Origin of the sequence: Streptomyces sp. NPDC047982 (genome assembly GCF_043204165.1) — a bacterium.
Classification (GTDB): Bacteria; Actinomycetota; Actinomycetes; order Streptomycetales; family Streptomycetaceae; genus Streptomyces.
Genome location: NZ_JBIDBS010000023.1, coordinates 1 through 55,593 on the forward strand (window position 1 = coordinate 1; position 55,593 = coordinate 55,593).

At 70.9% G+C, this 55,593-nt stretch carries 52 protein-coding genes and 4 pseudogenes; 22 read left to right on the forward strand and 34 right to left on the reverse strand.

Annotated features, from left to right (window positions below; genetic code table 11):
- Positions 1-110: 110 nt before the first annotated feature.
- Together ACGF2V_RS25265 and ACGF2V_RS25270 are read right to left on the reverse strand one after the other, a co-directional pair.
- Positions 111-403 (reverse strand): annotated as a pseudogene (locus ACGF2V_RS25265) (ABC transporter permease); the annotation flags it as partial.
- Between the two features lie 222 nt (positions 404-625).
- Positions 626-1,579, reverse strand: a complete 954-nt coding sequence (locus ACGF2V_RS25270; protein ID WP_362709386.1) for an ATP-binding cassette domain-containing protein — start codon at positions 1,577-1,579, stop codon at positions 626-628.
- A gap of 180 nt (positions 1,580-1,759) precedes the next feature.
- Between ACGF2V_RS25270 and ACGF2V_RS25275 the strand changes: the two genes are divergently transcribed.
- Positions 1,760-2,395: a GNAT family N-acetyltransferase gene (locus ACGF2V_RS25275; RefSeq protein ID WP_362624898.1), complete on the forward strand. Its 636-nt coding sequence runs from the start codon at positions 1,760-1,762 to the stop codon at positions 2,393-2,395.
- Positions 2,396-2,418: 23 nt separating this feature from the next.
- Here the strand turns inward: ACGF2V_RS25275 and ACGF2V_RS25280 are convergent, their stop codons facing one another.
- From ACGF2V_RS25280 to ACGF2V_RS25310, 7 genes are all read right to left on the reverse strand, one after another.
- A complete protein-coding gene (locus tag ACGF2V_RS25280) occupies positions 2,419-4,152 on the reverse strand; it encodes a type VI secretion protein (RefSeq protein ID WP_362709389.1) in 1,734 nt (577 codons plus the stop codon).
- Position 4,153: 1 nt separating this feature from the next.
- Entirely contained in the window at positions 4,154-5,575 is a 1,422-nt protein-coding gene (locus ACGF2V_RS25285) for an ATP-binding protein (protein WP_362624902.1), read from the reverse strand.
- Positions 5,576-5,642: 67 nt separating this feature from the next.
- Positions 5,643-7,193, reverse strand: coding sequence for an SCO6880 family protein (locus ACGF2V_RS25290; RefSeq protein ID WP_362709391.1), 1,551 nt, complete (start codon positions 7,191-7,193; stop codon positions 5,643-5,645).
- Entirely contained in the window at positions 7,190-8,545 is a 1,356-nt protein-coding gene (locus ACGF2V_RS25295; protein ID WP_362624906.1) for a hypothetical protein, read from the reverse strand. The genes ACGF2V_RS25290 and ACGF2V_RS25295 overlap by 4 nt, the downstream gene beginning before the upstream one ends.
- A gap of 376 nt (positions 8,546-8,921) precedes the next feature.
- Entirely contained in the window at positions 8,922-9,788 is an 867-nt protein-coding gene (locus ACGF2V_RS25300) for a hypothetical protein (protein ID WP_362624907.1), read from the reverse strand.
- Between the two features lie 214 nt (positions 9,789-10,002).
- Positions 10,003-10,311 carry a hypothetical protein gene (locus ACGF2V_RS25305; RefSeq protein ID WP_018101695.1) on the reverse strand — a complete coding sequence of 103 codons (309 nt, stop codon included), beginning with the start codon at positions 10,309-10,311 and terminating at the stop codon, positions 10,003-10,005.
- A gap of 313 nt (positions 10,312-10,624) precedes the next feature.
- A complete protein-coding gene (locus ACGF2V_RS25310) occupies positions 10,625-11,251 on the reverse strand; it encodes a DUF402 domain-containing protein (RefSeq protein WP_362624909.1) in 627 nt (208 codons plus the stop codon).
- A gap of 191 nt (positions 11,252-11,442) precedes the next feature.
- Between ACGF2V_RS25310 and ACGF2V_RS25315 the strand changes: the two are divergent.
- Positions 11,443-11,625: pseudogene (locus ACGF2V_RS25315) on the forward strand (nuclear transport factor 2 family protein); the annotation flags it as partial.
- 19 nt (positions 11,626-11,644) lie between these two features.
- Here the strand turns inward: ACGF2V_RS25315 and ACGF2V_RS25320 are convergent.
- Both ACGF2V_RS25320 and ACGF2V_RS25325 read right to left on the reverse strand, forming a co-directional pair.
- A complete protein-coding gene (locus ACGF2V_RS25320; RefSeq protein WP_362709394.1) occupies positions 11,645-11,944 on the reverse strand; it encodes a DUF397 domain-containing protein in 300 nt (99 codons plus the stop codon).
- Positions 11,945-12,143: 199 nt separating this feature from the next.
- On the reverse strand, positions 12,144-12,995 hold the full coding sequence (locus tag ACGF2V_RS25325) for a helix-turn-helix transcriptional regulator (protein WP_362624912.1): 852 nt from the start codon (positions 12,993-12,995) through the stop codon (positions 12,144-12,146).
- Positions 12,996-13,275: 280 nt separating this feature from the next.
- On the opposite strand from ACGF2V_RS25325, the gene ACGF2V_RS25330 reads away from it, so the two are divergent.
- The 8 genes and pseudogenes from ACGF2V_RS25330 (at position 13,276) to ACGF2V_RS25365 (ending at position 21,798) form a co-directional block, all read left to right on the forward strand.
- A complete protein-coding gene (locus tag ACGF2V_RS25330; RefSeq protein ID WP_362624914.1) occupies positions 13,276-13,740 on the forward strand; it encodes an ATP-binding protein in 465 nt (154 codons plus the stop codon).
- Positions 13,741-13,971: 231 nt separating this feature from the next.
- A complete protein-coding gene (locus ACGF2V_RS25335) occupies positions 13,972-14,613 on the forward strand; it encodes a GNAT family protein (protein ID WP_362624915.1) in 642 nt (213 codons plus the stop codon).
- 63 nt (positions 14,614-14,676) lie between these two features.
- Positions 14,677-15,684 (forward strand): annotated as a pseudogene (locus ACGF2V_RS25340) (alpha/beta hydrolase); the annotation flags it as partial.
- A 92-nt stretch (positions 15,685-15,776) separates the two neighbouring features.
- Positions 15,777-15,989 (forward strand): annotated as a pseudogene (locus ACGF2V_RS25345) (hypothetical protein); the annotation flags it as partial.
- A 286-nt stretch (positions 15,990-16,275) separates the two neighbouring features.
- On the forward strand, positions 16,276-18,621 hold the full coding sequence (locus tag ACGF2V_RS25350; protein ID WP_362624917.1) for an alpha/beta hydrolase: 2,346 nt from the start codon (positions 16,276-16,278) through the stop codon (positions 18,619-18,621).
- A complete protein-coding gene (locus ACGF2V_RS25355) occupies positions 18,618-19,277 on the forward strand; it encodes a hypothetical protein (RefSeq protein ID WP_362709397.1) in 660 nt (219 codons plus the stop codon). The genes ACGF2V_RS25350 and ACGF2V_RS25355 overlap by 4 nt, the downstream gene beginning before the upstream one ends.
- Before the next feature lie 456 nt (positions 19,278-19,733).
- Positions 19,734-20,711: an NlpC/P60 family protein gene (locus tag ACGF2V_RS25360; protein ID WP_389048324.1), complete on the forward strand. Its 978-nt coding sequence runs from the start codon at positions 19,734-19,736 to the stop codon at positions 20,709-20,711.
- 355 nt (positions 20,712-21,066) lie between these two features.
- On the forward strand, positions 21,067-21,798 hold the full coding sequence (locus tag ACGF2V_RS25365; RefSeq protein WP_362709400.1) for a phosphatase PAP2 family protein: 732 nt from the start codon (positions 21,067-21,069) through the stop codon (positions 21,796-21,798).
- A gap of 91 nt (positions 21,799-21,889) precedes the next feature.
- Here the strand turns inward: ACGF2V_RS25365 and ACGF2V_RS25370 are convergent, their stop codons facing one another.
- Together ACGF2V_RS25370 and ACGF2V_RS25375 are read right to left on the reverse strand one after the other, a co-directional pair.
- The gene (locus tag ACGF2V_RS25370) at positions 21,890-22,012 is read right to left on the reverse strand and encodes a hypothetical protein (RefSeq protein WP_362709499.1); all 123 of its coding nucleotides are present in this window, start codon (positions 22,010-22,012) and stop codon (positions 21,890-21,892) included.
- 411 nt (positions 22,013-22,423) lie between these two features.
- On the reverse strand, positions 22,424-22,612 hold the full coding sequence (locus ACGF2V_RS25375) for a hypothetical protein (RefSeq protein ID WP_362624923.1): 189 nt from the start codon (positions 22,610-22,612) through the stop codon (positions 22,424-22,426).
- Positions 22,613-22,744: 132 nt separating this feature from the next.
- Here ACGF2V_RS25375 and ACGF2V_RS25380 point away from each other — a divergent pair, with 132 nt between their 5' ends.
- Positions 22,745-23,668: a hypothetical protein gene (locus tag ACGF2V_RS25380; protein ID WP_362709501.1), complete on the forward strand. Its 924-nt coding sequence runs from the start codon at positions 22,745-22,747 to the stop codon at positions 23,666-23,668.
- 270 nt (positions 23,669-23,938) lie between these two features.
- The gene (locus ACGF2V_RS25385) at positions 23,939-24,133 is read left to right on the forward strand and encodes a hypothetical protein (RefSeq protein WP_362709403.1); all 195 of its coding nucleotides are present in this window, start codon (positions 23,939-23,941) and stop codon (positions 24,131-24,133) included.
- A gap of 60 nt (positions 24,134-24,193) precedes the next feature.
- Here ACGF2V_RS25385 and ACGF2V_RS25390 read toward each other — a convergent pair whose 3' ends face one another.
- Positions 24,194-24,616 carry a metal-sensitive transcriptional regulator gene (locus ACGF2V_RS25390; protein WP_362624927.1) on the reverse strand — a complete coding sequence of 141 codons (423 nt, stop codon included), beginning with the start codon at positions 24,614-24,616 and terminating at the stop codon, positions 24,194-24,196.
- A gap of 201 nt (positions 24,617-24,817) precedes the next feature.
- Here ACGF2V_RS25390 and ACGF2V_RS25395 point away from each other — a divergent pair, with 201 nt between their 5' ends.
- Both ACGF2V_RS25395 and ACGF2V_RS25400 read left to right on the forward strand, forming a co-directional pair.
- Positions 24,818-25,438, forward strand: coding sequence for a DUF47 family protein (locus ACGF2V_RS25395; protein ID WP_362624929.1), 621 nt, complete (start codon positions 24,818-24,820; stop codon positions 25,436-25,438).
- 5 nt (positions 25,439-25,443) lie between these two features.
- The gene (locus ACGF2V_RS25400) at positions 25,444-26,442 is read left to right on the forward strand and encodes an inorganic phosphate transporter (protein WP_362624931.1); all 999 of its coding nucleotides are present in this window, start codon (positions 25,444-25,446) and stop codon (positions 26,440-26,442) included.
- A gap of 162 nt (positions 26,443-26,604) precedes the next feature.
- Here the strand turns inward: ACGF2V_RS25400 and pstB are convergent, their stop codons facing one another.
- The 12 genes from pstB to ACGF2V_RS25460 all read right to left on the reverse strand — a co-directional run bounded on the left by pstB (position 26,605) and on the right by ACGF2V_RS25460 (position 39,349).
- The gene (gene pstB / locus ACGF2V_RS25405) at positions 26,605-27,381 is read right to left on the reverse strand and encodes a phosphate ABC transporter ATP-binding protein PstB (RefSeq protein ID WP_362624933.1); all 777 of its coding nucleotides are present in this window, start codon (positions 27,379-27,381) and stop codon (positions 26,605-26,607) included.
- A gap of 62 nt (positions 27,382-27,443) precedes the next feature.
- Positions 27,444-28,526: a phosphate ABC transporter permease PstA gene (gene pstA / locus ACGF2V_RS25410; RefSeq protein ID WP_362709407.1), complete on the reverse strand. Its 1,083-nt coding sequence runs from the start codon at positions 28,524-28,526 to the stop codon at positions 27,444-27,446.
- Positions 28,523-29,515 (reverse strand): phosphate ABC transporter permease subunit PstC, encoded by a 993-nt coding sequence (gene pstC, locus ACGF2V_RS25415; RefSeq protein WP_362624936.1) that lies wholly within the window; start codon positions 29,513-29,515, stop codon positions 28,523-28,525. Before pstC ends, pstA begins: the two co-directional genes overlap by 4 nt.
- A gap of 182 nt (positions 29,516-29,697) precedes the next feature.
- On the reverse strand, positions 29,698-30,834 hold the full coding sequence (pstS, locus tag ACGF2V_RS25420; protein ID WP_362709410.1) for a phosphate ABC transporter substrate-binding protein PstS: 1,137 nt from the start codon (positions 30,832-30,834) through the stop codon (positions 29,698-29,700).
- A gap of 306 nt (positions 30,835-31,140) precedes the next feature.
- Positions 31,141-31,605, reverse strand: a complete 465-nt coding sequence (locus ACGF2V_RS25425; RefSeq protein ID WP_362709413.1) for an NUDIX hydrolase — start codon at positions 31,603-31,605, stop codon at positions 31,141-31,143.
- A gap of 188 nt (positions 31,606-31,793) precedes the next feature.
- Positions 31,794-32,810 (reverse strand): CHAD domain-containing protein, encoded by a 1,017-nt coding sequence (locus ACGF2V_RS25430; RefSeq protein WP_362709416.1) that lies wholly within the window; start codon positions 32,808-32,810, stop codon positions 31,794-31,796.
- On the reverse strand, positions 32,797-35,052 hold the full coding sequence (locus ACGF2V_RS25435; protein WP_362624943.1) for an RNA degradosome polyphosphate kinase: 2,256 nt from the start codon (positions 35,050-35,052) through the stop codon (positions 32,797-32,799). The genes ACGF2V_RS25430 and ACGF2V_RS25435 overlap by 14 nt, the downstream gene beginning before the upstream one ends.
- A gap of 395 nt (positions 35,053-35,447) precedes the next feature.
- The gene (locus tag ACGF2V_RS25440; RefSeq protein WP_362709418.1) at positions 35,448-36,422 is read right to left on the reverse strand and encodes an ABC transporter permease subunit; all 975 of its coding nucleotides are present in this window, start codon (positions 36,420-36,422) and stop codon (positions 35,448-35,450) included.
- Complete coding sequence (locus ACGF2V_RS25445; protein WP_392913191.1) at positions 36,419-37,381, reverse strand: ABC transporter ATP-binding protein; 963 nt, start codon at positions 37,379-37,381, stop codon at positions 36,419-36,421. Before ACGF2V_RS25445 ends, ACGF2V_RS25440 begins: the two co-directional genes overlap by 4 nt.
- A gap of 5 nt (positions 37,382-37,386) precedes the next feature.
- Entirely contained in the window at positions 37,387-37,797 is a 411-nt protein-coding gene (locus ACGF2V_RS25450; protein ID WP_362624946.1) for a GntR family transcriptional regulator, read from the reverse strand.
- Between the two features lie 203 nt (positions 37,798-38,000).
- On the reverse strand, positions 38,001-38,924 hold the full coding sequence (mshD, locus tag ACGF2V_RS25455) for a mycothiol synthase (protein ID WP_362625029.1): 924 nt from the start codon (positions 38,922-38,924) through the stop codon (positions 38,001-38,003).
- On the reverse strand, positions 38,921-39,349 hold the full coding sequence (locus tag ACGF2V_RS25460) for a hypothetical protein (RefSeq protein ID WP_362709422.1): 429 nt from the start codon (positions 39,347-39,349) through the stop codon (positions 38,921-38,923). The genes mshD and ACGF2V_RS25460 overlap by 4 nt, the downstream gene beginning before the upstream one ends.
- Before the next feature lie 218 nt (positions 39,350-39,567).
- Here ACGF2V_RS25460 and ACGF2V_RS25465 point away from each other — a divergent pair, with 218 nt between their 5' ends.
- Positions 39,568-41,409: a bifunctional metallophosphatase/5'-nucleotidase gene (locus ACGF2V_RS25465; protein WP_362624947.1), complete on the forward strand. Its 1,842-nt coding sequence runs from the start codon at positions 39,568-39,570 to the stop codon at positions 41,407-41,409.
- Here ACGF2V_RS25465 and ACGF2V_RS25470 read toward each other — a convergent pair.
- Entirely contained in the window at positions 41,399-41,869 is a 471-nt protein-coding gene (locus tag ACGF2V_RS25470; protein WP_362625030.1) for an inositol monophosphatase family protein, read from the reverse strand. The genes ACGF2V_RS25465 and ACGF2V_RS25470 overlap by 11 nt on opposite strands.
- 123 nt (positions 41,870-41,992) lie before the next feature.
- Complete coding sequence (locus ACGF2V_RS25475; protein ID WP_362624948.1) at positions 41,993-42,676, reverse strand: DUF5701 family protein; 684 nt, start codon at positions 42,674-42,676, stop codon at positions 41,993-41,995.
- A gap of 459 nt (positions 42,677-43,135) precedes the next feature.
- Between ACGF2V_RS25475 and ACGF2V_RS25480 the strand changes: the two genes are divergently transcribed.
- From ACGF2V_RS25480 to ACGF2V_RS25495, 4 genes are all read left to right on the forward strand, one after another.
- Positions 43,136-43,405, forward strand: coding sequence for a hypothetical protein (locus ACGF2V_RS25480; protein ID WP_362709425.1), 270 nt, complete (start codon positions 43,136-43,138; stop codon positions 43,403-43,405).
- A gap of 94 nt (positions 43,406-43,499) precedes the next feature.
- Entirely contained in the window at positions 43,500-44,396 is an 897-nt protein-coding gene (locus tag ACGF2V_RS25485) for a phosphatidylinositol-specific phospholipase C (protein WP_362709428.1), read from the forward strand.
- A 422-nt stretch (positions 44,397-44,818) separates the two neighbouring features.
- The gene (locus ACGF2V_RS25490; protein WP_360111095.1) at positions 44,819-45,265 is read left to right on the forward strand and encodes a helix-turn-helix domain-containing protein; all 447 of its coding nucleotides are present in this window, start codon (positions 44,819-44,821) and stop codon (positions 45,263-45,265) included.
- 40 nt (positions 45,266-45,305) lie between these two features.
- Positions 45,306-45,839 (forward strand): putative toxin-antitoxin system toxin component, PIN family, encoded by a 534-nt coding sequence (locus ACGF2V_RS25495; protein ID WP_389048285.1) that lies wholly within the window; start codon positions 45,306-45,308, stop codon positions 45,837-45,839.
- A 122-nt stretch (positions 45,840-45,961) separates the two neighbouring features.
- Here the strand turns inward: ACGF2V_RS25495 and ACGF2V_RS25500 are convergent, their stop codons facing one another.
- The 6 genes from ACGF2V_RS25500 to ACGF2V_RS25525 form a co-directional block, all read right to left on the reverse strand.
- A complete protein-coding gene (locus tag ACGF2V_RS25500) occupies positions 45,962-47,398 on the reverse strand; it encodes a HAMP domain-containing sensor histidine kinase (protein WP_362624954.1) in 1,437 nt (478 codons plus the stop codon).
- A 56-nt stretch (positions 47,399-47,454) separates the two neighbouring features.
- Positions 47,455-48,186, reverse strand: coding sequence for a response regulator transcription factor (locus tag ACGF2V_RS25505; RefSeq protein WP_362624956.1), 732 nt, complete (start codon positions 48,184-48,186; stop codon positions 47,455-47,457).
- A 42-nt stretch (positions 48,187-48,228) separates the two neighbouring features.
- Positions 48,229-48,453, reverse strand: a complete 225-nt coding sequence (locus ACGF2V_RS25510) for a hypothetical protein (RefSeq protein ID WP_362709431.1) — start codon at positions 48,451-48,453, stop codon at positions 48,229-48,231.
- A 10-nt stretch (positions 48,454-48,463) separates the two neighbouring features.
- Positions 48,464-49,486 (reverse strand): trypsin-like peptidase domain-containing protein, encoded by a 1,023-nt coding sequence (locus tag ACGF2V_RS25515; protein WP_362624959.1) that lies wholly within the window; start codon positions 49,484-49,486, stop codon positions 48,464-48,466.
- 319 nt (positions 49,487-49,805) lie between these two features.
- Entirely contained in the window at positions 49,806-50,846 is a 1,041-nt protein-coding gene (locus tag ACGF2V_RS25520) for a LacI family DNA-binding transcriptional regulator (protein ID WP_362624960.1), read from the reverse strand.
- A 250-nt stretch (positions 50,847-51,096) separates the two neighbouring features.
- Positions 51,097-51,876 (reverse strand): winged-helix domain-containing protein, encoded by a 780-nt coding sequence (locus tag ACGF2V_RS25525; protein ID WP_389048280.1) that lies wholly within the window; start codon positions 51,874-51,876, stop codon positions 51,097-51,099.
- Positions 51,877-52,389: 513 nt separating this feature from the next.
- Between ACGF2V_RS25525 and ACGF2V_RS25530 the strand changes: the two genes are divergently transcribed.
- From ACGF2V_RS25530 to ACGF2V_RS25540, 3 genes are all read left to right on the forward strand, one after another.
- Positions 52,390-53,283, forward strand: coding sequence for an alpha/beta hydrolase family protein (locus ACGF2V_RS25530; protein WP_389048317.1), 894 nt, complete (start codon positions 52,390-52,392; stop codon positions 53,281-53,283).
- Positions 53,284-53,307: 24 nt separating this feature from the next.
- Positions 53,308-53,562, forward strand: coding sequence for a MoaD/ThiS family protein (locus ACGF2V_RS25535; RefSeq protein ID WP_362624962.1), 255 nt, complete (start codon positions 53,308-53,310; stop codon positions 53,560-53,562).
- A gap of 154 nt (positions 53,563-53,716) precedes the next feature.
- Complete coding sequence (locus ACGF2V_RS25540) at positions 53,717-55,429, forward strand: hypothetical protein (protein ID WP_392913194.1); 1,713 nt, start codon at positions 53,717-53,719, stop codon at positions 55,427-55,429.
- Positions 55,430-55,593: the final 164 nt, after the last annotated feature.

Below are 55,593 nucleotides of genomic sequence, written 5' to 3' on the forward strand. Positions count from 1 at the left end.
GGACCCTGTGGGAGAGTAGGTCGCCGCCGAACAGTTTTTGTGGGGAAGCCCCGCACCCTTGTGGTGCGGGGCTTTCTCGCGTTCACAACCATTTTTTTCCTTTCCCCCGGCACCGGGAGCCTGCGGGGTACGGCGGTCAGCGTGGTGCGGATCAGCCCGTCGAGTGCTCGCCTGCGGTCGCCAGGATGCCCAGCACCACCGTGCACAGTGTGCCGAGCAGCGAGCCGTACAGGACCAGGACCACTGTGTCGACATCGGAATCGCCGCCGCCGGAGGTGGACGTCGCTCCCATGACCATCCCGACCGCGAGGACCAGGGCGGACGCCGAGCCCGGGGTGATCCAGGAAGAGCGCAGGGACCGGAGCTTGTGCCACTCGGAACGCAGTACGCGCGCGGCGCTGATCCGGTACGGGGGAGCGCTCGGGTCCGAGTGCCGGACCGGCGGTCGAGGGCGGTGGTCATGCGGAAGCTCCCTTGGGTGTGGTGAGGCTGGAGGTAACAGCGGGGCTTGAGAGGTCGGTGGGTGTGGTGGGGCCTACAGGTCCCATGGGGTCTGCAGGCCCCGGTGGGGTCTACAGGCCCTATGGGGTCCATGGGCCCAGTGGGGCCTACGCGCCTTGTGGGCCTACGGGCGTGTGAGCTGTGGGGGCGCGGTGGGCTCCGGGGTGGCCGTCCGATACTCGACCGAACCGCGCGTCAGTTCCATGAACGCCTGCTCCAGGGAAGCGGTCCGGGGTGTGAGCTCGCACAGGGGAATGGCATGGGCGGCGGCGATGCGGCCGATGTGCCGTGCGTCCGCACCGCGGATCTCCAGCTCGTCGGGGGACGTGCCCGGTTTCGTGGAGAGGGCGATGTCGATGCCGGGGGTGGTGAGGGCCTTGCGCAGGGCGTGGGCCTGCGGGGTGACGACCCGGACCGAGGCGCCGCCGGCCGAGGACACGAAATCGGCGACCGAGGTATCGGCGAGGAGCCTGCCCCGACCGATGACGACGAGATGGTCGGCGGTGAGTGCAGTCTCGCTCATCAGGTGTGAGGAGACGAGGACCGTACGCCCCTCCCGCGCCAGGGATCTGAGCAGGTCGCGGATCCACAGCACACCCTCCGGGTCGAGGCCGTTGACCAGTTCGTCCAGGAGGAGGACGGCCGGGTCGCCGAGCGGCGCGGCGGCGATCCCCAGGCGTTGGCCCATGCCGAGCGAGAAGCCCTTGACGCGTCGGTGCGCGACGGCGCTCAGACCGGTCAGGTCGAGGACGTGTTCGACCCGGGCGCGCGGGACGCCGAGAGTGTGCGCGAGCGCCATGAGGTGGTGAAAGGCGGTCCGGCCAGGGTGGACGGAGCGGGCCTCCAAGAGCGCGCCGACCTCGGTGAGCGGTGCGGCATGGGCGGTGTAGGCCCGTCCGCCGATCGTCGATCGGCCGCGGGTGGGGGCGTCCAGGCCGAGCAGCACGCGCGTGGTCGTCGACTTACCGGCGCCGTTCGGGCCGAGGAAGCCGGTGACGGCGCCCGGCCGGACCCTGAAGTCGAGGTCCTGGACGACGGTGCCCCTGTACCTCTTCGTGAGTGCGTGAGCCCTGATCATGCGGGCGACGCTGCGGAGCGCGGCGGGCGGCGGCGTTTGACCCGGGGCGGGACGTGGCGGCGCGCGTAGTACCGGGGTACGACACGGGCGCGGGGGCCGGGACACGACGGACGGCTCGACACGGGTGCCGGGGGCGGAAAGTGGTTTGTGCTGGTCGGGCGGGTGGCGCAGGATCGGTGGATGGACCATGTGATTCGAGTCGTACGTGCCGAGGAATGGCCGCTGGTCAAGGAACTGCGGCTGGCCGCCCTGCGGGACCCGGTGGCGCCCGTGGCGTTTCTGGAGACGTACGAGCAGGGCGTGACCCGTTCCGACGCGTTCTGGCAGGACCGGGCGCTCGGCGCCTCCGAGGACGGGGACGGCGAGGTGCGGCAGTTCGTCGCCGTGGCGCCCGACGGACGGTGGGACGGCAGCGTGACGGTGCTGATCGAGCGGCCGGACGCGGAGGTCCGGTTCGGCGAGGTGGCCGACACTCCCCAGGCGCATGTCGTCGGGGTGTTCCTACGGCCCGAGGCGCGGGGCCGGGGCCTGGCCGAGGAACTGTTCCGGGCCGCGACGGACTGGGCCTGGTCGCTGGACGCGCCGCGGATCGAGCGGGTGCGGCTGTACGTGCACGAGGAAAACGCGCGGGCCGCGGCGTTCTACCGGCGGATCGGGTTCGTGCCCACCGGGCGGACGGAGCCCGTGCCGGGTGATCCGTCCGCCCGGGAGATCGAGTGCGCGGTGGCGCGTTCGGAGCAGCCACGCGAGGCCGGTGCGCGTTCGGTCGGCCACCGCCGCTCCGGGGCGGGCCGTCCGCTCGCCGAGGGCGCGTGAAGCCGGGCGCGGTGGCGTGAAGCTCAACGAGGGGGTGTGAGCTCCTGGGGCCAGCGGGCACGGGCCTGTTCCCGGGAACGGAGGAGGGCCAGCGTCCGCACCCCTGCGGCCTCGCCGGTCGACAGCAGCTCCGGGAGCCGGGGGAGGGGCGCCACCGCGGCGATGTCGTCGAGCACGAGCGTCATTGGTGGGTCGAGCCGACCGTCGGCTGACCGTGCGGCCAGGCGGCGGCCGTGCTCGACCACGTGTGAGGCGAGCGCCGTGAGCAGGGGCATCGCTCCGGGGCCCGAACGGGGATCCTCGATCGGCTCACCCACCACATAGAGAGTGCCCCCCTCGTCCACGAAGGATGCCAGCGCGAGCGAATCCGCCCGGTTCGGCGTGCAGGCGTCGCGGATGTGGACCGCGGCGAGTGCGCCGAAGCTACGTACGGTCAACTCCTGGGCCATCTCGCGGCGTTCGGGGTGTGCCGTGAGGGCGGACTCCAGCAGCCCGGCGAGTCCGGACGCCGCCTTGGGGTGGGTGCGCAGCAGCCGTACCGCGTCGTGGGCGCCGCCGCCGAGGGCCCAGCGGTGGACCTGGCGGAAGGGGCGGCCGTCGACGGCCGCGGCGTGCAGCCAGCACTTCAGGAGCGTCTCCGCGGTGTCGGCCGTCGCCGCGTCCATACGGGCCTGCGGCCGGACCGGGGCGAGCAGCGCGGCCGAGCGGGACGCGGCAGTGTCGGGATCCTCGCAGCCGGCCGTGGGCGACCAGTGCAGGCGGGCCGGGGTGTCGCAGAGGTGGCCGGGGTCGTAGACGAGGACCGGACCGAGCTTCGCCCGGGCATCCTTCGTCTCCGCCCAGACCGTGGGGTCCGAGGTGACCACGAGCGTGGGTCCGTCGGCCTCCTGGACCGCCCGGACGGCGGTGGGGCGGCGGGTGGCGGGCGGACCGTAGACGACGAGCGGGGCGCCGGGGGAGGCCGACGCGGGGGATCCGGGCGCCGTGTGCTCCGGGGGAGCGGTTTCCGCGAAGGGACCAGGGACCGGGCTGGCGCCGGAGACGGGGCGGGGCCCCGGAGCGGCGGGCGTCCTTGGAACCGGGGCGGTGGTGGCGGCCTCCGGAACGGGGTCCGGCACGGGAACGGCGTCCGGCACGGGCGCGGCGGCGGGCCGCGACGCGGGGCCGGCTTCCGGTGCGCGCTCGGTTTCCGGCGCGTGCTCGGGGGCGAGGGGCCGCGGGGCGGGCACCGCGTGCCCGGCCGCCGCGGCGGCCGCGTCCGTGCGCCTGCTCGTGCTCCTGTCCGTCCCGCCGTCCCCGTCCATGCCCGCGAGCCGTTCGGCGCGCCGCCGGGCCCGTACCACGCGCCAGCGGGTCACCACTCCCAGCACGAATACCGTGAGCACCACCAGAACCATCAGTTCGCCTATGAACAGGCCCCAGAACAGCCCGTACCCGGAGAGGGCGTCCGCCGGGGTCCCGGGCCAGGCGGCCGGGAGGTCGTGCGGCGCGGTGACGAGCCGGCGCATCGCCAGCGGGGTCTCGGCGAGGGTGACCCCTTCCGGCCAGGCGCCGTGCGCGAACAGACCGGCCAGGCCGGTGGCCGTCCACGCCAGGAGCGTCAGTCCGAGCAGGAACGCCAGCAGGCCGATCAGCAGCCCGTCCGAGACACCTCCGCCCCGGCCGTCCCGGCCGACTGCGCCGTAGTCGCCGATTCCGTTGCCGCCCCGGCTCCCGCCCCCGCCTCCCGTGCCGCGTACTCCGCCGTGCCCCGCCATGTCACGCCACCGTTGACTCGGACGACTCGTTCAGCAGCCGCTGCTGGTGCTCGATCCGTGCCGCGCGCTCCTCCGCCTCCAGGTCGGCGGCGCGCACGTCGTCCGGGACGCTCTCCTCGGAGGAGGACTCGGTCATCGCGCGGTCGGTGAAGACCAGGGGTCGTTCCGCCTCGGTGATCAGGTGTTTGACGACCTGGACATTGCCGTTGACGTCCCAGACAGCGATGCCGGGCGTGAGTGTCGGGATGATCTCGACGGCCCAGCGGGGCAGGCCGAGCACCCGTCCGGTCGCTCTTGCCTCGTCGGCCTTCTGGGCGTAGATCGTGCGGGTCGAGGCCATCTTGAGGATCGCCGCGGCCTCGCGGGCCGCCGCTCCGTCGACGACGTCGCTGAGGTGGTGGACGACCGCCACGAACGACAGCCCCAGCCGTCGCCCGAACTTCAGCAGGCGCTGGAAGAGCTGGGCGACGAAGGGCGAGTTGATGATGTGCCACGCCTCCTCGACCAGGAAGATGCGTTTCTTCCGGTCGGGCCGGATCCAGGTGTGCTCCAGCCAGACGCCGACGATCGCCATCAGGATCGGCATCGCGATCGAGTTCCGGTCGATGTGCGAGAGGTCGAAGACGATCAGTGGGGCGTCGAGGTCGATGCCGGCGCTGGTCGGCCCGTCGAACATGCCGCGCAGGTCACCGTCGACCAGCCGGTCCAGGACGAGCGCGACGTCCAGGCCCCAGGCCCGTACATCGTCTATGTCGACGTTCATCGCCTCGGCGGACCCGGGTTCCGGGTGCCGGAGCTGCTCGACGATGTCGGTCAGGACGGGCTGTCGGTCGGTGATCGCCTCGTTGACGTACGCATGGGCGACCTTCAGCGCGAAGCCGGACCGCTCGTCCAGCCCGTTCCCCGTCGCCACCTCGATGATGGTGCGGAGCAGGGCGAGCTGACCGGTCGTGGTGATCGCGGGGTCGAGCGGGTTGAGCCGGATGCCGCCGTTGAGCGCGGCGGTCGGGTCGAGGCGGATCGGGGTGAGGCCCAGCTGCTGCGCGATGAGGTTCCACTCGCCGACGCCGTCCTCGCCCTGCGCGTCCAGGACGACGACCTGGCGGTCGCGGAAGCGGAGCTGGCGGAGCACGTACGTCTTCTCCAGCGCGGACTTGCCGTTCCCGGACTCGCCGAGCACCAGCCAGTGCGGGGCGGGCAGCTGCTGCCCGTACAGCTGGAACGGGTCGTAGATGTAGCCCTTGCCGGAGTACACCTCGCGGCCGATGATCACGCCGGAGTCGCCGAGGCCGGGGGCCGCGGTGGGCAGGTAGACGGCCTGGGCCTGTCCCGTCGACGTTCGCACGGGCAGCCTCGTCGTCTCCACCTTCCCGAAGAGGAAGGCGGTGAAGGCGTCCGTCAGCGCGGACAGAGGATCTCGCATGGCGGGACCGGCCTCCCTCTCGTTTCTCTCGTGTCTCTCGGTCGTCTCGGCGGGGTCGGTCGCGCGGTCAGCGGCGGATGCCGGTGGCGAACGGCAGGGTGTTGACGAAGGCGCGGTGGTGCTCGCGGTCGCACCACTCCAGCTTGAGGTACGACTTGCCGGCGGAGGCGCGGATGGTCCGCTTGTCGCGGGCGAGGGCCTCGGGAGAGCGCGAGGACACGGTGATGTACCCGACGAGGTTCACCCCGGCCGCACCGCTCGCGAGGTCTTCGCCCCGCTGGTCGAGGCGGCCGTGCGCGGCGATGTCGCGCGGGTCGACGGTGCGGTTCATCTTGGCCTGACGGCTGGCTTCCGCTTCGTCGTTGGTCTTCTCGGTGAGCATCCGCTCGATGGCGATCTCGGTGGGTTCGAGGTCCATGCAGACCGCGACCGTGCGGATCACATCGGGCGTGTGGACGAGGAGCGGGGCCAGGAAGTTGACCCCGACGGGCGTCATCGGCCATTCCTTCACCCAGGCCGTGGAGTGGCACCAGGGCGCGCGGGTGGCCGACTCGCGGGTCTTGGCCTGGAGGAACGTCGGTTCGACCGCGTCCAGTTCGGCGGGCCAGGCGTTGCGCTTGGTCATCGCCTGGATGTGGTCGATGGGGTGGTCGGGGTCGTACATGGAGTGCACGAGGGAGGCGAGCCGGCTCTGGCCGAGCGGCTGGCGCACGCGGATGTCGGCCTCGGCGAGCCGGGCGCAGATGTCGGTCAGCTCGCGCGCCATGACGACGGCGAGGCCCGCGTCGCGGTCCAGTTTGCGGCCGGAGGCGGGGCGGGCCGCACGGGCCATGGCGTTGGCCTCGGCGGCGAGCTCGCGGGTGTAGTGCATGCAGGCCACGAGGTAGGCGCGGTGCTGCTCGCTGGACGTGGAGACCATGGACTGGAGCTGGTCGTACGAGTCCCGCAGCCAGGCCGGGGACGAGGCGTCGCCGCGCTGGGCGACGTCCTTGGCGTGCGCGTCGGGGTCGGCGGGGAGCGTACGGGCCAGCATCTGGATGCGGGTCACGAAGCCGTCCCCGTTGGCGACGTGCTTCAGCAGGGTGCCGAACCGGTCGACGAGCGCTTCCTGGTCCTCGCTGTCGCGCAGGCCGACGCCGGGGCCCTCGATCTCGATCGCGGCGGTGACGGTACGGCGGTCGGCGTGCAGCAGCACAGCGATCTCGTCCGGGCCGAAGGGGGCGGCGAGCCAGTTGATCCGGCCGATGCCGGGAGGTGGGCCGATCTCGACCTCCCGCCCGTCGGCGCGCACCCCGGCCTCCATGGCGCCGGAGCGGTAGGTCGCGCCGCGGCGCAGCAGGCGCTTGTGACTCCGTTTGATCTCGAACCACTTGTAGAACGTGCGGTGCCGGTACGGGACGTACACGATGGCCAGCGCGAGCAGCGGGAAGCCCGCCAGCAGCACGATCCGCGGGGCCAGGTAGGGGACGAGCAGACCGCTCATCATGCCGAGGAACGCCCCGGCGATGATCAGCGCGATCTCCCCGGTCTCGCGGTTCTTGCCGACGATCGCGTTCGGCCGGGCCCGGCCGATGAGATACGTGCGGCGGGGCGCGATCGTGTGGGCCGGAGTCGTCAACGCCCTCCACCTCCCGTGCTGTTGTTACCTGTACTGCTTGATCCGCCGCGCGGGGTGCGGCTGCCGTGCGGGGTGCCGGAGGCCGGGCCGGGGGCGCTGCGGGGCGGCGGCGCGGTGGGGGAACCGGTGCCGCGGGAGCCGTGCGCGGCGACGCCGCCGCTGACCGGGTTGGCGGGCCTGGACGCGGCGCCGTTGTCGCCGCCGTTCTGGCCGCCGCGGCCGCTGTGGGTCTTGATGCCCTGGGAGACGAGGGCGGCGGGCGAGCTGATCAGCGCGGCGGCCTGGGAGCCGTCGGTGGCCTGCTTGCGGTTGGTGCGCGCGCCCTGGATCTCGTCGCCGAAGCCGGGCACGAAGCGGTAGATCATCGCTGAGGCGAAGATCGCGAGCAGGATGATGGCGAGCCCGGAGACGACGGAGGAGAACGCGTTGGGCCCGTCGTCGCCGGAGAGGGCGCCGGCCAGTCCGAGGACGATGACGATGACCGGTTTGACCATGATCACCGCGACCATGATGCCCGCCCAGCGGCGTACGTGGCCCCACATGTTCTTGTCGACGAGCCCCGCGTAGACGACGGTGCCGAGGAGGGCGCCGACGTAGAGCAGGGCGGCGCGGATGACGAGTTCCAGGTAGAGGACGCCCGCGGCGAGGATCGAGACGAGCGAGACGACGATCAGCATGATCGGACCGCCGCCGATGTCGGAGCCCTTCTTGAGCGCCTCGGAGAACGACCCGAAGAAGACATCGGCCTTGTTTCCGGTGGCCGAGGCGATCACGTCGCTGACGCCGTCGGTGGCGGACACGATCACGTACAGGACGAGCGGGGTGAAGGCCGACGCGATGACGGTCAGCCAGAGGAAGCCGACGGCCTCGGAGATCGCGGTGGTGAGCGGGACACCGCGGATGGCGCGCTTGGCGACGGCGAACAGCCACAGGACGAGTGTGAGGACGGCGGAGGCGGCGAAGACGATCGCGTACTGCTGGCGGAAGGTCGGGTTGGTGAAGTCGACGTTCGCCGTCTCCTTCACGGCCTCGCTGAGCTTGTCGACGATCCACGCGGCGGCGTCGGCGCAGCCTCGGGCGAGGGAGGAGAGCGGGTCGATGGAGTCGTCGGCGGTGGAACGGGGGCTGGGCCCGGTGGTGGCCGCCTCGCCCTTCTCGCAGTAGTCCTTGGCGAGTCCGACGATGAGGTCGCAGGCGCCGTCGCTCGCGCTGGGCGAGGGCGTCGTCGACGGCTGGGGTGTGGACGACGGCGAGGGGTCCGCGGCGGCCGGTGAGGCCAGCAGGAGCGCCACGACCGGCAGAATCGCCGCCACCACCGGCAGACCGGCGAGGACCGTCAGGAGCGAGCGCATGCGCGGGCGTCGACCGTGGGCCGCCGCGGCGGTACGCGCACGGGGCCGTCGGCCGAGAGCCGTCAGGAGGGCGCCGGCGTGGGAACGTCGGCCGGGGACCGTCGCAGCGGCGCGCGCCGAGGGGCGACGAGAGGACCTGGTGCCGCCAACGGCAACGTTTGCCCCGTCGCGCCGCCCGGGACTTCCCAGAGCTCTCAGCTTCGTTCGAGCAGGGGAGACCCGATCGCTCGCGGCGTCGGCCACAAGCCCACGTAGCCCTTCCCCGAGCTCTCGACTTCGTTCGAGCAGGGGAGACCCCATCCGAGGGCTTCCGGCCGCCTTGCGACCGCACGCACCGGACGGCGCTTCTTCCGGGCAATCCTTGCCGGTCACGGCACTAGCGGGCATAGGTGAAGCCTCCGTATCCCTGAACGGCACTGGCGATCTCGTCCGCTGTCGAGGCCCGGTTGTCGCCGTTGACGGGCGTGGGGCCCTCCGTCTGGCTCGACGACTCGATCCGCCAGTCGCCGCCGACCCACTTGAGCTTCTGGGTGAGGGTGAACCACCGCGAGGTGACGGGCTTCGTGGAGTCCTGCCCGGCCATGCCGACGAGGCCCGTGCACCAGACCTCGACGGTGGCGGTGTCGCCGCTGTGCTCGACCACCTTCGTGCCCACGGGCATGGTCCGGGACACGAAGGTCAGGCCGGAGGGGGCCGTGCCGTCCGCGTTGAGACCGAGGTTCTCCAGCAGACCCGGCGAGTACGCCTTCGTCAGGTCGGCCAGCAGGCCCTCCACGACCGCGGGGTCGTGGGTGGCCTGGACGATGGCCCGGCGGGTGTCGGCGCTGAACATCCCGGCCGAGCCCAGCGCCACCGCGAAGTTGGACGCCGCGCTCTGCGCGCCCTGCTCGTCGTGGGCGAACCCGGTGGGGATCGAACCGTTCTTCCCCGTCACCGGCTTGGTGCCGGTGGCGGCGGTGGACGAGGAGTCGGGTCTGGCGCCCGCGCTCCCCGGGCCGCCGGCCTTGCCGTCCTTGCCGCCCCCGCCCAAGTTCGCGAACGCGATGGCGGCGATCAGGAGGACGACCACGCCGACGACCATGACGAGGGAGCGGGAGGAGCGGGCCGGGCGGCGGGCGGCGCCGTAGTCGTCGACCTCGCCGTCGGGCAGGCGCGTACGAGTCTGGCGCGTACCGCCGATGGTGCTGTACGGGTCGGCGCTGCGCGCCGGGACGCCGTAGCCGCGCTCGTCGCCGATGCTCATCTCTCGTACGCCCCCTCAGCCGTTTGCCCGGCCGCTTCCTGAACCGGGTGATACGACGGTAGCCGCACGGCTTTCCGCGCGGGTGCGGTGTGGTGACTCGACATCAGGGGGACGCAACCTCTGCCGGTGGGCACGACGGGCGGGTGGTGTAAGTGGGACGGACGGGAGGGGAGGGGTGGACGCAGGTGCGCCCCTGGCACGGGGTGACGGGCGGTCAGACCGCCATCCCGTAGACGATGGTGAACAACGTCCCCAGGGATCCGATGATGAACACACCGGTGAGCCCCGCGACGATCAGCCCCTTGCCCTGCTCCGCGCTGAACGTGTCGCGCAGTGCGGTGGCGCCGATGCGCTGCTTGGCCGCACCCCAGACCGCGATGCCGAGGCAGAGCAGGATGGCGATGGCCATCACCACTTCGATCATTACGCGGGCCTCGTTGCCCAGAGTCCCGAACGGCCCCCAGTTCGGGGCGATTCCGCCGATGATGGTGGTGATGTCGCCCTTTTCAGCTGCCAGGATCATGTAAGTCACCGCCCCTGTCGGGTAGTTCGATGCCCCTGCCACATGGCACGGGTCGCCCTCTATCTTCGCTGATGAAACTGCTTTCGTACGACGGCTTGACGGCTCTCTTTACCTGAATCCGTACATGTGACCGGTTCGACCATCTGACTGGCGGATCGAATCGGTGTATGAGTGAACACTCACAGTTACCCTGTTTATCACGGAGAGTGACCTTGGGCAATGATCGCCATCGCGCCACCCTGGCCGGAGTCCGGTGCGGACCTGGTGAGTTCCGGGTGTGGAGCCGCTCCGACCCTGGTCGGGAGGGGGCCGGTCAGAGCAGAGGGTGACGGGCGACGAAGGGTCGGGGAGGTGTCGTCCAGGTCGGCGGTGGCTGGAAATCGCACCAGGTCCCGTCGAAGGGAAACATTCCGGTCTCGGCGAGTCGAGCGACCGTGCGGCCCTCCTCCCGGATGGCCGCCGCCTCGTCGGCGGTCCAGTAAGCGGGGTGCCCGGTCTTCTCGGCGAAGGACCGCTCGTCCTTCCAACGCCAGCTCCGGTCCGGCGCCACGTCGATGTCGAGTTCGTGGTCGGCGACGTCGATGTCGGCACCGTGGTGGACCCGGCGCTCCAGGTTCACGTACCAGCCACGGAACTTTCGACGACGGCCGAAGAGCCAGAGCACCGAGTACCCGGCACCGGCCGGCTGGTGGAAGAGCGCGCTGCCCATCGGCCACCGGTCGGCGACCAGCGGGTATCCCCCGGCCGGGCGTTCATGCGGCGCGATGTCCCGCAGATGCCTCCCGCGCGGGAGCCTCGTACGCCACATCGGCGTGCCGGTCTCCATCCACACCAGCTGACCGCTGTCGTCGCGTTCGACGAGGCGCACGGGCACCGAGGAGCTCAGGTGGCCGCCGATGAAGAAGTTCCAGTGAAGTATCCGGCCCGGGGCATCGTCCATGCCGTTGATCGTGCCCACGACGCGGAGCGCGGACACGTGGAGCGGGTGAGTGGCGCGGGCGCGGGAGGGAACGTGGCGCGAGGACACGTGGCGCGACGGCCGGGCGGGGCTCGATCGCGGCATGCGTCCCATGCAGCCCATGCAGCCCGCTCGTGCAGCCCGTGTGTTCCATATGATTACCGCGGGGGTAACTCGGCGAGATCCGCCAGACCGCCCGCTCGACCGGGCGCGCGTATCGGGCCCGGTTCGCCCTGCACCTCACGGTCGAGAACGGTCTCGTCGTCCGGCACCACGTCTACGAGGACAGCCTGGCCGTCGCCCGCGCGTTCGAAGAGGCCGACGCCGTCGATGTCCCCGACGCCGAGGGCTCGTAGCGGACCGGACGCAGGTGGCTCAGGGCCGGACGGAGGTGCCTTCGTCGTCGGCGGTCTCGATGTCCTCGCAGATGTCCGCATCGGTGTCCGTGTCGGAGTCCACGTCCTCGATGAAGTGGTCGAACTCCCCGGCCTGGACGCCCTTGGTGAAGGCGTCCCATTTGACGCGTGTGGTGGTGACGATGTTGGCGGGGTCACCGGTCTCGCGGAGATGAACGAGTTCGTCCGGGCCGAAGGCGACCTCGATCCAGGGGCCGGGTCCCTCGTCGTCCTCGGGGGCGGCGCGGATCCAGGTCAGGTCGGCGGGGGTGTCGGCCATGGGCGGGATTCTCCTCGATGGTGCGTACGAAGGCTGTCGTGGGCGCCGTGCGCCGGGCCGTGCGCCGGGCCGTGCCTGAGAGGTCGCTGCTCTCCGCAGGACGGACCGCGCCGGAGCGGGGGCGGCGGCGACGTGGATACGAGGACTCCTGCCACAGGCGGTTCGGCGACCGCTGCGGGCGCTCGGCAACGGGTTCCTTTTACAGGCTCTGGGCGATGGTGTCCACCAGGTCGCGCGACTCGGCGGCGCTCAGTGCGAGGGACTCCAAGCGGTCCAGTACCTGCCGATACTTGTGCAGGTGGGCCTCCGCGTCCAGAAGGGCCATGCCGTGCGCCTGGTCCAGCTGCACGGTGTCCAGCTGCGACACGGAGCCGTGGACGTAGTGGACCGGGTGACCGGTCCCCGGATATCCGCCGGCCCGGAACGGGATCACCCGGATCGTGACGTGATCACGCTCGCTCATGGCCAGCAGATGCGCCAGCTGCTGCCTGGCCACGGCCGGACCGCCGAACCGCATGTGCAGGGCGGCCTCGTGGACGACCGCCCGGTAGGGCGCCGGATCCTCGCGGAACACAACTCCTTGACGCTTGATCCGGAACGACAGGTGGTGCTCGATCTCCGGAGGTGTGAGAGCGGGGACGACCTGGCGGAAGACCTCGCGGGCGTGGTCCGTGGTCTGGAGCAGGCCGGGCAGACCGGAGATGTCGGCGGTGCGCAGCGCGATTCCGTGGTGTTCGAGTTCCGCCAGGTCCAGCAGTTCCGTGGGGAGGATCCCCCGGTACTCCTCCCACCAGCCCCGTTTCCGGTCGCCCGTCATGGCGGCCAGCGCGTTGACCAGCGCCTCGTCGGGGCAGTGGTAATGGCAGGACAGCGTACGTACCCGCTCGGCGCTCACGCCGTAGCGGCCGGCTTCGATATTGCTGATGCGCGCCTGGTTGCCCCCGAGCAGCCGCGCGGCCTCGGTCGCGGTGATCCCGGCGCGTTCGCGCAGTTTGCGGAGCTCGGCCCCCAGCCGTCTGCGGCGGGCCGTCGGTGTGGTGCTGGGCGGCATCACTCACTCCCCGTCTTGGTCACCCACACGAGCGTATCTGTTACGTAATCCATGAATTTCATGGAATGTATTCCGCTTTTGGCTCTAGTGTGTGACGCAGGCCACCGGTCCGGAAGTACCCCGCTCGACGGAGCGGCCTCGTCACCGGACAACCCGAAGCGCATCTTCCGACTTCCCTCCGTGAACGGAGACTTCCATGGTCAGTGCCACGGTATCCCCGCCCTGGACATACACCCTTCAACTTCCGCGAGATCCTCGCGCTCCCGGCGTGGTCCGAGCGATGCTTCGCACCGCGCTGCGCCTGCACGGCATGCCCGAACTCGTCGAGAATGCTGAACTGTTGGCGAGCGAGCTGGTTACGAACGCGCACCTGCACTCGACGGGCCCGTACTCGTTGCGCCTGCGTGAGGCCGGGTGTGGCCGGGTCCGGCTGGGCGTCCGCGACACCAGTCCGCACATTCCCGCACCGTTCCGGTGGAGCGCCGCGACCCCGACGGAAATGGCCGAACGGGGACGCGGGCTCTATCTGGTGACGCTCTACGCGGAGAGCTGGGGAGCGGTTCCCTTGTATGGCCGCGGTGGACGGCCGGAACGCGCCCTGCAGGAGACGGAGTTACCGGACAAAAACCGGCCGGGACGGGCAGGGAAACTGCTCTGGGTGGAGTGTGCGGCCAAAGGAGAGGAAGAAACGGGAGGTGTGGCAGATGTGGAGGTGGAGCGTGAGGCCACATCGGGTCCGGGGTGAGAGGACGGGGCGGGAAAGGCGTCGTGGCCGCGCGTTCGGACAGGTAGAAAGAGCGCCATGAGTTCCGACGCGCCCTCCTACGAACCGCCGCACCTCGTGTCACCGGCCGACAAACCACTGCCCCTTGTATCGCCGGTCTCCGTACCGCTGGCCTCTGTGCCGTCGGCCTCCGTACCGCTGGCCTCTGTGCCGTCGGCCTCCGTGCCTCCGGTCCCCATGCCATCGGCCTCCGTGCCTCCGGTCGCTGGGCAGAGCCCCGTCGAGGAGCGGGCTTTCATCCGTACCACGCTCGACCTGGGAGACATACTGCTGCGCCCATGGACCCGGCAGGACATCGAGCACGAGGTGGTGCTGGACGGCTTGGTGGCGGCTGCCGCCGACCCGTTGATCGCTTTGTGGAACCCGTTCAAGGCAGCCGACCGCGCCGAGGCCGCCAGCTGGCTGGAGGGCCGCATGGACGCCTGGGAGCGAGGAAACGCGGCCTCCTTCGCCGTGTTGGCCTCCGCCGACGGCACCCTGCTGGGCAATGTCGCGGTGCGCTGGGTCGACCGCGCGGACGGCCTGGCGATGACCGGGTACTGGGTGCTGCCGGAGGCGCGCGGCCGGAGCGTGGCCACCAGGGTGACCAGCGCGGTGACGAGTTGGGCCTTCAAGACGGCCGACGCCCGCCGCATCGAGATCGCCCACGCAGTCGGGAACGAGGCGTCGTGCCGTGTCGCTGACCGCAGCGGATACCTTCCGGAGGGCACATTGCGCGAGTCCTTCCGCTTCGGCGACGGCAGATACCACGACGAACACCTGCATGCCCGCCTGGCCACGGACCCGGAGCCGGACCCGGAGCCGACGGAGTCTGCGGACGAGGCGAAGGGCTGAGGTTCCCCGTACCCCCGACTGTCCCGGCTGCCCGGCCGCCCGGCTGGCCCGGCTCTCCTGACTGTCCCCTCGGTGCGGGACGCGGCGAACCGGGACAACCTGCGGTTGTTGATGGGCAAGTTGGAGGGGCGGGACGACGCGAAGTCCGAGTCGCAACTGGCGGGATTGAGGGAGATCGACCGGCAGTTGAGGGAAGGGGGAACGCCTGGTGAGCCTCCAATGTTCCTGCTGGGGATCGGTGACGAGGGGAACGGGCGGGCGATCGTCGCGTTCGGGAACCCTGATGCTGCCAGGCATGTATCGGCGTATGTCCCTGGACTGAATACCTCACTGGACGAAGACTTCGCGAAGGATGACCTCAAGCGGGCTCGTGACACTGCCATTGGTGCACGCATTCACGATCGTTCGAGTGCGTCGATCGTGTGGCTTGGATATGACGCGCCGCAGACCCCAGACGGTTTGAGCAGTCTGGACGTTATGAGCAGCGAGAAGGCGGATAAGGGAGGGCGGGCTTTCCGTGGGTTCATGAACGGCCTGTCTGTGACCAACGAGAACGAGGCCCCTCATCTGACCGCCATTGGGCATTCATACGGGTCGCGCACGGTGGGCGCCGCCGCGCAACTGGGCGGGGCGATCCCGGGGGTCGATGACATCGTCCTCGTCGGCAGCCCCGGAGTGGGTGTCGATCACGCGGACGAGTTGGGGGTCGGGCAGGACCACGTGTTCGTGGGGGCTGCCGAGCACGATGTGGTAACCAAGCTCCCATCAAAGCGGCAGAGCTCCGTAGCTTTGGGACCGATTGCAGCGGGGCCAGTGGTTGCCTGCGTAGCGGGAGATGTCGCGGATCAAGGCGACGACGACCTCTGGTTCGGCAAAGATCCGACAAGTGAGGAATTCGGCGCCAGGCGCTTTCAGGTCGACGAGGGGCCGAGGGTCGTCGACGGTAGTGGAATTTCCTTGGACGCGCACTCCCGCTACTTTGACCCAAGTCGCGATGCCGTTTCCGCGAACAATATTGCCTTGGTGGTGGCAGGGCATGCAGACAAGCTGAAGCCGGATGAGTACAGGTGAGGCGCTGGATCAGGAGCGCAGAGACGGTGCTTTTCCTCTCAGTTCTGCTCGCTGCGTGCAGTGGCGGTGCTGGTCAGTCGAACGGGAGAGATCCCGCGATCTTTGCCCAAACGCGTGACGGTTTTGGAGTCAGCCTGATCGTGGGGGGTGAGGGTCAGGCGTTCTTCGAGGTCGACACCCCGTGCGTGCGGGAATCCGAGGTCGCTGCCCCCGTCACCCCGCCCAATGGCCCAAGCTACGCCGACGCCGAGATCATTCCCCGCCCCAACGTCCGCTCCGATTTCTGGTCCGTCGGGCCGTCCTGACGGGTGACGCGTCCTCAATGCCCCGTATCCGGGCGGTCGGTGGCGGTACGGGGGAAGCTGATCACCTGGGTTTTTGAGCCTGGCATTGGGCCCTGGGGCCCATGCCGCGCCCTGTAGTGCTGTGGTCGCATAACGGTACCGGGGGGAACTGTCGCTGCGCCCACTCACAAAGCTGGGGAGACTCGCCGTGTCTGGCATACGAGAATTAGCGGTACCGGGTGGCGCCGGCATCGGTGCCGCCCAAGTTCCTCCGGGTAGACAGCCGTTGTCGCGCCCCTTGCAGGCGGTGCTGGTTCTCGTACGGCTTCTCTTCGCGGTCACGGTCATCGGTGTGATCGACGCGCTCGTCGTGGCGTCGTCCGTCGACGCGGTGGACGGGCGGCTGTTGGGCATGCTCGTGTACGCGGCGCTGCCGGGCGTCGTCGGGTTCGTGCTGTCGCTGTACGTGCGGACCGGGGGCGTCTGGATCCGGCGCGGGCTGCTCGCCGTGCACATCTGGCTCACCCTCGGTGCGGTCGCGACCCTGAAGGACGGAACCGCGGGGCAGGGCCTGGCGCAGGTGGTGCTGCCGGTCGTCGTCATCGTCCTGCTCTGCCGGGCCGGTTCGCGCGAGTGGTTCCGGCTGCGGCCCGAACAGCGCGTGCAGTACAGCTCGTTCAGCGTCGCGCGGATGCTGAAGTGGCGTCGCGGCGACGCCGGGCAGACGGCGATGGAGTACCTGGGCATGATCCTCGTGGTCGTGGCCCTCATCGGGGCGCTCGTGGCCACGGGAATCGGCGCGCAGCTGACCGGGCAGATCCAGAACGCCATCTGCCAGCTCACCGGGAGCGCGTGCGCTCCGGACGTCGACGTGGAGGCCGGCAAGGGCTCGGGCGCGACCAGCGGCGGGGGATCCGGCTCGTCGGGCGGCTCGGGCTCCGAAGGTGCGACCGTGACCGGCGGTACCGGCAGCGGCGGGGCGGACACGTCCGGTGGCGCCGACTCGGGCGGTTCGGCCGCGTCCGGCGGATCCGACGCGTCCGGCGGCACGGGCTCCTCGGGCGGTTCCGGCGGCTCCGAGGGCAAGGGCGGCACCGAAGGCTCCGGTGGGACCCAGGGCTCCGGTGGGACCCAGGGCTCCGGTGGCTCCGGCGAATCGGCCGACGGCGATTCTTCTTCGCCGGTTGACGCGGGTAGACAAGGCGGTTCTTCGGGTTCCTCCGGCTCCTCGGGATCTTCGGACGGTGGCTTCCTCGACGGCGTCGTCGGCGACGGCGGCCTGCGAGGCGACGTCTCCGGGGTCGTCGACGCGGTCTTCCGCCCCGGCGAGACGGCCAAGGGCATTGCCGACCAGTACGGCCAGGCGGCGCAGCGCGCGCGCGACAAGTGGGACAAGGGGCAGTACATCCCTGCCGCCTGGGAGATGGCCAAGGCGTCCGGCGGGGGCGGCGGCGCGGTGGCCGGACTGCCCGGCTCCGGGCCCCGAGTCGAGGCGGCGGTACAGGGCGCGAGGCGCGATTACCTCAACGACCGCATCCCGTACAACGCCTCCGCGGCCGATCGCAAGAAGTGGTGGGACGGGCTGACGCAGCAGCAGCGCGACCAGTACCTCGATCTGTCCTCGGACAAGATCGGCTACCTGGACGGCATTCCGGCGGCGGACCGGGACAAGGCCAACCGCAAGAACCTTCCCGAGCTGATCTCGAAGCTGGAGGGCAAGACCGACTCGAAGTCCAAGGAACAGCTGGCCGGTCTGCGGGAGATCCAGCGTCAGCTCAACGAGGGCAGCCAGCCGCCGATGTACCTGCTCGGCATCAGCGACGAGGGCAACGGGAGGGCCATCGTCTCGTACGGGAACCCCGACACGTCGAAGCACGTGTCGGCCTACGTCCCGGGCCTGAACACCTCACTGGACGAGGACTTCGCCAAGTCCGGTCTCAAGCGCGCCCGCGACACGGCGATCGGCGCCCAGGGCTACGACTCGTCGACCGCGGCGATCGTCTGGCTCGGCTACGACGCGCCGCAGTCGCCGGACGGACTGCAGAGCCTGGCCGTCGCCGGCACCAGCAGGGCGGAGAAGGGCGGTGCCGCGTACAACGACTTCATGTCGGGCATCTCGGCCACGAACCAGAACGCGGACCCGCACATCACCGCCATCGGTCACTCGTACGGTTCCCGCGCCGTGGGTGCCGCGACGCAGCGCCCGGGTGGTATCCCGGGGGTCGACGACATCATCCTGGTCGGCAGTCCGGGGGTCGGCGTCGACCGCGCCGTGGACCTCGGCGTCGGCGCCGGGCACGTCTTCGTCGGCGCTGCCGAGAACGACCCGGTCACCCATCTCCCGTCCAAGAAACAGGTGATCGTGGGTACGGTGGGGATGATCCTGGGAGGCCCGGCCGGCGCGTACGTCGCGGGCGACCTGGCCGACAAGGGCGACGACGACCTCTGGTTCGGCAAGGACCCGGCGAGCAAGGCGTTCGGGGCCAAGCGGTTCCCGGTGGCCCCGGGGACGCCGTTCGTCAGTACCGGTGGTGTGAGCTTCGACGCGCACTCCAACTACTTCGATCCGGTACGGGACGCCATGTCGGCGGACAGCATCGCGCTGATCGTGTCCGGCAACTCCGACAGGCTCAAGATGGAGGAACAGCGATGAAGCGAAGGTTCCGGTTCGTCGCGGTGGCGCTGGCAGTCGGCTTCGCGCTGACGGGCTGCGGCAACGAGCAAGCGCGACCGGGCGGCAAGAGCCCGGGCAGTTCCGCCGAGAACAACATGAGCACCAAGGGCACCGGCGGCGCCGCGGGCAACGGGAACACCCAGGAGACCGACGGCGTCCGGCGCGCCAAGAGGAACGACATGAACATGCAGGAGGCCGCGGAACGGTCCGACGGCTTGCTCGACTCCGTGCTCGGGGCGCTCGACCCCGAGGTGCAGTGGGCGCACGGCCCGACGACCACCGGCACCTGCGACGTGACCCGCAGGCGCACCGTGATGACCATCGTGTCGGCGGAACGCCGCCAGAGCTTCCTGGACCAGGTCGAGAGCTACTGGCGGGAGAACGGCTACCGCATCAAGGGCAGGAACAAGGACGAGGTCTTCCCGGCGGTCTACGCGCAGTCGAAGGACGGCTTCGGGATCAGCGTGAGCGTCCGCGGCAAGGGCCAGGTCTTCTTCGAGGCGGACAGCCCCTGCGTGAAGGAGTCGAAGGTCGCCGAGTCCACGTCCGAGCCGAACGGACCGGCCTACAAGGGGGTCTTCCCGCTTCCGCGCCCCAACGTGCGGTCCGAGTACTGGTCGAGCGGCACGGCCTGATGCGGTGTCGGCACGGCGTGGTTCGTGCCGACGCGTGGGAATGCCGGATCGGCGCGCTCTGAACTCCGTTCAGGGCGCGCCGATCGCCGTTCGGCGCACACCGATCCGGTTCGATCCCGACGCGCCGATCCGGTTCGATCCCGACGCACACCGGTCGTCGGCCGCGCGGCGCCGCCAGTCTGCTCGTCTCGCGGTTCGGGGCGTGCCGGTCGCCGATCAGCGCACGCGGATTCCGGGGCGGCGCGCCGTGCGCCCCGTCGGCGGGTCGGTGCGCCCCACGGGTCGGCTGGTGCGCCCCCCGCGTCACCCGGTGTGCGGGAACGACTCGTGAACGACCTCGGTGACCCGCTTGATTCGTACACACCCGCGAAAGTGGCCATGAAAACCGCCCCGATGGGGGATGGTTGAGGCGTGCGAAAATACTGGGTGATCGGTGGGATCGGCGTCGGCACGGCCATGAGCTTCGTGGCCCTGCTCGTTGTCGGTACGTATTCCGCCGCCGCCGGACTCGCGAGTTCCGGCAGGAGCGGGGCGGTCGGGCTGGCGAAGGGCGCGGTGCCCGCGAAGTACCAGGGTCTGGTGCAGAAGTGGGGCAACCTCTGTCCCGCCATCAACCCGGCCCTCCTGGCAGCCCAGCTGTACCAGGAGAGCGGGTGGAACCCCCGGGCCGAGAGTCCGGCGGCCGCCCAGGGGATCGCGCAGTTCATCCCGGGCACCTGGGCCGGGCACGGCATCGACGGGAACGGCGACGGCAGACGTGACGTATGGGATCCCGAGGACGCCATTCCGTCCGCCGCCTCGTACGACTGCGAGCTGGCCGGGTACGTGAAGAAGGTGCCCGGCGACCAGACGGACAACATGCTCGCCGCTTACAACGCCGGGGCGTATCGGGTGATCCGCTCCGGCGGGGTCCCGAACATTGCGGAGACGAAGAACTACGTCACCATCATCCGCTCGCTGGAGAAGAGCTTCGCCCGGCCGGTGGGGCGGGTACGGCCCTCGGAGCAGGCGGCCGGGGCCATCCACTTCGCCCAGAACAAGCTCGGTACGCCGTATCTGTGGGGCGGTAACGGCACGCCGGAGCAGGGCGGACGGTTCGACTGTTCGGGGCTGACCCAGGCCGCGTTCCGCACGGTGGGGATCGACCTGCCCCGGGTGGCGAACGACCAGTACAACGCCGGACCGCACCCCTCGCGCGACGAACTGCTCCCCGGCGACCTGGTGTTCTTCTCGGACGACCTGACCAACTCGCGGGCCATTCGGCACGTGGGGCTGTACGTGGGAGGGGGATACATGATCAACGCGCCGTACACCGGGGCGGTGATCCGGTTCGACAAGATCGACACTCCCGATTACTTCGGCGCGACCCGCGTGACGAAGGACGGGGCCGCGGCCCTCCCGACCGACCTGCCGGGCGACCGTCCGGAAGCCTGACGCGGCGGACGGCGGTGGCCGGAACTCTCCGTAAAGCTCAGGCCCTGAGCTGCGACGATGAGTCACTCTTCGATAACGTCGTAGTGATCATTCGGTGGAGAGTGGAACGCGCGCACGGGCCGCGTCGTTCCCTGGGTGGACTGGACGGCCCGGGTGGACCGGGCGGACCTGGCGGGCCGTGGAAGGCGACGCGCCGAGCGCGCGACGCCGACCCGACAGGCCCTCGCGGCCGGGTCCGTGTGGACAGGTCCTCACGGGCAGCACAGCCACGCGGTGATCGAACCAACACGGGGGTTCGTCAGGGCGGTGCACGGGTGTGCCCCGCGTCAGCAGACAAGACAAGGGGCCGCGGCAGATGGCTGGACTCGCACTGGATGGGTCGAACCCCGATGTCGGCCTGCTCTACGAGATCAACGGGCTGGCGAAGGACGCCCCCGCCTGGTTCGACCGGATCATGGAGTTCGTGGGCGAGTACGGGATCATGCTCGGCATGGTCCTGGTGGTCCTGTGGTGCTGGTGGAGCGTGCGTCGGCGCGGAACGGCCGAGGACTCGGTGACGGCGGTCGCCGGGATCGTCTGGGCGCCGCTCGCCGCCGGGATCGCACTGCTCGTCAACATCCCGATCCGCGGATTCGTGGAACGGCAGCGTCCGTTCCGGGAGCACGCGGGGCTGGAGGTCCTCGTGGAGGGGAAGAACGACTTCTCCTTCGTGAGCGATCACGCCACGATGGCGATGGCCCTGGCCGTCGGGCTCTTCTTGGTCAACCGGAAGTTCGGTATCGTCGCGATCGGACTGGCCCTCCTGGAGGGCTTCTGTCGGGTCTACATGGGTGTCCACTACCCGACCGATGTCGTCGGCGGACTGGCGCTCGGCACGGCGGTGGCCCTGCTGCTCTCCCCGCTCGCGATGCTGCTGCTGACGCCGTTGACGGCTGCCGTCTCCCGTTCGGACCGCTTCGGACGGCTTGTCAGGTCGCGCCGTTCGTCGGCGGGGACGAGGCCCGGTGCCCGGACGGGGACGATCGGTATTACCGAGCCGCGCCCGGGGGCGGTCTGCGCGGACGGCGAGAAGGGCCTGGCAGCGTAGGCAACGTCCTCGCTCCGAACGGCCGTCGTCCGGCTGGATCCGGGCCGAAGCGCCGCTCCGGCCGGTTGCCTTGCGACGATGTGGCGGAGCGTCAGGGGACACGGAACCAGAGGGCCTGCGGGAACGACAACAGGCGCTCGGGGGCGTACCGCTTCTTCAGGTCCGCCAGGCGCTCGGGGGCCGTGCCGTAGGAGACCCGGCGCCAGTCGCCCAGCGGCGGATCCGTGCAGTTCCGGTACGCCGCCCCGGACGCGTACCAGCAGCATCGCTGCGTGGGTGTTTTTCAGCCGTCCTGCTGTTCCCTGCCCGCCGTGCCGTGCTCCCAGGCGCCGATGTCCTGGGCCGGTACGCGTGAACGGCGGTGGGCGAACGCCGTGGCCTGAGCGGGCGGCCCCGTTGATCGCGCCGCCGAACGCGGCCACCGTGACGGTCGGGCCGACCCCGCCCGGACCGGCGGCCAGGTGCAGCGAGGACCAGGTCTCGTCGGGCTGCGACGGCTCCCACTCCTGCCACGCAGTGACGGCGGAACGGGCCCGCGGCCAGGGCCAGGACATGGAGGCGGTGACGGCCTGCGGGACTGGGCCGGTGCGGGACGTCGGCTCCGTGACCACGCCGAAGTTGCCGGTCAGGGCGACACGCGGTGCTCCGCGGCGTCTGTTCGGGCCCGGTCGCGGGAGCGGCGGGCCGGGCCCGACCATCCGCAGGCGCAGCGGGCGGTGCAGAACGAGCCGCGCTCCACGGTCGTGGGTTCGTGTCCGCAGGACGCGGCGGCGGGGACGGTCGGAGGGACCTCGGCGGCGTGTTGGACGTACACCCGTCCACCGTACTGCGCGCCGCCAGTCGGCGGTGTGGCGTTCGGGGACGGCGTGACGGGGGACACGGGCTGTCGTTATCCGGAACGGATGGGGGCTTGGGCAAGTGGTACGGCGTTGGGGGCTGGCAGGCGATGGTGGTGCAGCGGCACAGGTCCGGAGGCGGGGCGCGCGCTGTCTGCGCCCTCGCCGTGGTGGGTGTGATGGCGGCGACCGCCGGATGCGGGGGCCGCGAGGGCGGCGGCGACAGCGCCGTGGCCGACGAGCGGGGCGGGGCCGACTGGCCGGACGCGGTCCGCCGCGCGGCCGAGGTGCTCGGCGGGACGGTGTCCGGTAGTGGAACGGGGGCGGTGTCCGGGGCCGCTTCGCGCCTCGGCACCGGGCGCGGGGACGTCGTGGGAAGCGCTCGGGTGCGTACGTCGATGCAGACCGTGGTGGGCGGGACGCGGGTGACGATCGGGGGCCGCGGGACGTACGACTTCCGCAGGCGCACCGGTCGGCTGGAGGTCGAGCTGCCCGAGGACGCCGCCGGAGCGGGCGAGGACCGCCCCCTCACCGAACTGCTGGTCCCCGGCGCGCTGTACATGATGAACCGCGGTGCCGGGGTGCCCGCGGACAAGTGGGTCAGGGTCGACACGACGACGCTGGCGGACGGCAATCTGGTCACCGGCGGGGTGACCGACCCCATGGTCGCGGCCGAACTGCTGCGCGGGGCAAGGCAGGTGACGTATGTGGAGAAGACGGTGCTCGCCGGGGTGAGCGTGCGGCACTACCGGGGAGTCCTGGACATCGGGCGGGCGGCCCGCGAGGCGTCGCCGCAATCGCGTGGGGCGCTGGTCGCGGCGACGGAAGGATTTCGCACCCGCACCGTGCCGTTCGACGCGTATCTGGACGAACTGGGGAGGCTGCGCAAGGTGCGCCACCGGTTCAGCTTCGCCAACGAGGGGCCGGCGGTGGAGGTGACGTCGACGACGTCGCTGTCCGATTTCGGGGTGCCCGTCTCTGTGCGGCTGCCGGACGACCGCGACATCTACACCGGGAAGATCGAGCAGCGGTAGGCGGCGCGGAACCGCGTCGGCATGGCGGCGCGGAACGGCGTCGGCATGGCGGTGCGGAACGGCGGCGGCAGGTCGGCATGGCGACACGGGCTCGTCGGCCGGGGCGTGCATCGGCATGCGGGCCGGGGTGGCGCAGACGGGGTGCGGAAGGGCCGGGTGGGCCAGATCTAGGCAGGCCGGCCGAGCAGAAATGGTCCGTCCGTGCCATGGGCGGCGCGTGCCGCGCTCCCTACGCTGGGAAGTCGGCCACGGCAGGGAGAGGTGAGTGACGTGGTGACGTTCGGCACACGGACCGAATCCGACCATGTGGCTCTCGCCGAGATCGAGCTCTGCGGCGAGCTGATGATCGCAGCGTCGGCCGCGATCGGGGAACGGCTCAGCTCCGCCCGCATCGACGAGGTGCTGAACGTGGCGGTGATCGCCGAGCGGGCCACCGCACCCCGACCCGGCGACCATCAGGCGTGACCTGCAACCGCCCGGTGTGATCGGTGATCGCCCGGCCGGCGGCGGGGCCGGGCCCCGCCGTCAGGTGCGGAGCAGGCGGGCGATGGCCTTGGTGGCCTCCTCGACCTTGGCGTCCACCTCGTCGCCCCCCTTGAGCGCGGCGTCCGCGACGCAGTGCCGCAGGTGCTCCTCCAGCAGTTGGAGTGCGAAGGACTGGAGGGCCTTCGTGGACGCCGAGACCTGGGTGAGTATGTCGATGCAGTAGACGTCCTCGTCGACCATGCGCTGCAGGCCCCGGATCTGGCCCTCGATCCGGCGCAGCCGTTTGAGGTGCTCGGCCTTCTGGTGGTGGTACCCGTGGATGCCCCGGTCGTGGTCGGTGACGACCGGCTCGCCCGCCCCGGCGGTGGCCGAACCGGGCGCCGGGTCGGGGTCGGTCACGGCACCCGAGGTCGTGGCATCCGCCGTGACATCGGCGTCCGTGGTGGTCCCGGTGGTGGTCATGGCTGCCTCCCGTATTCCCTTTGCTACTGCCGTTCATATACCCCTGGTGGGTATATCTTAACGAATTCTGCCGAAACGTGACCGGGGGCCCGTGCTGATCTGCGTCCCCCATGCGGGACACTGAAGAACGCCGGTTAGCCGTGGCCGGATGATGCGCCTAGCATCAGCCTGACCGAATCCAAAGCACCCCGAGGACCCCACGTGCGCTTTCGTCTGACCCCCAGGGAGACGAGCTTCTACGACATGTTCTCCGCCTCCGCGGACAACATCGTCACGGGCTCGAAACTCCTGATGGAAATGCTGGGGGCGGACCCTGCCTCCCGAGCCGAGATCGCGGAGCGCATGCGGGCAGCGGAGCACGCGGGGGATGATGCCACCCACGCGATCTTCCACCAGCTGAACTCCTCTTTCATCACGCCGTTCGACCGTGAGGACATCTACAGCCTCGCTTCGTCGCTCGACGACATCATGGACTTCATGGAGGAGGCCGTCGACCTGGTCGTGCTGTACCAGATCGACGAACTCCCCAAGGGCATCGCGCAGCAGATCGAGGTGCTGGCCCGCGCGGCCGAGCTGACCGCCGAGGCGATGCCCGGTCTGCGGACCATGGACAATCTCACCGAGTACTGGATCGAGGTCAATCGTCTGGAGAACCAGGCCGACCAGATCCACCGCAAACTGCTCGCCCATCTCTTCAACGGCAAGTACGACGCCATTGAGGTGCTGAAGCTCAAGCAGATCGTGGACGTACTGGAAGAGGCGGCCGACGCGTTCGAGCACGTCGCCAATACCGTGGAGACCATCGCGGTCAAGGAGTCCTGAACCACGTGGACACCTTTGCGCTGATCGTGACCATCGGGGTCGCGCTCGGTTTTACGTATACGAACGGCTTCCACGACTCGGCGAACGCCATCGCCACGTCCGTCTCCACCCGCGCGCTCACTCCGCGTGCCGCGCTGGCGATGGCGGCGGTGATGAATCTCGCGGGCGCGTTTCTCGGCAGCGGTGTCGCCAAAACCGTCAGTGAGGGTCTGATCGCGACGCCCGAAGGCGACAAGGGGATGGGAATCCTCTTCGCAGCTCTCGTCGGCGCCATCATATGGAACCTGATCACCTGGTATTTCGGGCTGCCGTCCTCGTCCTCGCACGCGTTGTTCGGCGGCATGGTCGGCGCGGCGCTCGCCGGCGGGACGATGGTCCACTGGGACGGGGTGATCGACAAGGTCGTCATCCCGATGTTCCTTTCGCCCCTCATAGGTCTGGTCGTCGGCTATCTGGTGATGGTCGTGATCATGTGGATCTTCCGTAAGGTCAACCCGCACAAGGCCAAGCGCGGCTTCCGGATAGCCCAGACGGTCTCGGCGGCGGGCATGGCACTCGGCCATGGTCTCCAGGACGCGCAGAAGACCATGGGCGTCGTGGTGATGGCCCTGGTCATCGCGGACATCGAGAACCCGGAGGACCCGATTCCGGTCTGGGTGAAGGTGGTCTGCGCGCTGATGCTGTCGCTGGGCACGTACGCGGGCGGCTGGCGCATCATGCGCACGCTGGGCCGGAAGATCATCGAGCTGGATCCGCCACAGGGTTTCGCGGCGGAGACGACCGGCGCGTCGATCATGTTCGGCTCGGCGTTCCTGTTCCACGCGCCGATCTCCACCACGCATGTGATCACCTCCGCGATCATGGGCGTGGGCGCCACGAAGCGGGTGAACGCGGTGCGCTGGGGCGTCGCCAAGAACATCATCCTCGGCTGGTTCATCACCATGCCGGCCGCGGCACTGGTCGCCGCCGCCAGCTACGGGGTCGTGCTGCTGCTCTTCGGCTGACGGGCGGCCTCGAGGGCCGCCGGTAGGAACCGGTACGAAAGTCGGGTCCGCCCCGCTGCCCCGTGAGGGGAGCGGGGCGGACCCTTTGCCTTACGGGTGGCACCGCCATGCAGCACCCAAAGGCCATCCTTGGGGCCGACCCGAGGAGAGCCCGGCCCTCCTTTATCCGAACCGGCCCGAGATGTAGTCCTCGGTGGCCTGGACGGACGGGTTGGAGAAGATGCGCTCCGTGTCGTCGATCTCGATCAGCTTGCCGGGCTTGCCGACCGCCGCGAGGTTGAAGAACGCCGTGCGGTCCGAGACACGGGCCGCCTGCTGCATGTTGTGCGTCACGATGACGATCGTGAAGCGCTCCTTCAGCTCGCCGATCAGGTCCTCGACGGCGAGGGTGGAGATCGGGTCCAGGGCGGAGCACGGCTCGTCCATCAGCAGCACCTCCGGCTCGACCGCGATCGCGCGGGCTATGCACAGGCGCTGCTGCTGGCCGCCGGAGAGGCCGGAGCCGGGCTTGTTCAGCCGGTCCTTGACCTCGTTCCAGAGGTTGGCGCCGCGGAGCGACTTCTCGACGATGTCGGGGAGCTCGTCCTTCTTGTACGAGCCGTTCAGCTTGAGGCCCGCCGCGACGTTGTCGAAGATCGACATGGTCGGGAACGGGTTGGGGCGCTGGAAGACCATGCCGACCGTGCGGCGCACGGTGACCGGGTCGACGTTCGGCCCGTACAGGTTCTCGTCGTCCAGCAGCACCTTGCCCTCGACGCGGCCGCCGGGGGTGACCTCGTGCATGCGGTTGAGGGTGCGCAGGAAAGTGGACTTGCCGCAGCCGGACGGGCCGATGAAGGCGGTCACGGAGCGGGGCTCCACGGTCATCGAGATGTCCTCGATGGCGAGGTGGGAGCCGTAGTAGGCGGACAGGCCGCTGACATCGATGCGCTTGGCCATCTGAATCACTGCTTCTTTCTGTTGGCCGCGTCGGCGGCCGGCCACGCGGCGGAGCCGCACATTCAGTGCTTCGGGGCCTTCCAGCGGGCGATGCCGCGGGCCACCAGGTTGAGGATCATGACGAAGGCGATCAGCACGAGGGCCGCGGCCCAGGCACGGTCGTACGACTGCTCGGTGCCGACCTTGTACTGCTCCCAGATGTAGAAGGGCAGCGAGGACTGGGCGCCCGAGAACGGGTTCGTGTTGATCAGCTGGCTGCCGAAGACCAGCAGCATGATCGGAGCGGTCTCACCGGCGATGCGGGCGATCGCGAGCATCACACCGGTGGTGATGCCGCCGAGCGCGGTCGGGAGGACCACCTTCAGGATGGTGCGCCACTTCGGGACGCCGAGGGCGAGCGACGCCTCGCGCAGCTCGTTCGGGACGAGCTTGAGCATCTCCTCGGTGGAGCGGACCACGACCGGGATCATCAGGATCGTGAGCGCCAGCGCGCCCATCAGACCGGACGGGTCGGTCTTCGTCATCAGCATGATCGAGAGGATGAAGAGACCGGCGACGATCGACGGGATGCCCGTCATGACGTCGACGAAGAAGGTGACCGCCCTGGCCAGCGCGCCCTTGCCGTACTCGACCAGGTAGATCGCGGTCAGCATGCCGATGGGGGCGGCGATGAGGGTGGCGAGGCCGACCTGCTCCAGCGTGCCGATCAGCGCGTGGTAGACGCCGCCGCTGGCCTCGGAGCCGAGCACCCCGGCCATCGAGTGGGTCAGGAAGTACACGTCGAGGCGTTCGGCGCCCCGGCTGACCGTCGTCCACAGCAGGGAGGCCAGCGGTGCGACGGCCAGCAGGAAGCACACCCAGACGAGGCTGGTGGCGAGCTGGTTCTTGGCCTGGCGCCGGTTCTCGACGACCGAGGTCGCGACGTACGAGAGGACGACGAAGAGGAGGGCGGAGAACAGCCCCCACTGGGTGCGGCTCTCCCAGCCCGCGGCCATGCCGGTGCCGACGCCCAGCACGAGCGCCACGGCCGCGAAGCCGAAGGGCGCCCAGCGGGGGAGCGACCGTGTGCCGAGGCCGGTCCGGGGAGCGGCGGCCGCCACGGGGGCGGGGATCTCCTGAACGCCGGTGTTGGCTGCCTGGCTCATGCGTTGGCCCCCGAGTACTCCTTGCGGCGGGCGATGATGAGCCGGGCCGCGCCGTTGACCAGCAGGGTGAGGACGAAGAGGACGAGGCCGGAGGCGATCAGGGCGTCGCGCCCGAACTGGTCGGCCTCGTCGAACTTCGCGGCGATGTTCTGGGCGAACGTTCCGCCGCCCGGATTGAGCAGATGCCCGGAGATGACGAAGCTCGGCGACAGGACCGTGGCCACGGCCATCGTCTCGCCGAGCGCCCGGCCCAGGCCCAGCATCGACGCGGAGATCACGCCGGAGCGGCCGAAGGGCAGCACCGAGAGACGGATGACCTCCCAGCGGGTGGCGCCGAGGGCGAGGGCGGCCTCCTCGTTCATCCTCGGGACCTGGAGGAAGACCTCGCGGCTGACGCTGGTCACGATCGGCAGGATCATGATCGCGAGCAGGATGCCGACGGTGAAGAGCGAGCGGGCGACGCCGACCTCGGTCTTTTCGAAGATGTACGTCCAGCCGAAGAACTGGTCGAGCCAGAGGTTGAGACCCTCCAGGTACGGGACGAGGAAGAGCGCGCCCCAGAGGCCGTACACGATGCTGGGCACGGCGGCGAGCAGGTCGACGACGTACCCGAGGGGCGCGGCCAGCTTGCGCGGCGCGTAGTGCGAGATGAACAGGGCGATGCCGACGGCGACCGGGACGGCGATGGCCATCGCGATCACCGAGCTGACGATCGTGCCGAAGAGGAGGACCGCGATGCCGAAGACCGGCGGGTCGCCGGCCGGGTTCCAGTCGAAGGTGGTGAAGAAGTTGCCTTCGTTCTCGGAGACGGCCAGTACGGCGCGGTAGGTGAGGAACACGGCGATCGACGCCATGATCACGAGCAGCAGGATGCCCGAGCCCCGGGAGAGCGCCAGGAAGATCTTGTCGCCCGCGCGCCCGGTACTGGGGGCGCGGCCGGTTGCCGCCGGTGGTACCGGCGGCGTTTCTATCGGTGTGGTGGAAGCCATGGTCTTTCCGGTCTGTGTGGGGGAGCGGTGGGGCTCCCCTGGCGGCGGTGCACCGGATGGGCGGTGGCGGGCCGGTCCGGAGGGGTGCACCGGACCGGCCCGCCGGGTGTCGCTGGTGTTGCTCTGGTGTTGTCGTGTGGCGCGCGGTGTCGCTGGGCGCGCTTCCGGGCGACGAGTCCGGGCTACGAGAGGGAGGCGATGGTCTCGCGGACCTTGGCGTTGATCTCGGCCGGGATCGGCGCGTAGCCGGCGTCGGTGAGGAGCTTCTGGCCCTCGTCACCGGCGGTGTAGTTCAGGAAGGACTTGACCGTGGGCAGGGTCTCGGACTTGTTGCCCTTGTCGCAGACGACCTCGTAGGTCACCAGGACGATCGGGTAGGCGCCCTCGGCCTTGGTCGCGTAGTCGAGTTCGAGCGCCAGGTCCTTGCCGGTGCCCTTGATCTTGGCGGCGGCGATGGCCTTGGAGGCGTTCTCCGGGGTCGCCTTGACCGGGGCGGCGGCACCGGTGGCGATGTCGACCGTGGGGACCGACTGCGCGGTGGCGTAGCTGAGCTCGAAGTAGCCGATCGAGCCGTCGACGGCCTTCACCTGGGAGGCGACACCGGCGGAGCCGGACGCGGCCTGGCCACCGGGGGCCGGCCACTTCTTCTCGGCCTCGTACTTCCAGTCGCTCGGCGCGGCGGCGTTCAGGTACTTGCCGAGGTTCTGCGTCGTGCCGGAGTCCTCGGAGCGGTGGAAGGGCTGGATCTCCTTGTCCGGGAGATCGACGCCGCTGTTGAGCTTGGCGATCGCCGGGTCGTTCCACTTCTTGATCTTCGTGTCGAAGATCTTGGCGAGGGTGGGGGCGTCCAGCGTCAGGTTGTCGACGCCCTCCAGGTGGTAACCGATGGCGATCGGGCCGCCGACCATCGGGAGGTTGATGCCCTGGCCGCCCTTGCAGATCTTCTTCGAGTCGGCGACCTCCTCGGGCTTCAGCGCGGAGTCGGAACCGGCGAAGCCGACCGTGCCCTGGTTGAAGGCGATGATGCCTTCACCGGAGGAGGACGACTTGTAGTTGATCTCGACGCCCGAGCACCCGGCCATGTAGTTCTTGGCCCACAGGTCCATGGCGTTCTTCTGCGCGCTGGAGCCGGAGGCGAGCAGCTGGCCCTTGGCGTCGTCGCACTTGATGTTCGACGCGGCGCTCGTCTTGCCGCCGTTGCCGCCGGCGGACCCGTTGCTGTTGTCGTCCGAACCGCACGCCGTGAGGACCAGGGCGCCGGAGACGGCGAGGGCACCGAGCGCGGTGGCACGAAGCCGGTTCTTGCGCTGAAGCTTCACTTTTCGGGTGTTCCTTCCAGGAGCCGCCGATGCCTTTTTTGTTCTACGACGGCGCGCGACGTGGTGGGTGCTGCGGCTTTCGCCGTGCACCGTGCACTGCCGAAGTTAGGCAGGGCAGGTGAAGTGGTTGACGGGGGTGAGTGAACGGGAGGTGAACCGTGCTGGACGGTGCGGTTCTGGCCCATGGTCGTCCGGACCCGGAACAATCTCCCCGGTCCGACCCGGGACGACTCTCCCCGGTCCGGACCCGGGACGGGGGCGGTGTCCCCGTTCCGGGGCACAGGGTACGAGGTCGGCGTGGAGGCGTCAGACGGTCGGCAGACCGGCGAGCCAGGCGTCGAGCAGGTCCCGGTCGTGTTCCTGCGTGAGGCGGGCCCGGGCGTCCGCCGGGGCGAGCCAGGCCAGCCGGTCCACCTCGGAGCCGGGCACGAACGTGCCACCGGTGGCCTCGGCCGCCCAGTAGGCGACCTCCTTGGGCCGCCCGTTCACGGCGTACCGGACCGTGGGGAGCGCGGTCCCCGGCGCGCAGTCGTGGCCGGTCTCCTCCAGGACCTCGCGCCGGGCCGCGTCCCGCGCCGACTCGCCGCGCTTCAGCTTGCCCTTCGGGTGCGACCAGTCGTCGTAACGGGGCCGGTGGACGAGGCAGACCTCCAGCTCTCCGCTGCGCTCCGAGCGCCGCCACAGCACGCATCCGGCAGCCAGGACCGGGCCCCGCGCCGAGCGTTTGTCACCGCGTGCACGGGCGGGGCCGGGTGCGGACGTACCGCTCATGGCGCGTTCCTCACGGCATGGTCCTCATGGCATGGTCCTCGTGACGCTTTCCTCACGACATGGTCCTCATGACGCGGTCCTCGTGGCGCGTCCACGCGGTCCTCGTGACGCGGTTCTCATGGCGCGTCCACGCGGTCCTCGTGACGCGGTTCTCATGGCGCGTCCACGCGGTCCTCGTGACGCGGTCCTCATGGTGTGGTCACCGCCGCGGCGGTCCACGGCCAGCTCGCCCGGAACAACCCGCGCGCCGCCCCCGCCTCGTGCCGCTGGTCCGCGTGCAGCACCCCCAGGGCGTACGCGGTCGCGGGCGCGATCCGGGGCGTGCGGGCCGCCGACGCCGCGGCCGAGGCCGCCTCCGCCGCGTCCCGGTGCAGGTCGAGCGCGCGCCCCGCCGCGGTCAGGACCGGGTCGGGGGCGCCCCGCACCACCTCGTGGGCGTAACGGTGCAGCCGCAGCAGCAGCCGGGCCCGGTGCCAGGGAGCGTCGTGCGCCTCGTTGTACGGCTCGCTCGCCCCGTCCGGCGGCAGCGCGGCCACCGCGCCCAGCAACTGCTGCTCGGCCCGTTCGGCCGGGCCGTGCAGCATCTCGCGGGCCGGGGCCGCGGCCGACGCGGCGAGCGGGACCTCGGAGGCGAGCAGCGCCACGGCGTCGGCCACCGCGTGGAAGCGGGAGGAGACGAGCGCCTGGAGCGCGGCGGAGTGGGCGCGGGTCCGGGCGAGGGTCAACTGGCGCTCAAGCAGGGCCCCGGCGCGGGCCGCGCCGACCCCGAGGGCGGCACGGTCCTTGTCGTCGGCTCCGTGGGGTCCGGCCCCCGTCGCCTTGCGGACGGCGGGCAGCGGTCCGCCGGACACGTGGTGCAGCGCTTCGAGGAGCCGGTTCAACCGCGTCGCGTAGGCGTGCTCCCGGGCCAGGGTGCCCGAGAGCCAGGCCAGTTCGGCCCGCAGATGCTCGGCCCAGGCCGGGTCCAGCACGGCCCGGAAGGTGTGCAGGGTGCCTCCGATCCGGCGCGCGGAGCGGCGCAGCGCCGCGGCGGCCTCCTCGGCGGTGCGGGTTGCGGCATCCGCAGAGGCCGCCGACGCGCTGTGCTCGCGGTGCAGGCGCAGGCTGCGGAGGAATTCGGCGGCCTGTCCCTGAAGGTAGGGCGCGACCACCGCGCCCGCCGTAAGGTCCGCCTGCGTCGTCGTCTGGTGGTCATGGCGTCGCACGCCGGCGCCTCCGGGCGTCAATGAGCATTTCCTGTATGTGCCGCAGTGGTTGGCCGTCCCCGTCGGTGGAGTGGCGGGTCCAGTTCCCGTCGGGACCGAGGTGCCAGGAGGAGGTGGTCTCGGCCATGCCGGTCTCCAGGAGACGGTTGAGTGCGGCACGGTGGGCGGGGTCGGTGACCCGGACCAGTGCTTCGATCCGGCGGTCGAGGTTGCGGTGCATCATGTCGGCGCTGCCGAACCACACCTCGGGTTCGCCGCCGTTGCCGAACGAGAAGATCCGGGAGTGCTCCAGGAAGCGTCCCAGGATCGAGCGGACCCGGATGTTCTCGGAGAGGCCGGGGACGCCGGGGCGTATCGCGCAGATGCCGCGTACCCAGATGTCCACCGGGACTCCGGCCATCGCCGCCCGGTAACAGGCGTCGATGACCGCCTCGTCGACCATGGAGTTGACCTTGATGCGCACGTAGGCGGTCCGGCCGGCTCGCTGGTGCGTGATCTCCTTGTCGATCCGGGCGATCAGCCCGTCGCGCAGCGAGCGCGGGGCGACCAGGAGGCGGCGGTAGGTCTCGCGGCGGGAGTAGCCGGAGAGCCGGTTGAACAGGTCGGAGAGGTCCGCCCCGACCTGCGGGTCCGAGGTCAGCAGGCCGAGGTCCTCGTACAGCCGGGCGGTCTTGGGGTGGTAGTTGCCGGTGCCGACGTGCGCGTAGCGGCGCAGGGTGTCGCCCTCCTGACGGACGACGAGCGAGAGCTTGCAGTGGGTCTTGAGGCCGACGAGCCCGTAGACGACGTGGCAGCCGGCCTCCTCCAGCTTGCGCGCCCACTTGATGTTGGCCTGCTCGTCGAAGCGGGCCTTGATCTCGACGAGGACGAGGACCTGCTTGCCGGACTCGGCGGCGTCGATCAGGGCTTCCACTATCGGCGACTCGCCCGAGGTCCGGTACAGGGTCTGCTTGATGGCGAGGACGTCGGGGTCGGCGGCTGCCTGCTCCAGGAACGCCTGTACGGAGGTGGAGAACGAGTCGTACGGGTGGTGCAGCAGCACGTCGCGTTCGCGCAGCGCGGCGAAGATGTCGGGTGCGGAGGCGGACTCGACCTCGGCGAGGTCGCGGTGGGTGCCCGCGATGAATTTGGGGTACTTCAGCTCGGGCCGGTCCAGGGACGCGATGCCGAACAGCCCGGTCAGGTCGAGAGGCCCGGGCAGCGGGTAGACCTCGGCGTCGGACACCTTCAGCTCGCGCACCAGCAGGTCCAGCACGTACGGGTCGATGGACTCCTCGACCTCCAGGCGGACCGGCGGGCCGAAGCGGCGCCGCATGAGCTCCTTCTCCAGGGCCTTGAGGAGGTTCTCGGCGTCGTCCTCCTCGACCTCCAGGTCCTCGTTGCGGGTGACCCGGAACATGTGGTGCGCGAGGACCTCCATGCCCGGGAAGAGCTCTTCGAGGTGGGCGGCGATGATGTCCTCTATGGGCACGTACCGCTGCGGCGACGCCTCCAGGAAGCGGGTCAGCAGCGGCGGCACCTTGACCCGGGCGAAGTGGCGGTGCCCGCTGACCGGGTTGCGCACGACGACGGCCAGGTTGAGCGAGAGCCCGGAGATGTACGGGAAGGGGTGCGCCGGGTCGACGGCCAGCGGCGTCAGCACCGGGAACACGCGCTGCCGGAAGAAGGTGAACAGGCGGGCCTGCTCCTTCTCGGTCAGCTCGGGCCAGCGGATCAGCTGGATGCCCTCGTCGGACAGGGCGGTGGCGACGTCCTGCTGGAAGCAGGCGGCGTGCCGGGCCATGAGTTCGCGCGAGCGGGTCCAGATCAGTTCGAGGACCTCGCGCGGCTGGAGCCCGGAAGCGGAGCGGGTGGCGACACCGGTGGCGATACGGCGCTTGAGGCCGGCCACCCGGACCATGAAGAACTCGTCCAGGTTCGAGGCGAAGATCGCGAGGAAATTAGCCCGTTCGAGGAGGGGGGTCGCCGGGTCCTCGGCCAGTTCGAGCACCCGTTCGTTGAATGCGAGCCAACTGCGTTCCCGGTCCAGGAAACGGTCGTGCGGCAGCTCGTCGCCGTCGATGTCGGGCTCGTACGCGTCGACGTCGCCGTCGATGTCGGGGTCGAGGTCGGCGGCGGTGGAAAGGGCGGCACTGTTGTGTGAGGAAGCGGCGACGGCGTTCGGCCGGTGCGCGGCGAGCAAGCCGACCGACGGCTGCGCGGTGGACCGGACCGGGACCTCGGAGCTGGGCTGCTGGCTCATGAATCCATTGTTCCGCGCCCGGGGCTTCACCGGTGCCCCCGAGGGCGCGAAGACCGCGGGAATCGCGCGGCCTGTGCGCTCCGGAGTGCCGTCCGTGCGGTCCGGAGTGCCGCCCGTACGGCTCGTGCCGACGGCGGGGTTCGCGCGCCTGGAGCGCGCTTCGGGGGCTGTGTGGTTTCCGAGGCTCGTGACGTTCTTGCGGTTCACGTGGTTCGCCTGGTCTCCACCAGGATTCCTCCCGGCGTGAGGGGTCGGCGCAGCTGGCTGCATTCCGAGAGGGTGACAAGCGCTTCTGAATGGCTGGTAACGGCGACATGACGTACAGGAAGCGGTATGCCGAGCGGGACCGTCCCGGCGCCTTGGGGAAGGGGCCGGGACGCTCCTTGGCCGGAGCTTCAGCCGTGCCGACGGCGCAGCACCCGGAACGCGAGGAGAACGGCGAGCGCGGCCAGGGCGAGCAGAATGCCGGTCTCCACGAGCTGGAGCGGCCAGAAGTGCGAATCGAGGCGGTAGTCGACGTAGCCCCGCGTGATGCCCTTGTCGGCCAGGCACTGTTTGACGTCGGCGCCCCAGCTCCGACACGCGTCGTCGGGCAGCCGTTCGCTGTCGGCCGTCAGCCAGCCCCAGGAAACGGCAGTGGCGCCGTCGGGCAGAACGCGCTCGGCCCCCGGAACGTATGTGCTGTTCACGGTGGGCCACAGGTGGTTGCGCACGGCGTTCAGGGTCACCGTCAGCACCCCGTATCCGATCACGGTCGTGACCATCGCGGCCACGGTGTGCCGCAGCACCAGCCCGGCGAGTGCGCCCAGGGCCAGCATGCACAGGGCGTAGCCGACGGGAACCGTGCCGATCGAGCCGTACGCCGCGCGGTCGTGCGCGTCGAGGGGGTAGGACGTCTGACCGGTCTGCGACCGGCCCCACGCGCAGACCGCCGACAGCACGGCGACGCCGGCCAGGGTCAGTACGGCGGGCACCGCGAGCTTGGTGGCCAGCCAGCGCGCGGGCGAGACGGACTGGGTCCACGCCAGCTTGTACGTGCCGCTCTCCAGCTCACGGCCGATCATCGGACCGGCGACGAACAGGCCGATGAACGCGGGCAGGACCACCATCGCCCCGGTCGCGTAGCCGACGGCCTGACTGGAACGGTGCTCGGAGTCGAGGAAGTCGCGGACGATGTCGCCGCAGCCCCGGACCGTGTTCTCGACCGAGCAGCCGGAGTTCGCGAACGCGTCGACCGCAGGGTCCGGCCACAGAACGACGCCGACCAGTGCCGTGATCCCCACGAGTGCGAGGACGCAGACGCCCCAGAAGGCGCGGCGGTGCTGGCGTATCACGACCCGGGCCGAGCCGGGCAGGGAGATCGCGCTCATGCCGCCACTTCCTTGCCCGCCCCGGTCCCGGCGTCCGCGCTCGGCGTCAGCAGGGCGGGCGCCTCCGGCGAGCGCAGGTGTGCCAGCAGCAGATCCTCCAGCGAGGGCTCCGCCGCCTCCCAGACGCTCGTGTCCACGGGGCCGTGCCTGCGCACCAACGCGGTCTGCACGCGCCCCACCGTGCGGGACTCGACGACGGTGTGCGGTGCGGTGTCCCGTATTGGCCCGGTGAGCAGGGCGTGCGCGGTGAGCAGGTCGTCCGTCTCGCCGCCCAGCCGGACCCGGCCGCCGTCGACGAGCAGGAGGTAGTCGCAGGCGTTCTCCAGCTCGCCGAGGATGTGCGAGGACATCACGATGGTGGTGGAGTGCTCGGCGGCCTCCGCCATCAGCGCGCCCATCAGCTGGTGGCGGGCGAGCGGGTCGAGATCGGCCATCGGTTCGTCCAGCAGGAGCAGTTCGGGCCGCTTGCCGAGGGCGAGGGCCAGCGCGAGCCGGGTGCGCTGACCGCCGGACAGGGTACGGACCGCCGCGTCGCGCGGGAGGTCCCCGGCGAGGCGTTCGGCGGTGTCCTGGTCCCAGGTGTCCGGGTTCAGCTCGGCACCCGCCCAGAGCGTCCCGGCGACCGTCAACTGCGGGTACAGCGGCTTGTCCTGGGCCACGAACGCCACCCGCGCCCGCGCCTCGCCGGGCGCCGCGCCCAGCACCCGCACCGTCCCCTCGGCAGGCCGCAGAAAGCCCGCGGCCAGAGCGAGCAGGGTGGACTTGCCCGCGCCGTTGGGCCCGACGAGAGCGCACACGCGCCCGGCGGGCAACCGGAACGAACAGCCGCGCAGCGCCCAGCCCCCGCCCTTCCTGTTCCGGTACTTCATGCCGAGTCCGACGGCCTCGACCGCCGCGCCTGCCGCCCTCGCCGCGTCTGCCGTGCTCGTGGCGCCTGCTGTGCTCGCGGCGCCTGTCATCCGGGTCATCCGGGCTGATCTCCCTCGAAAGTCCTGTCCAGTACGGCGGTGAAGAGCGCGCTCACGTCGTCCTTCTCCAGACCGGCCGCGCGGGCCCGCCGGGTCCAGTCGGCGAGTTCGGCGCGCAGCGGGGTGTCATCGGCGGCCGCCGCGCCGCCGAGGGTCCGCGTGACGAAGGTCCCCAGACCGCGACGGCCCTCGACCAGGCCCTCGCGCTCCAACTCCCGGTACGCCTTGAGCACGGTGTTCGGGTTGATGGCGGTGGCCTCCACGACCTCCCGCGCGGCGGGCAGCCGGTCGCCGGGCTCCAGCAGGCCGAGCCGGAGGGCCTGTTTGGTCTGCTGGACGATCTGGAGGTACGTGGCGACACCGCTGCGCCGGTCGATGCGGTACGCGATCGCTGCGGGACCTGCCATGCTTTTCCCCCTTTCACTAAGTAAGTAGTGAAAGCCTGGGTCAAGAGAGGGGCGGTGTCAAGCGGACATCCGATGCCCGCTCGACCCCGCCCCTCGTCGCGCCTCTCGACGCGCGTCCGGCCGCGCCCCTCGTCGCGCCTCTCGGCCTGCCGGGTGGGTGGCCCCGGCCTCTCGACGCGCCGATGGTGTGGCCGTGCCCCCGATCAGGTCTCCGTGCGGTACATCAGGTCCGCCTCGTGCGTGGCGAAGCCCATGCGCTCGTAGACGGTCAGGGCGGCCTTGTTGTCCGCGTCCACGTAGAGCATCGCGGTCGGCAGCCCCTGAGCGGCCAGGTGGCGCAGCCCGATCACGGTGAGTGCCTTGCCGAGCCCGCCGCCCTGGGCGTCCGGCCGGACGCCGAGGACGTACACCTCGCCGAGCTGTTCCTCGGCGTGCACCTTCGTCCAGTGGAAGCCGATCAGTTCGCCGTCGCGCTCGGCGAGGAAGAAGCCCTTCGGGTCGAACCAGGGCTCCGCCTTGCGGTCGTCCAGGTCACGCTGGGTCAGCGAGCCCTGCTCGGGGTGGTGGGCGAAAGCCGCGCGGTTCACCGCGAGCCAGGCGGTGTCGTCCTCGCCGGGGACGAAGGCGCGGATGGTGACGCCGGGCGGAAGCGCCGGCTCCGGAATGTCCAGTGGGGCCAACGGGCGGCGCAGCTGGCGCAGTTCGCGGAACAGGGAGAGGCCGAGGACCTGGGCCAGATGCCGGGCGGCGGACTTCCCGCCGTGCGCCCACACCCGCAGCCGCTTGCCCGTCACGGCGAGCAGCGCCGCCCCGAGCGCCCGTCCGTGCCCCTGTCCGCGGTACGCCGGGTGGACCACCAGCTCGGCGGCCGGTGCTTCGACGGGGTCGGTGTCCTCCAGCTGCGCGTACCCCACCAGGGTCGGTCCGCTGCTGAGCAGCAGGTGCCGCACTCCCTCGCGCCGCTCGCCCCGCAGCTGCAGCCGCCCCTGCTCGGACACGGCCTGCCTGCCGTCGGAGCGGGCCGCCTCGGCGAGCAGATCGGACACCGCCTGGGCCTGTTCGGGGGAGAGTGCGTCGAGCGTCTGGATCTCCCGCCCGGGGGCGGGCAGAGGTACGTCAGTCGTCATGTGTACGAGCGTACGGGGGTGAGGCGGCGGTTGGCGGGTGTCACGGGGGGTGGTGCGCGGCCGGTACGCGCGGCCGAGGCGCGCGCGGTGCGGCCCGGCGCGCCGCCGACGTCGCACGCGGTGCGGCCGGTCCGCGCGGCCGGAATCGTACGCGGCGGGGCCGTGACGCGCCGCCGGAGTCGCACGGGGCGCCGCCGGGCGCGCGGCCGCAATCGCATCCGGCGGGGCCGGTCCGCGCGGTGGGTGGCGGCGTCGGACTCCTCGGGGACGGTGACGTCGAAGTCGTTGGCGAGGCGCGCGCGGACGTGTGCGCCGCGCACGAGCGACTTGAGGTAGGCGACCATCTCGTGGAAACCGGGCGGCAGTTCCGGAGCGGTCCGCCGCTGGGCCGGTACGGTCGCCCGTGTCATGGGATTTTTTGCCATGCCGTACAGGCTTCCGGAGGCCGCGCGTGCGGTGACGCTTCTGCCCGTGTATGTAAGCCGTACGGGTGATATGGCCCATCAGTCGTGATTCCGGCCGCATGGCAACCAGTTCGTAACCACGCACATCTGTCGCGCTACGCGCGTTGACCCTAGGCTGCGCACGACGTTTGCAGACTCGTCAACGCTCTTTGACCTCCGCTGAACTCACAAGGGGACCGATGTCAGCGAAACCGCAGAAGAACCGCGCGTCCCGGCGGGTGGTCGCCGCGGCGGCCGGGCTCGCCACCGTCGGCGCGCTCGTGGCCGCGATGCCGGCCGGCGCCCACGACCGGGGGCCCGGCCACGGCAACGGCCACCACAAGCCGGCCCGTACCGTCGACGTGCAGCTCCTGTCCTTCAACGACCTGCACGGGAACCTGGAGCCGCCGGCCGGCTCGGCGGGCATGGTCAACGAGACGCGGGCCGATGGCACGGTCGAGCCGATCCCGGCCGGTGGCGTCGAGTACCTCGCCTCGTCGCTGCGCACCGCGCGCAAGGGGCACCCGTACTCGATCACCGCCGCCGGTGGTGACCTGGTCGGCGCGAGCCCGCTGCTGTCGGGTCTCTTCCACGACGAGCCGACCATCGAGGCGCTCAACAAGCTGGACCTGGACGTCACGAGCGTCGGCAACCACGAGTTCGACGAGGGCGCCACGGAACTGGCCCGCCTTCAGAACGGCGGCTGCCACCCGGTCGAGGGGTGCTACGAGAAGGGCAAGAAGTTCAAGGGCGCCGACTTCCCGTACCTCGCGGCCAATGTGACGAAGGAGAAGACGGGACGTCCGATCCTCGAGCCGTACACGGTGTGGAAGAAGAACGGCGTCAAGATCGGCTTCATCGGTGTGACCCTGGAGGGCACGCCGGACATCGTCACGGCCAACGGCGTCAAGGGCCTGAAGTTCCACGACGAGATCGAGACCGTCAACAAGTACGCCAAGAAGCTGGACCGGCAGGGCGTCAAGTCCATCGTCGCGCTGATCCACGAGGGCGGGCAGCCCGCCTCCACCTCGTACAACTACGACTGCGACAGCTCCGGTCCCGGTGACGGCATCTCCGGTCCGATCACCGACATCGCCAAGGGCATCACGCCCAAAGTCGACGCGCTGGTCACGGGCCACACCCACCAGGCGTACGTCTGCACCATCCCGGACCCGGCGGGCAACCCGCGCATGGTCACCTCGGCGTCGTCGTTCGGCAAGCTGTACACGGACACGACCCTCACCTACGACCGCCGCACCAAGGACATCGTCCGTACGTCGGTGAAGTCGGCCGGTGCGCAGAACCCGCGGTCGGTCAACCACATCGTCACCCGCGACCAGCCCAGGGCCGAGGACATGACGGCCCTGATCGCGCGCTGGAACGCCCTCGCGGCGCCCATCGCGAACCAGCCGCAGGGCTACATCAGCGCCGACATCGACGGTCGCGGCTCCACGGCGCTGGAGAAGCCGCTCGGCGACCTGATCGCGGACGCCCAGCTTGAGAGCCTGGCCCCGGCGGACAAGGGCGGAGCTGTCCTGGCCCTGATGAACCCGGGCGGCATCCGCGCGGACCTGGTGTACGAGTCGGCCGACGGCAAGTCCGACGGAGTGGTGACGTACGGCGAGGCATTCACCGTGCAGCCCTTCACCAACATGATGAACGTCGTCGACCTGACCGGCGCCCAGCTGATCACCGCCCTCCAGCAGCAGGTCAGCGGCCCCAACGAGGCCGGCCCGAAGATCCTTCAGGTGTCCAAGGGCCTGACGTACACCCTGGACATGACGAAGTCGGGCGCCGCCCGGGTGGTCACCGACACGATCAAGCTGAACGGTGAGGCGATCGACCCGGCGAAGACGTACCGCGTCGCCATGAACGAGTTCCTGGCGGGCGGCGGCGACGGCTTCGCGGCGCTCGGTCAGGGCACGAACAAGCTGGTCGGCCCCTCCGACCTGGACGTGTTCAACGCCTACCTGGCGGCCCACTCCTCGGCCGCCGCACCGCTGGCCCCGCCGGCGGCGGACCGGATCACGATCATTCGGTAACGCCTGTACGTGGCCGGAGACTTCCGCGTACGACGATTCGGGGCGGCGGGCCGGACGGGCCCGCCGCCCCGCCCGTGCGCTTCGTGACCTGAGCGCGGCGGCCCGACCGCAGGTCCGGCTCCGGCCCTGGAAGGACCCGGCAGCCCAGACCGCGACCCGCCACGATCATCCGCCGGCTCATGGGCATGTCGATCACGCCGATAGCGGGCCCGTGCTCGTCCTCATGGGCGAGGTCGTTCGAGAACAGTGGGACCCGATCAGTGAAGTACTCCGTGCCGCTGAGGGGATCGATGATCCATCGCGGCCCCGATAACCCGCTGGTCGCGCCTCCCTCCTCTGCGAGGATCGCGTCATCCGGTACCCGTCGGCCCAGCTCGTCCCTGATCGGCTCCCGACTGCCACGTCGATCTCGGTGACCTCGGTGACCTCGGTGCCGTCCTCCTTGAGACGGCTGTTCCAGCCGTCGCTGAAGAAACCGTGCACCGACATCCGCCCGGCACGACCGACCAGGCGAACGGCGAAGTCCAGAAGCTCCCGGTCGACGGGAGGAGCGTCGAGCGCGTAGCCCATCGGCGCTCCGTGGTCAAAGGCCCTGGACGCGGCGGCCCGTCGCGGAGGCGAAGCCCAGCCAGGTGTGCCGGTTGCCCGCCCAGCACCAGCCGACCTTGGGAGCGTCGCGGCGCTCGCGGCCGTCCCGCCCGGTGCCGTTGCTGATCCAGATCGCAGGCGTGCGGGCGTCCAGGCTGCCGTTGGCTTTGCGCAGCCTGGATCCGATGGTCATGAAGCAGTGGTTGCGGTCCAGGACGGCGGGCTGCTGAAGCACCCAGTGGATGCCCTCGGTGAGCAGCAACGGCGTACGGTCCTCGGCCGTGAGGGCGGGCAGCGCCTCGTTCGGGCTCCAGTTGGCCATCCGGTCGCCGCGGTCGACGCCGGTGAGGACGTAGAGCGGGGCAGCGGGCAGCGCGACCGTGTCGAGCGGAGCGAAGAGGTCGACATCGGGCATGTCGACAACGACGAACCCCGGCTTGTCCTCGCGGCGCAGCAGCGGCGCGAGGGCTGAGGCAGGGGCCCTTTCCGGGTGAACGGCGAGCAGGGCGCCGCCGTCGCACCCCGTAGCGCCCTCGGCGGCTTCGGCGAAGGTCCGAAGCTCGGCGGCGGGCAGCCCGGCGATCTGGTGAACTCCCAGCTCGATCAGCCGCTGGGCCTGGGTGCTCAAGGCGGGGAGCGAGGTGGGAAGGGAAAGGGCGGCGGACGTGGTTTCGGGCACGATGCTCCCTGGGACAGCGATGCGGAAGGCGGGCCCAGAGAGAACGCGACGCCTCGCGGGCATGTTCCCGGCGCCGCTGCCGCATCCGACCGTTCCGGATGTGTCAACGACATCTGCCGCCCCGCCGGTCGAGAAGCGGACACGGGCTCTACCGGGCCCGAACGGTCGGCTTGAAACAGTCTTGTTCAACGCGCTAGCTTGCCGCGTGCCGCCCACCGGTCACGTTTCAGGCGATTCCCCGGTTCCGGCAGCGCAACTCCTCGACGTACTACGCCCGTTGGGGAGCCCGCAAGGGCCGCTTCTTGCCCGCGCTCGTCACGCCGGTGCGGGCAAGGGGTGGCTGCGACACCGCACCGGAAGGCCGGCCATGAATGACGCGGATGACGCGGATGTCTCGCCACACGCCATCGCCCCCAAGGTATATGGGAGTTCCGGTGGGAGCGGGTCGTCTACCGGTCCATGGAGGCCGACGAGGTGGCCGAGGCGTCCGTCGGTGTGGTGGTCGATCCCGCCGAGGCGATCCGCCGCATCCGTGTGGAAGTGCGCGAACGTGCCTCGGCGTTGCCGCCCATTGAGCGCCATCGGGCGCTGAGTTGGGTGGACGGAGGCGGCAGCATTGGCGCGCTCGCCCGCGCTGTACCGGGGCGAATCGTGCGGCTTCGCTCTGAGCCACCGGGGCCGCTGGATCGAGTGGGCCGTACGTTCGCGTCCCGTGTGTGGGGCCGGTGAAGGCGATGGGAACAGCGGTTCGCCCTGTTCCGGCTCTGACGTGCGCCCGTCATAATCCGAGGGCTGTTCCCCCACCGCAGACGGAGGCCCCCGCATGAGTAGCCCGTACGTCGGGTCGCGCCGCACGTTCCTCGCAGGCGCACTCGCCGCAACCGCCACCGTCCTCCTGGGCGCGGGCTCCGCCGAGGCCAGGACCCGGCAGGCTCTCACCACTCGGGAGTGGATGGGTGCCCTCCCCGATGCCACCACACTGCAACGCCTCACGATCCCCGGATCGCACGACTCCGGCGCCCGATACGGCGGACCGTGGACGGAGTGCCAGAGCACCACGATCAGCGAGCAGTTGAACAGTGGTATCCGCTTTCTCGACGTGCGGTGTCGAGTCACCAACGGCTCATTCGCGATTCACCACGGTGCCTCGTACCAGAACATGATGTTCGGCGATGTCCTCGGCGCCTGCTGGGACTTCCTGGCCGCGCACCCCACCGAGACCGTGCTGATGCGGGTGAAGCAGGAGTACTCGGAGGAGAGCGACGCGACCTTTCGGGCCGTCTTCGACGACTACCTCGACGTACGGGGCTGGCGCCCGCTGTTCCGCATCGACCCGGCGCTCCCGCCGCTGGGCCAGGCACGCGGCAAGGTCGTCCTGCTCGCGGACAACGGCGGACTGCCCGGCATCCGTTACGCCGACCCCGCGCTCTTCGACATCCAGGACGACTACATGGCGGAGCCGTTCGCCAAGTACCCCAAGATCGAGGCCCAGTTCCGCAAAGCGGCCCAGCAACCCGGAAAGTTGTACATGAACTACGTCAGCACGGCCGCCCTGATGCCGCCGCGCTGGAACGCGGACCGGCTCAACCCGCAGGTGCACTCGTTCCTCGACGGCTTCGAGGCGTCCGGCTGGACCGGTCTCGGCATCGTGCCGCTGGACTTCCCCGCCACCAGAACCGGCCTGGTGGAATCCCTGATACGGCACAACCCGGGGCTCTGAGGAGCCCGGAGCGATGTTCGCCCGGCCGTCGAGGCCGGGCCCGGACGTCCGTGGACGCCGGATCGGCGACGGGCCTCGTCGCCATGAGCACGTGCTGTCCGGCCTGCGGGGCGTCGTATACCGGGCTGGAGCGGTCAGGGTGCGGCAGTCGGCGGCATCGTCGGCCGGGGGCAGTGCGGTGGGGGCGTGGGTGTTCGATGTCGCGGACCGGGCCGGCGGGAGGAAGCGGGGAGAGATCACGCCAAAGGAGGCGAGTCCCTTCCTCCGGGGTGATCCACGAAACCCGTCATGGTGTCCACCCTGCTCCCGGTCACGCGACGGCATCGGCCAGGCGCCACCCGGGGCTCTGGAGTGCAGGGTCCTCCGCTTGCGTTTCTTTCGAATTGTGTGATGCTTGAGTCATTCAAGAAGGAGACAGAGCTATGCACAGCACCGTCGAAGACCGAACCCTCCTGCCCGAGCATCGTGCGGAGATCGCCGAGCTGCGCGCATTTCTCGACAAGGCACCACAGGCCGATGAACCGGCACTCCTGCGCGGACCCGACGGGAGCGCGCATTCCCTGCCGTCAGAGGTCTACGAAGCCCTCATGGTGGTCGTCCGCGCGCTGTCGGAGGGCAAAGCGGTCACTGTCGCTCCGGTGAACACCACCCTGACCACGCAAGAGGCGGCGGACCTGCTCGGAGTAAGCAGACCGACCTTCGTGAAGATCCTGGACGAGGGGGGACTACCCTTCTCCCGCCCGGGGCGGCACCGCAGGGTACTGCTGGCGGACGTGCTCGCCTACAAGGAGAAGCGTCGGACACAACGTCGCAGAGGGCTGGACGAACTGGTCGAGCTGACCGAGGACGCCGGTCTCTACGACGCCTGAGGTCCCATGACACCGAGTGAACTGGAGTGATGTGCAGCGCGTGGTTCTGGACACGTGTGTCCTCTTCCCGAACTACCTGAGGGACACTCTGCTCCGGCTGGCCGAAGCAGAGCTCTACGAGCCGCTCTGGTCGGCCGACATCCTGGAGGAGCTGCGGCGCAATCTGGCCGAGAAGGTGGCTCCCACGACTGCCAAGAACGTTGTCGAGGCCATGGCGCGGGCCTTCCCGTACAGCGCGGTGACGGGATACGCGGGGCTCATCCCCGTGATGACGAACGACGTGAAGGACCGTCACGTGCTGGCGGCGGCGGTCTGCGGCCAGGCGCACGCCGTGGTCACGCTCAACACGAAGGACTTCCCGCCCTCGGCGGCGGATCCGTACGAGGTCGAGGTTCTCCACCCCGACGACTTCCTGCTGGACATGCTCGACCTCGCTCCCGTCGATGTGGCGGGCGTCCTGCGCGACCAGGCGGTCGGATACCGGCGGGAGCCGCGCGACCTGCACGGACTGCTGGACCGGCTTGCGGTCGGCGGGGCGCCGCAGTTCGCCGCCGAGTTCCGCCGTCGGCTCTGAGTCGCGGCGGGGTTCCGGGGCCCTGCTCCTGTCAGGGTCCGAACGGCGTGCGGGCTCCCGGGGACCGCTCGGGAGCCCGCACGCCGTTCCGGTCCGTGCGGGTGAGCCGGCCCCCGCCTCCCTCACAACCCCGGCGGTGGTTGTGGGGCACCCGGCAACCGGATCGACGCGACCGTCCCGCCTCCTTCGTCCCCGTCCGGCGCCGGGCGCAGGGCGACCGTTCCGCCGGCGTGCTGGATCGTGCGGGCGACGATGGACAGGCCGAGGCCCGAGCCGGGGAGCTGGCGGGCGGACGGGGAGCGCCAGAAGCGTTCGAAGACGTGCGGCAGCTCGTCGGCGGGGATGCCGGGGCCGTGGTCCCGCACGGTCAGTTCGCCGTCCCGCAGGGCGACCTCGATCGTGCCGCGTGGCGGGCTGAACTTGACCGCGTTGTCCAGGACGTTGACCACCGCACGCTCCAGCGCGGCCGGCTCGGCCCGTACGAACCAGGGGGTCAGGTCGGCCCGGATGGTCAGCTCGGGCCCGCGCAGCCGGGCGCGTTCCAGGGCCGTGGCCGCGATGTCGTGCAGGGCGACGACCTGGAGCGGGTCGGGGGTCGCCGCGTCGGGGCGGGCCAGTTCCTGGAGGTCGCCGATGAGCGAGGCCAGTTCGGTCATCTGCGCCTTGACCGACGTCATCAGGGCCCTGCGGTCGTCCGGCGGGATGGCCCGGCCGGTCTCGTCGCTGCGGGCCAGCAGCTCGATGTTGGTGCGCAGCGAGGTCAGTGGCGTCCGCAGCTCGTGGCCGGCGTCCGCGATCAGCTGGGCCTGCCGGTCGCGGGAGCTGGCGAGGGAAGCGGTCATCGAGTTGAAGGAGCGGGACAGCCGGGCGATCTCGTCCTCGCCCTCGGCGGGGATGCGGACGGTGAGGTCCTCGGTGCGGGCGACGTGCTCGACCGCCTCGGTGAGTTCGTCCACGGGCCGCAACCCGGTGCGGGCGACCCAGAGACCGGCCGCGCCCGCGCCGACGACGCCGATGCCGGAGACGACCAGCAGCATCCAGGCCAGGGTGGACAGTGGGGCGTTGATCTCGCTCATCGGGCGGGCGACGGACACGCCGATTTGGCCCGTGGCTCCGCCGGGAAGCTGGGTGATCTGCACCAGGGGGTGGGTGTAGACCCGCATCCGCGTGCCGTTCGCGGCCGTGGCCGAGTGCAGGGCGTCGGGCCGGTCCTGGTTGACGACCGCCAGGTCCGCCCTGGTCACGGGGAGCGGGGACACGTCGGGCGCGGTGCACACCGTGCCCCGGGAGTCGACGAGCTGGACGGTGTACTTCCCGGTGAAGGACCGGGGCGGCAGCGGAGTCGTGCCCCGGCAGTACGCGTACAGGCTCGACAGATAGCTTTCGTCGATCTTGGAATTGCGCAGAGAGGAGTCCAGCTGGTCCTCCAGCTGCACCCGCGTCACGAACCAGCACGCCGCCGCCACCGCCGCCACCGCGCACGCGACCGCCGCCGCCACCAGCATCGCGAGCCGGGTGCGCAGCGGCAGGGCGCGAAGCCGGCGCAGGAGGCCGGTCATCCGTCCCCCGCTCGTCCGTGCCCCGCTCGTCCGTGCCCCGCCCGTCCGCACCTCGGTCATCCGTCACCGCCGCCGGAGCGGAGCGCGTAACCGACCCCCCGCACCGTGTGCACGAGCCGCGGTTCGCCGCCCGCCTCGGTCTTGCGGCGCAGGTACATCACGTAGACGTCCAGGGAGTTGGAGCTGGGTTCGAAGTCGAAGCCCCACACGGCCTTGAGGATCTGCTCCCGGGTCAGTACCTGGCGCGGGTGCGCCAGGAACATCTCCAGCAGGGTGAACTCGGTACGGGTCAGGTCGACCCGGCGGGTGCCCCGGGTGACCTCGCGGGTGGCGAGGTCCATCCGCAGATCGGCGAAGGCCAGCACGTTCTCGTCGGTGCCGCCGCCGGTCGCCGCGGCGGCGTACGAGCTGCGGCGCAGCAGGGCCCGGATGCGGGCGAGGAGCTCGTCCAGTTCGAAGGGCTTGACCAGGTAGTCGTCGGCACCCGCGTCGAGGCCGGTGACCCGGTCGCCGACGGTGTCACGGGCGGTGAGCATCAGGATGGGCGTGGTGGTCCCGGCGGAACGGAGCCTGCGGGCCGCCGTCAGGCCGTCCATCCGGGGCATCTGGATGTCGAGGACGATGAGGTCGGGGGCGTACGACTCGGCCCTGGCGAGTGCGTCGAGGCCGTCGACGGCGACCTCGGTGTCGTACCCCTCGAACGCGAGGCTGCGTTGCAGGGCCTCGCGTACGGCGGGTTCGTCGTCGACGATCAGGACGCGCTGCGGATCGTCTTCGGCGGGGCTCATCGCTCGTTGTCCTCGTTTCGTTCCGTGCGGTTCGGGTTCCTCTCAGCCTCGCACGGCCTTGGCGCGTCGTCGCGCGGCCCGGCGCTTGCGGCCCGCGGTGGAACGGACCTCCGGGGCGCGCCGGGGCCCGAAGTCCTGGTGCGCGTCCGGCTCGGCGGCGTGATCCGCGGCGGAACCCACGGTGGAATCCGCGGCGAGCTGTGTGACGAGAGCGAGGGGCAGGGCCAAGTCGGCCGGGCCGGTGAGGGTGTGCGTGGGGTGTCGCATGACTGTCTCCTCAGGAGCTGTTGCCGGCCCGCAGGGTGTCCAGGTCGGCCTTGAGCGTGTTCACCGGGATGGCGAAGCCGAGGCCGACGCTGCCCGCACTGGAGCTGCTGGACCCGTCGGGCGAACTCGCCGAATACATCGCGGAGTTGATGCCGATGACCTCGCCGTTCATGTTGATGAGCGCGCCACCGGAGTTGCCGGGGTTGAGCGAGGCGTCGGTCTGGATGGCCTTGTACGTGGTGGTGGAGTCGCCGGTGTCCCCGTTGAACTGCCGGCCGCCGAATTCGAACGGCCACTGCCCGCCGCCCGGCCCGCTCCATCCCTGGCCCTGACCGTCGCCGTCGTCCTTGGCGACCGTGACGTCCCGGTCGAGCGCGGAGACGATGCCGCTGGTGACGGTGCCGGTGAGGCCCTCGGGGGAGCCGATCGCGACGACTTCGTCACCGACCGCGACCGTGGAGGAGTCGCCCAGTGTGGCCGTCTTGAGGCCGCTCGCGCCCCGGAGTTTGATGAGCGCGAGATCCTTGTCCGCGTCGGTGCCGACGACGTGCGCGGCGTACGAGCGCCCGTTGCTGAGCGTCACCTTGATCGACGAGGCGCCGGAGATGACGTGGTTGTTGGTCACGACCTCGCCGTCGGACGTGATGACCACGCCGGAGCCGGTGGACTCGCCCGCGGCCGAGGTCGCGTTGACCTCGACGATCGTCGGCGAGACGGCCTCGGCGACACCGGCGACGGTGCCCTTGCTGCTCTGCGAGACGGTGGTGCCGGGGGCACCGGTGCCGGTGCCGGTCGCGTCGTCGCGGGTCAGCTGTCCGATGGCGGTGGCGGTGGCGCCGCCCACGACCGCCGCCGTGATCGCCACGGCCGCCAGGAGGGCCACCGGTCGCCTGGCCCGGCGCCCGGACGCGGCCGGACCGTCGGCTGCGGGGGCAGTGGGGAGGTGGGACGGCGGTGGCGGGTACGACGCGTCACCGTTGCCGTACGAGGGGTACATCGGGTACTCGCCGCTCGGGCGCTGGCTCTTTGTCATGTCCTCAAGCGTCGAGGCCGAAGATGAGAGCAGCCTGAGCGTGTCCTGAGAAGCCCGGCAGAACCTGGTATGCCCGAAATAAAGCCTGCGATGAAGGCGCAATGAAGCCGCTGTGAAGGCGAACGTCATGTCCCCCGGATCGACGTGCCCGAGGCAGTGCCGAGACCGGCGGAGGGCCGGGCCCGATACGCCAGGGGCCCGGTCCCCCCCGCGGGCGTCGGCAGTACCGTCACACGCCGGTACGTCGCACGCCGGGACCGTCACGCCCCGGTGTCGTCACACCTGTCGTCACACCGCGGTGCCGTCGCACGCCGGTACGTCACACCCCGGCGCCGGGCTCCCCGCAGCCGCACGAGCGCCGTACCACCAGCGCCGAGGGAAACTGCTTCAGCCGTTCCCGCCGTGACCCCGACACCCGCAACGAGTCGTCGAGCACCAGGTCCACGGCGGCCCGCGCCATCGCCGGGCGGTCCGAGTGGACCGTGGTCAGCGGCGGGTCGGTGAGCCCGGCCTCCTTCACATTGTCGAAACCCGCGACCGCGAGTTCCCCGGGCACGTCGATCCGCAGCTCTCGCGCGGCCCGCAGCACGCCGATGGCCTGGTCGTCCGTCGAGCAGAAGATCGCGGGCGGCCTGTCCGGGCCCGCGAGCAGCTTCAGCGCCACCTGATAGGCGTCGTAACGGTTGTACGGGGCCTGGAACAGGCGGCCCTCCGTCGAGCGCCCCGACTCCTGCATCGCGCGGCGCCAGCCCTCGACGTGGTCGGCGACCGGGTCACCGACCACCGGGGTCGACTCCACGCCGCCGAAGCACGCCACGTACGCGTTGCCGTGTTCCAGCAGGTGACGGGTGGCGAGTTGGGCGCCGCCGATGTCGTCGGTGACGACCGCGACGTCCTCGATCGCTTCGGGGCGCTCGTGCAGCAGCACCACCCGCGCGTCCCATGCCTCGATCTCGGCCGCCGCCCGTTCGCTGGGACCCTGGCTGACCAGGATCAGGCCCGAGACCCGCATTCCGAGGAACGCGCGGAGGTAATGCACCTCGCGCTCGTCGCGGTAGTCCGAATTGCCGACCAGCACCATTTTCCCGCGCTCGGCGGCGGCCTGTTCGACCGCGTGCGCCATTTCCGCGAAGAACGGCTGCCGGGCGTCCGGCACGATCATTCCTATGAGGTCGGTCCGCCGCGAGGCCATCGCCTGGGCGACCCGGTCGGGCCGGTAGCCCAGTTCCTTGATCGCGGCGAGCACCCGCTCGCGCGTGGCCGGGGCGACCGGCCTCGGTCCGTTGTTGATGACGTAGCTGACGACCGCGGTCGACGTACCCGCCAGTCTCGCCACATCGTCCCGCGTCACCTTGGCCACGCGCGGCAGTCTACGCGGATTGACCGTCCGGCAGGCAGGCCGTATCCCGGCCCATTGCGAGGCACCGCCCTTCGTCGGCTGCTCCGAATGGGGCGCGGAGGCGGTTGCGGAGCAGTCGTGGTCCGGGCCGCGGCCTCTGCCGCGCCCCGATTCGCGACCGTCTCCGTCCCCGATTCGCGACCGTCTCCGCGCCCCGTCTCCGCGCCCCGATTCCCGGGCCGAGCCCCCGGCCCCGTGTGGTGGCCCGTGCTCAGCCCCCCGCGGCGGCCTGAGCCCTGTCTCCTGCGGCCCGGGAGCCGGTTCCCGCCGCGTCTCCCGCCGTGGCCTGCGCCTTGGCCTCCTCGGCGGCGCGCTCCACCTTCTCCGGCACGACGAAGCGGTAGCCGACGTTGCGTACGGTGCCGATCAGGGATTCGTGCTCGGGTCCGAGCTTGGCGCGCAGCCGCCGCACGTGGACGTCGACCGTACGCGTGCCGCCGAAGTAGTCGTAGCCCCAGACCTCCTGGAGGAGCTGCGCGCGGGTGAACACGCGGCCGGGGTGCTGGGCCAGGTATTTGAGCAGTTCGAATTCCTTGAAGGTCAGGTCGAGGACCCGGCCCTTCAGCTTCGCGCTGTACGTCGCCTCGTCGACCGACAGGTCGCCGTTGCGAATCTCCATCGGCGAGTCGTCGGCGGCCAGCTGCCGACGCCCGGTGGCCAACCGCAGCCGGGCCTCGACCTCTGCGGGCCCGGCCGTGTCCAGCAGTACGTCGTCGACGCCCCAGTCGGCGGTGACGGCCGCGAGACCGCCCTCCGTCACGACGAGAACCAGCGGACAGCCCGGCCCCGTGGACCGCAGCAGCTGGCACAGCGACCGCACCTGTGGCAGATCGCGGCGGCCGTCGACCAGGATGACGTCGGCACCGGGGGTGTCGACGAGCGCGGGGCCCTCGGCGGGCGCCACCCGCACGCTGTGCAGCAGGAGACCGAGGGCGGGAAGCACCTCTGTCGACGGTTGAAGCGCGTTCGTCAGGAGCAGCAGTGAACTCATCGCCGCTCACCTGCCCGGGTCGTCGGTCGATGATGGTGCACGGTTCGCTCGCCCATTACGTCGGTCCTCCTCGTTCCCTGCGAGAGGGGCACTCCCGGGACGGGCCCGGGGGAGTATGCGGCACTTCTTCGTTCGTTTTCGCGCGGTCCTTTACACGGTTGCACGGTTACGCGGTTACGCAGTACGGCCCCGCGTCCCCGAGCCCGCTGAGCTTGTGGAAACGCCGCCGTAACAACGCCTGGAAAGCGCAAAAGGACCCGGGGGCTTCTCTGCCCGGATCCTCTTCCCAGCACAATAGCCCACATGAGTTCTGCGCCCGAGGGGAGATTTCGGAGTTCCGCTGTTCCCTTGCTCACGCCCGGTGGTCCGTCCGGTGGTCCGTCCGGTGGCACGGACGGTTCCGCGCATGCCGCTGCACCAGTCTCTTCTTCGACCCCCGCGACCCCATCGACCCCGTCGACCCCATCGACCCCGTCGACCTCTCTGGCCGCTCCGGTCTCTTCGCGGGCCGTGCTGCTGACCGACGACGGTGTCCGTATCGAGGCGCTGTACGAGCCGCGCGCGGTGGAGGGGCGGGCCGTCGCCGGATCATCCTTCGACGGTGCTGCGGACGGCGGTGACGGCACGGGTGTCGCGGGCGGTACGGCGATCGTGATCGCTCACGGCTTCACCGGTTCGCTGGACCGGCCCGCCGTGCGGCGTGCCGCCCGGGTGCTGGGGCGGCGCGCGGCCGTGGTCACGTTCTCGTTCCGGGGGCACGGCGGGTCCGGTGGCCGGTCGACGGTGGGGGACCGCGAGGTGCTGGACCTGGCGGCCGCAGTGCGCTGGGCCCGGGCGCTGGGACACCGGCGGGTGGTGACCGTCGGGTTCTCGCTGGGCGGTTCCGTGGTGCTGCGTCACGGGGCGCTGTACGGGGCGGGCCGGGAGGCGTGCGGGGCACTGTACGAGGCGGGCCGGGAGGCCGGGGCGGAGATCGCCGCGGAGGTACCTGCGGATCCCGAGGCCCGTGCGGACGCGGTGGTGGCGGTGAGCGCCCCCGCCCGCTGGTACTACCGCGGCACGGCTCCGATGCGCCGCCTGCACTGGCTGGTCACACGGCCCACCGGCCGGCTGGTCGGCCGCTACGGCTTCGGTGTCCGCATCGACCGGGACGACTGGGATCCGGTACCGCTCTCGCCGGTCGGGGCGGCCGGACTGATCGCCCCCGTTCCGCTGCTGATCGTGCACGGTGACCGGGACCCGTACTTCCCGCTGGACCACCCCCGGACGCTGGCCGAGGCGGCGGGTGACGGGGCCGAGCTGTGGCTGGAACCCGGCATGGGCCATGCGGAGAACGCCGCGGACGAGAGCCTGCTCACCCGGATCGGTGACTGGACGGTGGCGGCGTGCTCGATGATGGGCAGCTGACGCGATACGAGAGGAGCCGCCGTCATGCCAGCGGGAACGATCCGCTACTGGGCCGCCGCCAAGGCCGCCGCCAAGGCCGCGGAGGAGCCGTACACGGCCGTGACCCTGGCCGAGGCGCTCGACGCGGTGCGCGAGCGGCACCCCGGCGAGCTCACCCGAGTGCTGCGAAGGTGCTCGTTCCTCGTCGACGGTGAACCGGTGGGAAGCCGGAGTCATGAGACCGTACGCCTTGCCGAGGGCGGCACGGTCGAGGTGCTCCCGCCGTTCGCAGGAGGGTGAACCCCAGAACATGAGCAGCAACGATCAGCAGTACCCGTACGGCCCGGCCCAGGGGCAGGGGCAGGCCCAGGCCCGGGTTCCGGCCGCGGACCAGGGGTACGGGTACGGGCCCGGGCACGACGGGACGGCGAGCGGGCAGCAGCCGCAGCAGCCCCTGCACCCCGCGCGACCCCATGACCCGCACGCGTACGGCGATGGAGCCACCGGCGCTCAGCCGTACCCGCCCCAGTCGTACGGGAATCAGTCGTACGTAGACCAGCCGTACGGAGGCGGGGGCCAGCCGCAACCGTCCTACGGCGGCCAGTCCTACGGCGATCAGGTCTACGGAGGCGAGGCCAACCCGCACCACCAGCCCCAGCCGCACCAGCCGTATGGCGACCAGTCTTACGGGGACCAGTCCTACGGGAACCAGGTCTACGGAGGTGGGGCCCAGCCGCACCAGCAGCCCCAGGCGAACCAGTCCCACGGCGGCCAGCCCTACAGGGACCAGCCCCACGGCGCCCCGGTGCAGGGACACGGTCACGGGCATGCTCCGTACGGCCATGGCCCGGGCCATGGCCAGGCCCCCGCGACGCATGCCGGGGCCGGCTGGCCGGCCGCGGCCGGGCACACGCAGGAGCCCGCCGCGCCCGCCGCACCGGCCCCCGGCCCGCACAGCACGCATGACCCGAACCCTCAGGTCCCGCAGGAACCGCACATCCCGTACGACCCTGCGGTCACGCAGACGTGGGAGGGCCAGACCTGGGACACCCAGTACCAGCCGACCATCCGCCCCACCGGTTCCACCGGCCCCGTCGGCCCCACCGGTTCCACCGGCCCCGTCGGCCCCACCGGGCCCGCCCAGCCAGAGACCTCCGTGCGGGAGTCCGTGCCGCCCGCCGCCGAGACCGCCTACCTCCCGCCGTACTCCGCGTACTCCCAGACGGGGCCGCAGGGCGCGACCAGATCGCGTCCGCTGCCCCCGGAGGCGCCTGCTGCCCCCGCCCCAGCCCCCGTATCCGGCGCGGCGCCGGGCGGAGGGCCGGCCGCCTCCGGCTCCCCGGCCACGACCGCGTCCGGACTCGACACCTCCGAGTACGGCGCACCCACCACCCTGGGCAACAGCCGCGTCACCGACGCCCAGCGCGCCCGCGCCGAGGGCCGCTCGCCGATCATCCCGCCGGGCATCCAGCCCGCGGGGATCACCGCCGTGCTGGGGCTGCTGCTCGCCCTCGGTGCCGCGATCGGGTCGTACGCCCTGCTCGTACCGCTGGTACTGCTCCAGGCCGTGACCGCGGCCGGATGGTTCCGGCTGAACGGCATGTGGCCCGCGCGGCAGGGCATCGCGCTCGCGTTCGCGGGCGGGGTCGTCGCCGATGTCGCCCTGCTCGCCGCGGGGCGCGAGAACGCCCCGGCCGCCGTCCTCGGCACCCTCGGCGTATGGGTGCTGCTCACCGTGGTCCTCCAGCTGCGCAGCCAGGCGGACCCGGACGAGCGGATGTACGGGCTGATGGCCACCACCGCCTCGGCCGCCCTGACGGTGCTGGCCGCGGGGCACCTCGCGGCGGTCCCGGACATGGTGACGGCCGGGACGGTGGCCGTCGCGGCCGCCGTGCTCGTCCGCGCGCTCCCGCTGCCCGGACCGGCCTCCGTCGTGGTGGCGCTGCTCGCGGGTGCGGGTGCCGGTGCGGCGGCCGGGGCGCTCGTCGGCTTTGGGGGCGCGCACGGCGCCGTGGTCGGCCTGGCGGCGGGCGGATGCGCGCTGATCGGGCTGCGGGCGGCGAGCTACGACTACCCGTCGCGGTTCGTCCACATGACGGCCGGTGTGGCGCTGCCGCTCACCGCCGCGGCCCCCGCCGTCTACCTGGTCGGACAGGTGCTCGCGTAGCGCGGCCCCGGCCGGTGTCTCCCGGTGCGCACCGGCACCGCTGTCCCGGCGTCGATCGGCCGCGAACCCGAACGCCGACGCCGACCGGCAGAGTCTGCCGGCGGGCGGACCGGCAGAGTCTTCCGACGCCGGTCGGCCCGCCTTCCGGACGAGCGGGTGCCTCC

What these genes read in the sequence shown, in the direction of transcription:
- mshD (WP_362625029.1), bottom strand. Translation starts at nt 38,924, where the DNA reads ATGACGACTGACGTACCTCTGCCCGCCCCCGGGCGGGAGATCCAGACG.
- ACGF2V_RS25510 (WP_362709431.1), bottom strand. Translation starts at nt 48,453, where the DNA reads ATGCGACACCCCACGCACACCCTCACCGGCCCGGCCGACTTGGCCCTG.
- ACGF2V_RS25480 (WP_362709425.1), top strand. Translation starts at nt 43,136, where the DNA reads ATGGAGGCCGACGAGGTGGCCGAGGCGTCCGTCGGTGTGGTGGTCGAT.
- ACGF2V_RS25270 (WP_362709386.1), bottom strand. Translation starts at nt 1,579, where the DNA reads ATGATCAGGGCTCACGCACTCACGAAGAGGTACAGGGGCACCGTCGTC.
- ACGF2V_RS25330 (WP_362624914.1), top strand. Translation starts at nt 13,276, where the DNA reads ATGCTTCGCACCGCGCTGCGCCTGCACGGCATGCCCGAACTCGTCGAG.
- ACGF2V_RS25445 (WP_392913191.1), bottom strand. Translation starts at nt 37,381, where the DNA reads ATGACAGGCGCCGCGAGCACAGCAGGCGCCACGAGCACGGCAGACGCG.
- ACGF2V_RS25535 (WP_362624962.1), top strand. Translation starts at nt 53,308, where the DNA reads ATGCCAGCGGGAACGATCCGCTACTGGGCCGCCGCCAAGGCCGCCGCC.
- ACGF2V_RS25465 (WP_362624947.1), top strand. Translation starts at nt 39,568, where the DNA reads ATGTCAGCGAAACCGCAGAAGAACCGCGCGTCCCGGCGGGTGGTCGCC.
- ACGF2V_RS25505 (WP_362624956.1), bottom strand. Translation starts at nt 48,186, where the DNA reads ATGAGCCCCGCCGAAGACGATCCGCAGCGCGTCCTGATCGTCGACGAC.
- ACGF2V_RS25425 (WP_362709413.1), bottom strand. Translation starts at nt 31,605, where the DNA reads ATGAGCGGTACGTCCGCACCCGGCCCCGCCCGTGCACGCGGTGACAAA.
- ACGF2V_RS25275 (WP_362624898.1), top strand. Translation starts at nt 1,760, where the DNA reads ATGGACCATGTGATTCGAGTCGTACGTGCCGAGGAATGGCCGCTGGTC.
- ACGF2V_RS25440 (WP_362709418.1), bottom strand. Translation starts at nt 36,422, where the DNA reads ATGAGCGCGATCTCCCTGCCCGGCTCGGCCCGGGTCGTGATACGCCAG.
- ACGF2V_RS25305 (WP_018101695.1), bottom strand. Translation starts at nt 10,311, where the DNA reads ATGATCCTGGCAGCTGAAAAGGGCGACATCACCACCATCATCGGCGGA.
- pstA (WP_362709407.1), bottom strand. Translation starts at nt 28,526, where the DNA reads ATGAGCCAGGCAGCCAACACCGGCGTTCAGGAGATCCCCGCCCCCGTG.
- ACGF2V_RS25435 (WP_362624943.1), bottom strand. Translation starts at nt 35,052, where the DNA reads ATGAGCCAGCAGCCCAGCTCCGAGGTCCCGGTCCGGTCCACCGCGCAG.
- ACGF2V_RS25300 (WP_362624907.1), bottom strand. Translation starts at nt 9,788, where the DNA reads ATGAGCATCGGCGACGAGCGCGGCTACGGCGTCCCGGCGCGCAGCGCC.
- ACGF2V_RS25380 (WP_362709501.1), top strand. Translation starts at nt 22,745, where the DNA reads ATGGTGGTGCAGCGGCACAGGTCCGGAGGCGGGGCGCGCGCTGTCTGC.
- ACGF2V_RS25310 (WP_362624909.1), bottom strand. Translation starts at nt 11,251, where the DNA reads ATGGACGATGCCCCGGGCCGGATACTTCACTGGAACTTCTTCATCGGC.
- ACGF2V_RS25285 (WP_362624902.1), bottom strand. Translation starts at nt 5,575, where the DNA reads ATGCGAGATCCTCTGTCCGCGCTGACGGACGCCTTCACCGCCTTCCTC.
- pstC (WP_362624936.1), bottom strand. Translation starts at nt 29,515, where the DNA reads ATGGCTTCCACCACACCGATAGAAACGCCGCCGGTACCACCGGCGGCA.
- ACGF2V_RS25500 (WP_362624954.1), bottom strand. Translation starts at nt 47,398, where the DNA reads ATGACCGGCCTCCTGCGCCGGCTTCGCGCCCTGCCGCTGCGCACCCGG.
- ACGF2V_RS25485 (WP_362709428.1), top strand. Translation starts at nt 43,500, where the DNA reads ATGAGTAGCCCGTACGTCGGGTCGCGCCGCACGTTCCTCGCAGGCGCA.
- ACGF2V_RS25355 (WP_362709397.1), top strand. Translation starts at nt 18,618, where the DNA reads ATGAAGCGAAGGTTCCGGTTCGTCGCGGTGGCGCTGGCAGTCGGCTTC.
- ACGF2V_RS25280 (WP_362709389.1), bottom strand. Translation starts at nt 4,152, where the DNA reads ATGGCGGGGCACGGCGGAGTACGCGGCACGGGAGGCGGGGGCGGGAGC.
- ACGF2V_RS25325 (WP_362624912.1), bottom strand. Translation starts at nt 12,995, where the DNA reads ATGCCGCCCAGCACCACACCGACGGCCCGCCGCAGACGGCTGGGGGCC.
- ACGF2V_RS25450 (WP_362624946.1), bottom strand. Translation starts at nt 37,797, where the DNA reads ATGGCAGGTCCCGCAGCGATCGCGTACCGCATCGACCGGCGCAGCGGT.
- ACGF2V_RS25525 (WP_389048280.1), bottom strand. Translation starts at nt 51,876, where the DNA reads ATGAGTTCACTGCTGCTCCTGACGAACGCGCTTCAACCGTCGACAGAG.
- ACGF2V_RS25365 (WP_362709400.1), top strand. Translation starts at nt 21,067, where the DNA reads ATGGCTGGACTCGCACTGGATGGGTCGAACCCCGATGTCGGCCTGCTC.
- ACGF2V_RS25515 (WP_362624959.1), bottom strand. Translation starts at nt 49,486, where the DNA reads ATGACAAAGAGCCAGCGCCCGAGCGGCGAGTACCCGATGTACCCCTCG.
- ACGF2V_RS25295 (WP_362624906.1), bottom strand. Translation starts at nt 8,545, where the DNA reads ATGCGCTCGCTCCTGACGGTCCTCGCCGGTCTGCCGGTGGTGGCGGCG.
- ACGF2V_RS25360 (WP_389048324.1), top strand. Translation starts at nt 19,734, where the DNA reads ATGAGCTTCGTGGCCCTGCTCGTTGTCGGTACGTATTCCGCCGCCGCC.
- ACGF2V_RS25320 (WP_362709394.1), bottom strand. Translation starts at nt 11,944, where the DNA reads ATGGCCGACACCCCCGCCGACCTGACCTGGATCCGCGCCGCCCCCGAG.
- ACGF2V_RS25460 (WP_362709422.1), bottom strand. Translation starts at nt 39,349, where the DNA reads ATGGCAAAAAATCCCATGACACGGGCGACCGTACCGGCCCAGCGGCGG.
- ACGF2V_RS25390 (WP_362624927.1), bottom strand. Translation starts at nt 24,616, where the DNA reads ATGACCACCACCGGGACCACCACGGACGCCGATGTCACGGCGGATGCC.
- ACGF2V_RS25490 (WP_360111095.1), top strand. Translation starts at nt 44,819, where the DNA reads ATGCACAGCACCGTCGAAGACCGAACCCTCCTGCCCGAGCATCGTGCG.
- pstB (WP_362624933.1), bottom strand. Translation starts at nt 27,381, where the DNA reads ATGGCCAAGCGCATCGATGTCAGCGGCCTGTCCGCCTACTACGGCTCC.